53 protein-coding genes, 2 tRNA genes and 1 riboswitch (2 of these 56 only partly in view) are annotated in these 57,671 nt (G+C 33.6%); of the genes, 28 read left to right on the top strand and 27 right to left on the bottom strand.

What is annotated here, in order from left to right; genetic code table 11:
* The 3 genes in view from nrfD to RT99_RS18835 are tightly spaced (at most 33 nt apart) and all read right to left on the bottom strand, a layout consistent with a single transcriptional unit that may run on beyond the window.
* A protein-coding gene (gene nrfD / locus RT99_RS18845; protein WP_042566279.1) for an NrfD/PsrC family molybdoenzyme membrane anchor subunit crosses the window boundary here: on the bottom strand, positions 1 to 1,225 show its 5' portion. Its footprint begins 176 nt before the window's first position; the window shows 1,225 of its 1,401 coding nt (coding positions 1–1,225); the start codon lies at positions 1,223 to 1,225; the stop codon falls past the left edge of the window.
* A gap of 33 nt (positions 1,226 to 1,258) precedes the next feature.
* Positions 1,259 to 4,318, bottom strand: coding sequence for a TAT-variant-translocated molybdopterin oxidoreductase (locus tag RT99_RS18840; RefSeq protein WP_042566278.1), 3,060 nt, complete (start codon positions 4,316 to 4,318; stop codon positions 1,259 to 1,261).
* A gap of 32 nt (positions 4,319 to 4,350) precedes the next feature.
* Positions 4,351 to 5,685: a c-type cytochrome gene (locus tag RT99_RS18835; RefSeq protein WP_042566277.1), complete on the bottom strand. Its 1,335-nt coding sequence runs from the start codon at positions 5,683 to 5,685 to the stop codon at positions 4,351 to 4,353.
* 218 nt (positions 5,686 to 5,903) lie between these two features.
* Between RT99_RS18835 and RT99_RS18830 the strand changes: the two genes are divergently transcribed.
* Positions 5,904 to 6,293: an SPOR domain-containing protein gene (locus tag RT99_RS18830; protein WP_042566276.1), complete on the top strand. Its 390-nt coding sequence runs from the start codon at positions 5,904 to 5,906 to the stop codon at positions 6,291 to 6,293.
* Between the two features lie 551 nt (positions 6,294 to 6,844).
* On the opposite strand, the gene RT99_RS25740 is transcribed toward RT99_RS18830, so the two are convergent.
* From RT99_RS25740 to rimP, 4 genes are all read right to left on the bottom strand, one after another.
* Complete coding sequence (locus RT99_RS25740) at positions 6,845 to 7,192, bottom strand: hypothetical protein (RefSeq protein WP_242607229.1); 348 nt, start codon at positions 7,190 to 7,192, stop codon at positions 6,845 to 6,847.
* A gap of 315 nt (positions 7,193 to 7,507) precedes the next feature.
* Complete coding sequence (gene infB, locus RT99_RS18820; RefSeq protein ID WP_042566275.1) at positions 7,508 to 10,393, bottom strand: translation initiation factor IF-2; 2,886 nt, start codon at positions 10,391 to 10,393, stop codon at positions 7,508 to 7,510.
* Between the two features lie 48 nt (positions 10,394 to 10,441).
* Complete coding sequence (nusA, locus tag RT99_RS18815; protein WP_042566274.1) at positions 10,442 to 11,695, bottom strand: transcription termination factor NusA; 1,254 nt, start codon at positions 11,693 to 11,695, stop codon at positions 10,442 to 10,444.
* 13 nt (positions 11,696 to 11,708) lie between these two features.
* Positions 11,709 to 12,173 (bottom strand): ribosome assembly cofactor RimP, encoded by a 465-nt coding sequence (gene rimP / locus RT99_RS18810; protein WP_042566273.1) that lies wholly within the window; start codon positions 12,171 to 12,173, stop codon positions 11,709 to 11,711.
* A 175-nt stretch (positions 12,174 to 12,348) separates the two neighbouring features.
* Between rimP and RT99_RS18805 the strand changes: the two genes are divergently transcribed.
* Positions 12,349 to 13,173 carry a universal stress protein gene (locus tag RT99_RS18805; protein ID WP_042566272.1) on the top strand — a complete coding sequence of 275 codons (825 nt, stop codon included), beginning with the start codon at positions 12,349 to 12,351 and terminating at the stop codon, positions 13,171 to 13,173.
* 73 nt (positions 13,174 to 13,246) lie between these two features.
* Here RT99_RS18805 and RT99_RS25405 read toward each other — a convergent pair whose 3' ends face one another.
* Positions 13,247 to 13,393 carry a hypothetical protein gene (locus RT99_RS25405; protein ID WP_159438471.1) on the bottom strand — a complete coding sequence of 49 codons (147 nt, stop codon included), beginning with the start codon at positions 13,391 to 13,393 and terminating at the stop codon, positions 13,247 to 13,249.
* 270 nt (positions 13,394 to 13,663) lie between these two features.
* Here RT99_RS25405 and RT99_RS18800 point away from each other — a divergent pair, with 270 nt between their 5' ends.
* Together RT99_RS18800 and RT99_RS18795 are read left to right on the top strand one after the other, a co-directional pair.
* Positions 13,664 to 15,079: an aldehyde dehydrogenase family protein gene (locus tag RT99_RS18800; protein WP_042566271.1), complete on the top strand. Its 1,416-nt coding sequence runs from the start codon at positions 13,664 to 13,666 to the stop codon at positions 15,077 to 15,079.
* Positions 15,080 to 15,146: 67 nt separating this feature from the next.
* On the top strand, positions 15,147 to 15,953 hold the full coding sequence (locus RT99_RS18795) for an AraC family transcriptional regulator (RefSeq protein ID WP_042566270.1): 807 nt from the start codon (positions 15,147 to 15,149) through the stop codon (positions 15,951 to 15,953).
* A gap of 340 nt (positions 15,954 to 16,293) precedes the next feature.
* On the opposite strand, the gene RT99_RS18790 is transcribed toward RT99_RS18795, so the two are convergent.
* Together RT99_RS18790 and RT99_RS18785 are read right to left on the bottom strand one after the other, a co-directional pair.
* A tRNA-Gln gene (locus RT99_RS18790) sits at positions 16,294 to 16,364 on the bottom strand.
* Positions 16,365 to 16,607: 243 nt separating this feature from the next.
* Positions 16,608 to 16,678 (bottom strand) — tRNA-Gln (locus RT99_RS18785).
* A 245-nt stretch (positions 16,679 to 16,923) separates the two neighbouring features.
* Between RT99_RS18785 and RT99_RS18780 the strand changes: the two genes are divergently transcribed.
* Both RT99_RS18780 and RT99_RS18775 read left to right on the top strand, forming a co-directional pair.
* Entirely contained in the window at positions 16,924 to 20,205 is a 3,282-nt protein-coding gene (locus tag RT99_RS18780; protein WP_042566269.1) for a DUF2723 domain-containing protein, read from the top strand.
* A gap of 95 nt (positions 20,206 to 20,300) precedes the next feature.
* A complete protein-coding gene (locus RT99_RS18775; RefSeq protein WP_042566268.1) occupies positions 20,301 to 20,939 on the top strand; it encodes a polysaccharide deacetylase family protein in 639 nt (212 codons plus the stop codon).
* Positions 20,940 to 20,962: 23 nt separating this feature from the next.
* Here the strand turns inward: RT99_RS18775 and RT99_RS18770 are convergent, their stop codons facing one another.
* The 6 genes from RT99_RS18770 to RT99_RS18745 form a co-directional block, all read right to left on the bottom strand.
* Positions 20,963 to 21,265 carry a co-chaperone YbbN gene (locus tag RT99_RS18770; protein WP_042566267.1) on the bottom strand — a complete coding sequence of 101 codons (303 nt, stop codon included), beginning with the start codon at positions 21,263 to 21,265 and terminating at the stop codon, positions 20,963 to 20,965.
* A gap of 71 nt (positions 21,266 to 21,336) precedes the next feature.
* Entirely contained in the window at positions 21,337 to 22,572 is a 1,236-nt protein-coding gene (locus tag RT99_RS18765; protein WP_042566266.1) for a metallophosphoesterase, read from the bottom strand.
* A 194-nt stretch (positions 22,573 to 22,766) separates the two neighbouring features.
* A complete protein-coding gene (locus tag RT99_RS18760; protein ID WP_042566265.1) occupies positions 22,767 to 22,970 on the bottom strand; it encodes a hypothetical protein in 204 nt (67 codons plus the stop codon).
* 105 nt (positions 22,971 to 23,075) lie between these two features.
* The gene (locus RT99_RS18755) at positions 23,076 to 24,413 is read right to left on the bottom strand and encodes a HAMP domain-containing sensor histidine kinase (RefSeq protein WP_242607228.1); all 1,338 of its coding nucleotides are present in this window, start codon (positions 24,411 to 24,413) and stop codon (positions 23,076 to 23,078) included.
* 7 nt (positions 24,414 to 24,420) lie between these two features.
* The gene (locus RT99_RS18750; protein ID WP_042566264.1) at positions 24,421 to 25,095 is read right to left on the bottom strand and encodes a response regulator transcription factor; all 675 of its coding nucleotides are present in this window, start codon (positions 25,093 to 25,095) and stop codon (positions 24,421 to 24,423) included.
* Between the two features lie 430 nt (positions 25,096 to 25,525).
* On the bottom strand, positions 25,526 to 25,735 hold the full coding sequence (locus tag RT99_RS18745; protein WP_042566263.1) for a hypothetical protein: 210 nt from the start codon (positions 25,733 to 25,735) through the stop codon (positions 25,526 to 25,528).
* 317 nt (positions 25,736 to 26,052) lie between these two features.
* On the opposite strand from RT99_RS18745, the gene polA reads away from it, so the two are divergent.
* Positions 26,053 to 28,893 (top strand): DNA polymerase I, encoded by a 2,841-nt coding sequence (polA, locus tag RT99_RS18740; RefSeq protein WP_042566262.1) that lies wholly within the window; start codon positions 26,053 to 26,055, stop codon positions 28,891 to 28,893.
* A gap of 89 nt (positions 28,894 to 28,982) precedes the next feature.
* Here polA and RT99_RS18735 read toward each other — a convergent pair whose 3' ends face one another.
* A complete protein-coding gene (locus RT99_RS18735) occupies positions 28,983 to 30,011 on the bottom strand; it encodes a LacI family DNA-binding transcriptional regulator (RefSeq protein ID WP_042566261.1) in 1,029 nt (342 codons plus the stop codon).
* A gap of 194 nt (positions 30,012 to 30,205) precedes the next feature.
* Here RT99_RS18735 and RT99_RS18730 point away from each other — a divergent pair, with 194 nt between their 5' ends.
* From RT99_RS18730 to tsf, 6 genes are all read left to right on the top strand, one after another.
* Positions 30,206 to 30,952 (top strand): ferritin-like domain-containing protein, encoded by a 747-nt coding sequence (locus RT99_RS18730; RefSeq protein ID WP_042566260.1) that lies wholly within the window; start codon positions 30,206 to 30,208, stop codon positions 30,950 to 30,952.
* A gap of 26 nt (positions 30,953 to 30,978) precedes the next feature.
* A complete protein-coding gene (locus tag RT99_RS18725) occupies positions 30,979 to 31,791 on the top strand; it encodes a ferritin-like domain-containing protein (protein ID WP_042566259.1) in 813 nt (270 codons plus the stop codon).
* Between the two features lie 193 nt (positions 31,792 to 31,984).
* A complete protein-coding gene (gene rplM / locus RT99_RS18720) occupies positions 31,985 to 32,440 on the top strand; it encodes a 50S ribosomal protein L13 (RefSeq protein WP_026983738.1) in 456 nt (151 codons plus the stop codon).
* Positions 32,440 to 32,826 carry a 30S ribosomal protein S9 gene (rpsI, locus tag RT99_RS18715; RefSeq protein ID WP_007808909.1) on the top strand — a complete coding sequence of 129 codons (387 nt, stop codon included), beginning with the start codon at positions 32,440 to 32,442 and terminating at the stop codon, positions 32,824 to 32,826. The genes rplM and rpsI overlap by 1 nt, the downstream gene beginning before the upstream one ends.
* Before the next feature lie 173 nt (positions 32,827 to 32,999).
* A complete protein-coding gene (gene rpsB, locus RT99_RS18710) occupies positions 33,000 to 33,797 on the top strand; it encodes a 30S ribosomal protein S2 (RefSeq protein ID WP_042566258.1) in 798 nt (265 codons plus the stop codon).
* A gap of 138 nt (positions 33,798 to 33,935) precedes the next feature.
* Complete coding sequence (tsf, locus tag RT99_RS18705) at positions 33,936 to 34,898, top strand: translation elongation factor Ts (protein ID WP_042566257.1); 963 nt, start codon at positions 33,936 to 33,938, stop codon at positions 34,896 to 34,898.
* Between the two features lie 69 nt (positions 34,899 to 34,967).
* Here the strand turns inward: tsf and RT99_RS18700 are convergent, their stop codons facing one another.
* Positions 34,968 to 37,055, bottom strand: coding sequence for a M3 family metallopeptidase (locus RT99_RS18700; protein WP_117614827.1), 2,088 nt, complete (start codon positions 37,053 to 37,055; stop codon positions 34,968 to 34,970).
* A 197-nt stretch (positions 37,056 to 37,252) separates the two neighbouring features.
* On the opposite strand from RT99_RS18700, the gene RT99_RS18695 reads away from it, so the two are divergent.
* The 13 genes from RT99_RS18695 to RT99_RS18635 all read left to right on the top strand — a co-directional run bounded on the left by RT99_RS18695 (position 37,253) and on the right by RT99_RS18635 (position 47,585).
* Positions 37,253 to 37,924 carry a queuosine precursor transporter gene (locus RT99_RS18695; protein ID WP_042566255.1) on the top strand — a complete coding sequence of 224 codons (672 nt, stop codon included), beginning with the start codon at positions 37,253 to 37,255 and terminating at the stop codon, positions 37,922 to 37,924.
* Positions 37,925 to 37,938: 14 nt separating this feature from the next.
* The gene (locus RT99_RS18690; protein ID WP_042566254.1) at positions 37,939 to 38,592 is read left to right on the top strand and encodes a hypothetical protein; all 654 of its coding nucleotides are present in this window, start codon (positions 37,939 to 37,941) and stop codon (positions 38,590 to 38,592) included.
* A gap of 255 nt (positions 38,593 to 38,847) precedes the next feature.
* Positions 38,848 to 39,279: a lipocalin family protein gene (locus tag RT99_RS18685; RefSeq protein ID WP_042566253.1), complete on the top strand. Its 432-nt coding sequence runs from the start codon at positions 38,848 to 38,850 to the stop codon at positions 39,277 to 39,279.
* A 77-nt stretch (positions 39,280 to 39,356) separates the two neighbouring features.
* On the top strand, positions 39,357 to 39,917 hold the full coding sequence (locus RT99_RS18680; protein WP_042566252.1) for a DNA-3-methyladenine glycosylase I: 561 nt from the start codon (positions 39,357 to 39,359) through the stop codon (positions 39,915 to 39,917).
* 89 nt (positions 39,918 to 40,006) lie between these two features.
* Positions 40,007 to 40,105: riboswitch (TPP riboswitch) on the top strand.
* An 84-nt stretch (positions 40,106 to 40,189) separates the two neighbouring features.
* Positions 40,190 to 40,396, top strand: coding sequence for a sulfur carrier protein ThiS (gene thiS, locus RT99_RS18675; RefSeq protein ID WP_042566251.1), 207 nt, complete (start codon positions 40,190 to 40,192; stop codon positions 40,394 to 40,396).
* Positions 40,397 to 40,553: 157 nt separating this feature from the next.
* Positions 40,554 to 42,377 (top strand): phosphomethylpyrimidine synthase ThiC, encoded by a 1,824-nt coding sequence (gene thiC, locus RT99_RS18670; protein ID WP_042566250.1) that lies wholly within the window; start codon positions 40,554 to 40,556, stop codon positions 42,375 to 42,377.
* Positions 42,378 to 42,398: 21 nt separating this feature from the next.
* Complete coding sequence (locus RT99_RS18665; RefSeq protein WP_042566249.1) at positions 42,399 to 42,998, top strand: thiamine phosphate synthase; 600 nt, start codon at positions 42,399 to 42,401, stop codon at positions 42,996 to 42,998.
* Positions 42,965 to 43,720 (top strand): hydroxymethylpyrimidine/phosphomethylpyrimidine kinase, encoded by a 756-nt coding sequence (locus tag RT99_RS18660; RefSeq protein ID WP_042566248.1) that lies wholly within the window; start codon positions 42,965 to 42,967, stop codon positions 43,718 to 43,720. The genes RT99_RS18665 and RT99_RS18660 overlap by 34 nt, the downstream gene beginning before the upstream one ends.
* Entirely contained in the window at positions 43,710 to 44,348 is a 639-nt protein-coding gene (locus tag RT99_RS18655) for a thiamine phosphate synthase (protein ID WP_042566247.1), read from the top strand. The genes RT99_RS18660 and RT99_RS18655 overlap by 11 nt, the downstream gene beginning before the upstream one ends.
* On the top strand, positions 44,329 to 45,105 hold the full coding sequence (locus tag RT99_RS18650; RefSeq protein WP_042566302.1) for a thiazole synthase: 777 nt from the start codon (positions 44,329 to 44,331) through the stop codon (positions 45,103 to 45,105). Before RT99_RS18655 ends, RT99_RS18650 begins: the two co-directional genes overlap by 20 nt.
* 123 nt (positions 45,106 to 45,228) lie before the next feature.
* Complete coding sequence (locus RT99_RS18645; RefSeq protein ID WP_042566246.1) at positions 45,229 to 45,609, top strand: GxxExxY protein; 381 nt, start codon at positions 45,229 to 45,231, stop codon at positions 45,607 to 45,609.
* Between the two features lie 87 nt (positions 45,610 to 45,696).
* A complete protein-coding gene (thiH, locus tag RT99_RS18640; RefSeq protein WP_042566245.1) occupies positions 45,697 to 46,809 on the top strand; it encodes a 2-iminoacetate synthase ThiH in 1,113 nt (370 codons plus the stop codon).
* A 65-nt stretch (positions 46,810 to 46,874) separates the two neighbouring features.
* Positions 46,875 to 47,585, top strand: a complete 711-nt coding sequence (locus RT99_RS18635; protein WP_042566244.1) for a HesA/MoeB/ThiF family protein — start codon at positions 46,875 to 46,877, stop codon at positions 47,583 to 47,585.
* Here the strand turns inward: RT99_RS18635 and RT99_RS18630 are convergent.
* The 4 genes from RT99_RS18630 to RT99_RS18615 form a co-directional block, all read right to left on the bottom strand.
* Positions 47,582 to 48,376 carry an MOSC domain-containing protein gene (locus RT99_RS18630; RefSeq protein WP_042566243.1) on the bottom strand — a complete coding sequence of 265 codons (795 nt, stop codon included), beginning with the start codon at positions 48,374 to 48,376 and terminating at the stop codon, positions 47,582 to 47,584. The genes RT99_RS18635 and RT99_RS18630 overlap by 4 nt on opposite strands.
* Positions 48,373 to 49,017, bottom strand: a complete 645-nt coding sequence (aat, locus tag RT99_RS18625; protein ID WP_042566242.1) for a leucyl/phenylalanyl-tRNA--protein transferase — start codon at positions 49,015 to 49,017, stop codon at positions 48,373 to 48,375. Before aat ends, RT99_RS18630 begins: the two co-directional genes overlap by 4 nt.
* A 158-nt stretch (positions 49,018 to 49,175) precedes the next feature.
* A complete protein-coding gene (locus tag RT99_RS18620) occupies positions 49,176 to 49,547 on the bottom strand; it encodes a DUF3127 domain-containing protein (RefSeq protein WP_042566241.1) in 372 nt (123 codons plus the stop codon).
* Between the two features lie 30 nt (positions 49,548 to 49,577).
* Entirely contained in the window at positions 49,578 to 50,453 is an 876-nt protein-coding gene (locus RT99_RS18615; protein ID WP_042566240.1) for a flavin reductase family protein, read from the bottom strand.
* A gap of 158 nt (positions 50,454 to 50,611) precedes the next feature.
* On the opposite strand from RT99_RS18615, the gene RT99_RS18605 reads away from it, so the two are divergent.
* Positions 50,612 to 51,760 carry a HAMP domain-containing sensor histidine kinase gene (locus tag RT99_RS18605; RefSeq protein WP_042566238.1) on the top strand — a complete coding sequence of 383 codons (1,149 nt, stop codon included), beginning with the start codon at positions 50,612 to 50,614 and terminating at the stop codon, positions 51,758 to 51,760.
* 153 nt (positions 51,761 to 51,913) lie between these two features.
* Here the strand turns inward: RT99_RS18605 and RT99_RS18600 are convergent, their stop codons facing one another.
* Both RT99_RS18600 and greA read right to left on the bottom strand, forming a co-directional pair.
* On the bottom strand, positions 51,914 to 52,300 hold the full coding sequence (locus RT99_RS18600) for an HIT family protein (protein WP_042566237.1): 387 nt from the start codon (positions 52,298 to 52,300) through the stop codon (positions 51,914 to 51,916).
* 74 nt (positions 52,301 to 52,374) lie between these two features.
* Positions 52,375 to 52,851, bottom strand: coding sequence for a transcription elongation factor GreA (gene greA, locus RT99_RS18595; protein WP_035623677.1), 477 nt, complete (start codon positions 52,849 to 52,851; stop codon positions 52,375 to 52,377).
* Positions 52,852 to 53,006: 155 nt separating this feature from the next.
* Between greA and RT99_RS18590 the strand changes: the two genes are divergently transcribed.
* Complete coding sequence (locus RT99_RS18590) at positions 53,007 to 53,423, top strand: hypothetical protein (RefSeq protein ID WP_042566236.1); 417 nt, start codon at positions 53,007 to 53,009, stop codon at positions 53,421 to 53,423.
* 54 nt (positions 53,424 to 53,477) lie between these two features.
* Here RT99_RS18590 and RT99_RS18585 read toward each other — a convergent pair whose 3' ends face one another.
* The 3 genes from RT99_RS18585 to RT99_RS18575 all read right to left on the bottom strand — a co-directional run.
* Entirely contained in the window at positions 53,478 to 55,640 is a 2,163-nt protein-coding gene (locus RT99_RS18585; protein WP_042566235.1) for a TonB-dependent receptor, read from the bottom strand.
* Between the two features lie 340 nt (positions 55,641 to 55,980).
* The gene (gene arfB / locus RT99_RS18580) at positions 55,981 to 56,385 is read right to left on the bottom strand and encodes an alternative ribosome rescue aminoacyl-tRNA hydrolase ArfB (RefSeq protein ID WP_042566234.1); all 405 of its coding nucleotides are present in this window, start codon (positions 56,383 to 56,385) and stop codon (positions 55,981 to 55,983) included.
* Positions 56,386 to 56,387: 2 nt separating this feature from the next.
* Positions 56,388 to 57,671, bottom strand: the 3' portion of a protein-coding gene (locus RT99_RS18575; RefSeq protein ID WP_042566233.1) for a DUF4301 family protein. Its footprint extends 831 nt past the window's final position; only the last 1,284 of its 2,115 coding nucleotides appear in the window; its start codon lies beyond the right edge, outside the window; the stop codon is at positions 56,388 to 56,390.

Here is a 57,671-nt window from a genome sequence, read left to right as displayed (position 1 = left end):
GTGAGAACATTGTCCAAGAAGATGGAAGGTAATCTCTATGTAAAGAAGTAACAATAATTACGAATCTTTCAAACCACATTCCGATGTTTACTACAATCGAAATAATAAATGAGAACATGATACTTGTTCTTAGTTTTTTGAACCACATAAATTGTGGAGAGAAAACGTTACAAGTCATCATCGACCAATATGCCCACCAGTAAGGTCCGGTAGCTCTGTTTAAGAAAGCATATTGCTCATACTCTACACCTGAGTACCAAGCTACGAATAACTCAGTGATATATGCAACACCAACAATAGAACCTGTAATCATGATAATGATATTCATCAATTCGATATGTTGTAATGTAATATATGCTTCAAGATTAGAAACTTTTCTCATAACGATCAACAAGGTATTTACCATTGCAAATCCTGAGAATACCGCTCCAGCAACGAAGTACGGAGGGAAAATTGTTGTATGCCATCCTGGAATTACAGAAGTAGCAAAGTCCATCGATACAATCGTGTGTACAGAAAGTACAAGAGGAGTAGCCAAACCTGCTAATACTAAAGATACTTCTTCAAAACGCTGCCAGTCTTTCGCTCTACCACTCCACCCAAAACTTAGGATAGAATATACTCTTTTATTGAAAGGTGTTATTGCTCTGTCACGCAGCATTGCAAAGTCAGGTAATAAACCAGTCCACCAAAAAACTAATGATACCGAAAGATACGTAGAAATTGCAAATACGTCCCAAAGTAATGGCGAGTTAAAGTTTACCCATAAAGATCCAAATTGATTTGGAATAGGTAAAACCCAGTATGCCAACCATGGACGCCCCATGTGAATAATTGGAAATAAACCTGCCTGAACTACAGAGAAGATAGTCATTGCTTCTGCAGAACGGTTAATAGCCATTCTCCAACGTTGACGGAAAAGTAATAATACCGCAGAAATTAATGTTCCAGCGTGACCAATACCTACCCACCAAACGAAGTTCGTGATATCCCAAGCCCAACCAACTGTTTTATTTAATCCCCATGTTCCGATACCGGTAGATACGGTGTAAATTATACAACCTAACCCCCAAAGGAAGGCTATTAATGCGATTGAAAATACAATCCACCATTGTTTGTTTGCAGGCCCTTCAACAGGTGCAGCTACATCTACAGTTACATCGTGATAAGATTTATCACCTATAACTAAAGGTTTTCTAATGGGTGCTTCGTAGTGAGACGACATAATCCTTTATATTGTTTCTTATTAATAATTTTACTAAGTATTTCTAACTTTTACGTGATAGAAAACATTTGGTTTTGTACCAACATGCTCTAATAAATGATACATTCTTTCGCTTTCTGCTAATTTAGCCACAGCGCTATCTTTATCATTTACATCTCCAAACACCATTGCTCCAGATGAACAAGCTGCAGAACATGCACAAGCATTGTTGAATTCATCTTTTGCCACAACTCTACCTTGACGTTTTGCCTCAAGAATAACAGCTTGTGTACTTTGGATACAGAATGAACATTTTTCCATAACTCCACGAGAACGAACGTTTACGTCTGGGTTTAATACCATACGACCTAAATCATCATTCATGTGGTAATCGAATTCACTGTTTTTGTTGTACAAGAACCAGTTGAAACGACGTACTTTATAAGGACAGTTGTTTGCACAATAACGAGTACCAACACATCTGTTGTATGCCATATGGTTTTGACCTTGACGACCGTGAGATGTAGCAGCAACCGGACAAACTGTTTCACACGGTGCGTGGTTACAGTGTTGACACATTACTGGTTGGAAAGCAACTTGTGGATTATCTCCAGGTTTTTCCATTTCATTAAATGTAGATAATGAACTAGATAAACCAGCGATATTTTCTTTTCTTTCGTTATCACCTTCAAAAGTACTTTCAGAAGAATAATATCTGTCAATACGCAACCAGTGCATATCACGGCTTCTTCTAACTTCTGCTTTACCAACAACAGGAACGTTGTTTTCAGCATGACAAGCAATAACACATGCTCCACATCCTGTACAAGCATTTAAGTCAATTGAAAGATTAAAGTGATGTCCTGTAGAACGATCAAATGATTCCCATAAATCGACTGTTGTAGCTTCAACCTCCTGGTGATCTAATGATACCATTGGTTGCTCATTCCAGTGTTTAGCATCTTTAGTATTGAAGATCTCTAAAGTAGTTTCTTTAATGATATCTCCTCTACCCATTAATGTTTTTTGTCCCTGAACACAAGCAAACTCATGCTCTCCATTTGCTTTCGCAATAGAAACAGACTGAACACTATTAAAGTTTTTATATAAAGCGTAAGCATTTAAACCTACTTGCATTTCTTCTTTCAAAGCCGCTTTACGACCATAACCAACAGCTAAACCAACTGTTCCAATAGCTTGTCCTGGCTGAACAATTACCGGTACATTTTCTAATTTAGAACCATCAGCAGTAGTAATTGTAGCATAACTTCCGTTTAAACCTCCGTTAGCAACAATTTCATTCGTTAAGCCTAATTTTTTAGCATCTGCATTTGAAACAGTAACATAGTTATCCCAAGAAACTCTTGTGATTGGATCTGGAAACTCTTGCAACCATGGGTTGTTAGCATGTTGTCCGTCTCCCATACCTGTTTTGGTATACAATACTAATTCAAAGTCACCAGTTGATTTTGATTTTGAAACTGCATTTGCAGCAGTAGAATAATCAAAAGAACCAGCAGCTAATACACCAGAGCCAATTACAAAAATACCATCATGCAATACTTTATTCCAAGAAGAACCTACAATAATACCAGCTGAATTAACTTTAAGGTAATCATAGAAATTTCCAGAAACTCCGTTTAATGACAATAAAACATCTTGAAATTGTTTTGTATTAAATATAGGACGAATAGTTGGTTGAGTTAAACTATAAGTACCTTTTGTAATTTCAACATCTCCCCAAGATTCTAAGTAATGAGGTGCAGGAGCAGCAATTGTAGTAATCGAAGCAGTTTCATCCTCTTTTAAAGAGAAAGCAACTGAAGTTTTTACTTTTTTCAATCCAGATACAAAAGAAGCTGAATCAGCTAATGTGTAAACAGGATTAATTCCACTCATGATTAAAGTATGAACACTTCCAGCATTCATATCTTTTATTAATTGAGATACAACTGCATTAGAACCTTTTCTAATTTGTCTTGTACCAGCTGTATTATAAGCTTCACTAGCCAATACCTGATTGATAGCCAAAACTAATAATTGAGCATTTTTATCTTCAATTCCAGATACTAAAACTCCTTTAGAACCAGCGGCTCTTAACTGTTGGGCAGCTTTAACTACTTCTGTTTTGTACTTAGCTTCTAAAGTAACCGGAACAGAAGCACCTGCAACGATATTGTATATTTGAACTAAAGCTTGTTTTTGATCAGCAGTTGTCATTGGGACACGCTTATCAGCAGCAGCTCCAGATAATGTCATATTTGATTCAAACTGAAAATGACGAGACATTTTTCCATTTTGAGGAATACGTCCCTGAGCATATCCAGCATCGTATCCTCCACCTTGCCAGTCTCCTAAGAAATCAGCACCAACAGAAACGATTAATGAAGCTTTTGAAAAATCATAATCAACTAAAGCTCTTTCACCATATACAGTCTCAAATGCATCTAATGCGTCTGATGAAGAAACCGCATCATAAACAACGTGTTTTGCATTAGGATTCTTAGCGATGAACTCAGCTATTAATTTTTCAGTAGATGGACTCGCCAAAGTATTAGTCAACAACACTACTTGTCCTCCTTTTGCTTTTGCATCAGCAAGACTTGATTTAATTTTCAAGTCAACAGCAGACCAGCTACTATTTTTACCTTCCAATTTAGGTTCTTTCAAACGCATACTATCATATAAAGCTAAGATAGATGCATGAATTCTCGCATTGGCTGAAAATTTAGCTCCAGAAATAGTATTGTTTTCAATTTTAATTGGACGACCCTCACGAGTTTTTACTAATAAGTTAGCAAAATCAAAACCATCAAAAACAGTAGTTGCATAATAATCTGCAACACCAGGAATGATTTGTTCCGGTTGTAACACATAAGGGATAGACTTGTGAACAGGACCTTCGCAGGCAGCAAGTGTAACAGCTGCTGTACTAAACCCTACGTACTTTAAAAAGTCACGACGTGAAGTTCCAGATGAAGCTAAAGCATCTGCATTTCCTAAGAATTCATCCGTAGGAATTTCTTCAACAAATTCGTTATTTCTAAGCGCCTCAACAATAGAACTATTTTCTAGTTCTTCAACACTTTTCCAGTATTTTTTGTTTGATGACATTGTATATAAATATTAAAATCTTAATAATTCGATTAATAGTGGCATTTACCGCATTCTAAACCTCCCATTTGCGCTGCAGTCAATTTTTCTACACCGTATTTTTTAGAAAGTTCAGCATGAATTTTATCATAGTATGCGTTTCCTTCCATCTTAACATCAGTTTTTCTATGGCAATCAACGCACCATCCCATTGTTAATTTAGAATATTGTTTCATGATTTCAAATTCTTGTACCGGACCGTGACAAGTCTGACATTCAACTCCTGCAACAGAAACGTGTTGTGAGTGATTGAAATATACAAAATCAGGTAAATTATGAATACGAACCCATTTTACAGGCTTAGTTTTTCCAGTATATACTTGTTTAGTTTTATCCCAACCAACAGCATCATACAGCTTTTGAATTTCACCATCGTAAAATGCCTTACTGTGATCTGCAGTAGCTGTAGTTTCAGCAACTTCAGAAATGTTTTTATGACAGTTCATACAAACATTTAAGGAAGGAATACCTGCATTTTTACTTACACGTGCAGCAGAGTGACAATATTTACAATTGATCTCGTTATCTCCAGCATGAATTTTATGCGAATAGTGAATTGGCTGAATTGGCTCATAGTTTTGATCTACACCAACCTGCATCAAAAATCCATACACAAAATAACCACTTGCCAAAAGTAAAAATATAGAAGTAACCAATACTAAAAATTGATTTTTAGCAAATGCTTTCCAGATTGGAGTTCTAGCCTCTCTAGGAGCCACTACAATACCATTGTTACTAGCAACTTTAGTTAACACTTTGTTTACCATGAACAACATGACAACCAAAATAGCCATTACTAAAGCAAGAGCACCTAAAATAATATTATTAGAAATTCCACTTCCTTCCTGCACACCACCTGTTGGCAATGCAGCAGTTCCAGGAGCACCAGCAGCTGGCGCAGCTTTTTCTTCAGAAGTATAAGCGATAATATTATCAATATCACCTTCAGATAATTGAGGAAAAGAAGTCATTACAGACTTGTTGTTTTCTTCAAAAAGTTTTACTGCAACAGGATCACCTGACTTAATCATGTCAGAACTGTTATGAACCCACTTGTAGATCCAAGCCATTTCATGCTTAGCAGCAACTCCTCGTAGAGCAGGACCTGTCGATTTAGCATCTAGTTTGTGACATGCAGCGCAATTTGCATTAAAAAGTTCTTTCCCTTTTACTGGATCACCACCTGCAGTTGCAGCCGGAGCAGCAGCTTCAGGCGCCGCCGGAGCAGCAGCATCTTGAGCAAATGAAGTTAGGGAGAAAATAAGTGTTAGCGATAAGCTAAGCAGCAATTTTCTTGAGATCGAATTATGGTTACCCACCTTTTTCATATAGTATAATAATTATCTACTAATTTTTGGTATGATTTTTTCTGTATTAATTAAGCAAAAATCTATACCCTCTTTTAAAACTTGCACAAAAATACGACTTATGAACTATTCTCAAAACCTTAAAATACTCTTAAATATCAATTTATATCAATTCTAAATAATATCAAAATTTTTAATACAAACTTTAAATCCTATTTTTGCATAAAAACCATCACATTATGAGAATTTTAACTCCTTCAAAAAAAGTTTTCTTAACATTAATAATGACAACTTTAGCATATAACATTAATGCACAAGACCAAAATTTAACACTAAATCAAGACCCTAAATTTGAGCAATTATTAAATGACAAGCGTAAAATTAACACGTCGTTAACCACAAACGAAACTTATAAAATTCAAATATTCAGCGGAAAAAGCGAAGAGGCAAAAAAGACCTTGAGTGATTTCAAAAGAGAATATAGTGATATTGATGGTACTATAATTTTTAATACTCCCAACTACAAAGTTTTAGTTGGAAATTTTAAAACAAGAATAGAAGCTGAACGAAATTTAGTCGAGATTAAGAAAAAATACAAAAGTGTTTTTCTAATAAAACCAACCAAGTAATGATAAAAAAAGCAACTTAATTAAGTTGCTTTTTTTATGACCAAATTGCAAAAAAAATACATTTTTAAGATTGCAAAAAATAAAATTATTTTTAATTTCAGAACTTAATCACCTAATCTATTATATTAAATCTGATTAATCATTTTTGCTTTTTTTACTTTGCTCCATTATTTCTAATACTGCTTCTAAATCTCTTTGGAAAGCCTGATTATTACGTAGACGTTTTACGGTTTCATCCCCATAACTCTAACCATTCCACATCACTATACCAATGTGCATTACAAATGACACGACTTTCACCAAACTCGTACCCACGTTTTAAAATCATTTTTCTCTATAGGGAAAAATTTCACTAAAAACCAATGTCCAAGTCCAGCCAACAGCTGCATCCAAAGGGAAAAGAACCTATTTTACGCAATACTTCCTCTTGCTCCGGAGTACAGGTTTTAGAATTATTAACAACAAAAGGATGTTCTCGATTGTAATGATTTTTAGCTGCATATGTAGATAAACCTGCGTCTGTCATTACTCTGCGCATAAGCAAATAAAGCTTAGGTGTTTGCCTCACTAATTTCAATACCTAAAGATTCAAAGGATTTAACTGCAGCCGGAAATGACAAATTTGCATCATTAGCTGCCTGCATAAACCGAATTATATCTTTAGATTCTACTGCTTTTTTAGCATGCTCCAGGTCAAGTATGAAGGCTTCAGAATTGACTTCCGGAGGCGGTGACAACAATACTAAACTGTTTGGTATTTCGTCTTCTGATAAACATCCGTGCAACAAATCAGGCATAATTTCCTTTAACTGCTCAACGTTTTTAAACGCATGCATAGCATTAGATTTGAAACCTTTATTTATAAGCCTATTTATTATATGAATTATTCTAATCTTCATTTAAGACTTTCATTAATAAAACAAAATTTCTTCAATCAGAAAACAAAAAATGCTATCACAAAGAAATCAATAATTCATTAAAAAATATACGTAATATCTTATATTTTTGTTTCATATTATAATTTGAAACAATTAATTACTGCTGTTTAATTGAAAGCTTATTTAGATTTCCATCTTTATTTAAAAATTGCATCACCATTATAAAAGAGTGAATAAAAGATAACTCTGAAACATAGAAATTAAATTTCAAAAAGTACAAAACAAAAAAAATCCCGATAATTCGGGATTTTTATATTTGAAAAATTTATTTCAATTTTATTTCAATTTTTTCTTGATAGCAACTTCATGGTACGCTTCAATAACATCTCTTTCTTCAATATCATTGTAACCTTTAATCTGGATACCACAATCGTAACCTTTAGAAACTTCTTTAACATCATCTTTGAAACGTTTCAAGGCCACAAGCTCTCCTGTATGCACTACTACTCCATCTCTGATAACTCTGATTTTAGAAGTTCTCATAATTTTACCATCCATCACCATACAACCTGCAATCGATCCAACTTTAGAAATTTTGAAAATCTCACGAATTTCAGCGGTTCCTAAAATTTCTTCTTTCATTTCAGGAGCCAACATTCCTTCCATCGCATCTTTCAAGTCATCGATAGCTGCATAGATAATAGAATAGTAACGGATGTCGATTTCTTCTTTATCTGCAAGTTGTCGTGCATTTCCAGCAGGACGAACATTAAATCCAATAATAATCGCATCAGATGCAGAAGCCAACATAACATCAGTTTCAGTAATTGCTCCCACTCCTTTATGGATAATATTAATTTGAATTTCTTCTGTAGAAAGTTTAGAGAACGAATCTGACAATGCTTCAACAGATCCATCAACGTCTCCTTTAAGGATTACGTTTAATTCTTTAAACTGACCAAGAGCGATACGACGACCAATTTCATCAAGTGTTATATGTCGTTGTGTACGTACAGATTGTTCACGCATTAATTGAGAACGTTTTGATGCAATTTGTTTTGCTTCTTTTTCGTCTTCAAAAACGTTAAACTTATCACCTGCAGTTGCTGCACCATCAAGACCTAAAACAGATACCGGAGTCGAAGGACCTGCTTCTATAACGATATGCCCTCTTTCATCATGCATGGCTTTAATTTTACCATGATGTTTACCCGCCAACATATAATCTCCAACTTTTAATGTTCCGTGTTGAACCAAAATTGTTGATACATATCCTTTTCCTTTATCCAAGAAAGCTTCAACAACTGTTCCTTGTGCCGCTTTGTTTGGATTAGATTTTAAATCTAGTATTTCAGCTTCTAATAAAACCTTCTCTAACAATTCTTTTACCCCTGTTCCGACTTTTGCAGAAATATCATGTGACTGAATTTTTCCACCCCAATCTTCAACAAGTAAATTCATACCAGCCAAACGCTCTTTGATTTTCTCAACATTAGCATTTGGTTTATCAATTTTATTGATTGCAAATATAATTGGAACTCCCGCTGCTTGTGCATGAGAGATTGCTTCTTTTGTTTGTGGCATAATATCATCATCCGCAGCTACAACGATAATAGCAATATCGGTAACCTGAGCTCCACGTGCACGCATAGCGGTAAACGCCTCGTGACCTGGTGTATCTAAGAATGCGATTTTTTGACCGTTATCAAGAGTTACTCCGTAAGCTCCAATATGCTGTGTAATTCCTCCAGACTCACCTGCAATAACATTTTCTTTACGAATATAATCCAGTAAAGATGTTTTACCGTGATCGACGTGACCCATTACAGTAACGATTGGCGCTCTAACAACTAAATCTTCTTCTTTATCTGCAACTACCTCAATAGCTTCTTCGATATCAACAGTAATGAATTCAACTTCATAACCAAATTCATCAGCTACGATTGTTAATGTTTCAGCATCTAAACGTTGGTTCATGGTTACCATGATACCAAGAGACATACAAGTTCCAATTACTTTGGTAATCGGCACATCCATCATGATTGCAATTTCACCTACAGTAACAAATTCAGTAACTTTAATAGTTTTACTTCCTTCATCAAGTGCTCTTTGCTCATCATCAGATTTCTGACGGTGCGTTTCTCTTTTATCTCTTCTATATTTAGCTGCTTTTGATTTTCCACCTTTACCCTGAAGTTTTTCAAGAGTTTCTCTAATTTGGTTTTTTACTTCCTCTTCAGTTGGCTCAACTTTAGCAACAATAGCCGGACGGTTTCCTTTTACAAAACCAGGTCTTGCACTTCTGTTTGCATTAAAGCCTCCACCACCAGTGTTTGGTGTAATTTTGTTAGGATTTGGTGTTCCCGGCGCATTACCAGTTGCTGGTTTTGGCGCACCCGGAGTTCCAGGCTTAGGAGCAATTCTTTTACGCTTATTTTTGTTAGCGTTATTTCCTGCTCCCGGAGCACCCGGTTTATTTGGTGTTATCTTAGGATCTTCTTTCTTTTTCTTAGGCTTGTTAAATTGAGATAAATCAATTGTTTGCCCAGTAAGGGTAGTTCCTGATAATTTTTGATATTGAGTAGTGATTGTCTCCTCAGCTGTTGCAGGATCTGTTGAAACAACAGGTTCTGATGCTACTTTAGGAGTTTCAGCTTTTACTTCTTTTTTCTCTGTAATAATAGGTTTTTCAACCTTTTTCTCTTCAGAAACTACAGGAGCTACAACAGGTGGCTCAGGCTGCACAATTTCTTTTTGAACAGGTTTTTCTGGTTGAGTTGGAGTAACAACTGCCTTTGGTTCTTCGACTTTAGCCGGTTCCTCAACAGGTGGTGTAGAAACAACTGCAGGTTTCTTTGGATTTAAATCTATTTTACCAACTTGAACAGGCCCTGTTACAACAGCTCTCGCTTTGATAATCTCTTGTTGTTTTTGGCGCTCTTCGTCCTGTCTGCGTTTGTCTTCAATTTCTTTCTCACGTTCAACACGTAATGCTTCTTTTTCTTTTCTTTTTTCTTCTCCTACCTCTTTAGAAGCTTCCTTATTCCCCTTATCGCCCGCAAATTGGCTTTGTAGGATATTAAATTCGCTATCAGAAATTTTCGCATTTGGATTTGCATCAATAGCAATTCCCTTATCTTTTAGATAATCAACAGCTCTTTCTAACGAAATATTTAATTCCCTTAAAACCTTGTTTATTCTTATTACTCTCTCTTCAGACATATAACCTTTTTATTATTACCTTTTTCGTTGTGTTGTTAGAGCAGATAACTAACTATCAAACTCTTCTTTTAGTATTTTCATAACGTCAAGAATAGTTTCCTCTTCTAAATCCGTTCTTCTTACTAAATCTTCTACTTCTTGCTTTAAGATACTTTTTGCAGTATCTAAACCTATTTTAGCAAATTCTTCAATTACCCAGCCTTCGATTTCGTCTGAAAACTCTGTTAATTCAACATCGTCTTCATCGGCCGTTGCACCTGCAACATCTCCTTCACGAATAACATCTAACTCGTAACCTGTTAGCTGACCTGCTAATTTAATATTGTGACCTCCTCTACCAATTGCTTTAGAAACTTCTTCTAATTTTAAGAAAACTTCAGCTCTTTTGTTTTCTTCATCAATTTTGATTGAAGAAACTTTTGCAGGGCTTAATGCTCTCGTAATAAACAATTGAATATTGCTTGTATAGTTGATTACGTCGATATTTTCGTTTCCTAATTCACGAACAATTCCGTGAATACGAGATCCTTTCATACCTACGCAAGCTCCAACAGGGTCAATTCTATCGTCATAAGAATCTACCGCTACTTTTGCTTTTTCACCAGGAATACGCACTACATTTTTAACTGTAATCAAACCGTCGAATACTTCCGGAATCTCTTGTTCAAATAATTTTTCCAAGAACTTTTCAGAAGTTCTTGACATGATAATTTGAGGTTTATTTCCTTTTAATTCAACGCTTTCAATGATTCCACGAACGTTATCTCCTTTACGGAAAAAGTCAGATGGAATTTGTTTTTCTTTCGGAAGCACAATTTCGTTTCCTTCATCATCTACTAAGATAACTACTCTAGGGCGCACGTGGTGTACTTCAGCAGTATAAATATCACCGATAATATCTTTAAATTGCTTGTAAAGATTGGTATTATCGTGTTCGTGAATTTTAGATATTAAGTTTTGACGCAATGCCAAAATAGCTCTTCTTCCTAAATCTATCAATTTAACTTCTTCAGAAACTTCTTCACCAATTTCAAAATCCGCTTCAATCATTCTTGCTTCAGTCAAGGTAATTTCTTCGTTCTCAAAATCAAGATCTTCGTCAGCAACGATTACTCTTCTTCTCCATATCTCCATATCTCCTTTATCAGGATTTATAATAATGTCGAAGTTGTCATCAGAACCGTATTTTTTCTTCAATGCATTTCTAAACACGTCCTCTAAAATTGCCATAAGCGTTACACGATCAATAAGTTTATTATCTTTAAACTCTGAGAATGAATCGATTAATGCTAAATTTTCCATGCGAATTCTTTAATTAAAATGTTACTGTAACAATTGCCTCTTTAATTTCTGTATAAGGTATTTGTTGCTCTTTTTGAACTGTTTCTTTTCCTTTTCCTACTTTTTTCGGTTCTCTTGCTTTCCAAGACAAAATTATAAAAACATCGTTAGCTTCTACTAATTCTGCTTCAATTTTTTCAGTTTTTGTAGTAACAATCAACGTTCTACCTACATTTTTCTTGTATTGTCTTGTCATTTTCAAAGGCGATCCTACTCCAACAGATGCTACTTCAAGCGAAAAATCCTGCTCTTCACGATCCAGATTATTCTCGATTGCGCGACTAATATCGATACAATCCTGCAACGCCACTCCATTATCCCCATCTAAACCTACACTAATTTTGAAAGAATCCGAAATAGCAAGATCAATCAAAAAGATTGACGGCTTTTCCAGAAGAACCTCTGTGATTAGTTCGTTTACTTTTTCTTTAAATGTCATAATTTTATAAAAAGAGGGGACACTTAGTCCCCTCATTATTTAGATTTTAATAAATAACGGTGCAAATATAGTGTTTTTTTTATAAATCAAAATAAATACATTGCTCTAAAATATTTCTTATCTTTATGGAAGCATTAAAAATTAAAGAATTTCACCTTATTTAACCTTAAAAGTTATGAAACGAATTCTAGTACCTACAGATTTTTCAGAACATGCTGAAGACGCTTTAAAAGTCGCCGCACAGATTGCCAAAAAAAACGATTCTGAAATTATCATTTTACACATGCTTGAGTTACCCCATCAAATGAATGATGCAATTTTGGGCGGTGTGAGTATTCCGGAAACCATGCTTTTTATGAAAAAAGCAAACGAAACACTTGACGAAATTTCATCAAGGCCATATCTGGACGGAATTCCTATTACCGAAATTGTAAAAATGGACAAACCAATTCACGGCATCACTCAAATAAGCAAAGATTACGATGTTGACTTAATCATTATGGGATCACACGGCTCTTCTGGAATTGAGGAATTACTAATTGGCTCTAATACTGAAAAAGTGGTTCGTAATTCTGAAATCCCGGTTTTGGTTATCAAAAAAGACATAAAAAACTTTAATGCTTCAAATATTGTTTTCGCATCAGATTTTACAGAAGAAACTAAAAAGCCATTTGAAAAACTGTTGAGCATTACTAAATTTTTCGATTCAAAAATACACCTGGTAACTATTTGCACACCAAACAGTTTTAAACCAACTCATGTTGTAGAACAAGCAATAAAGGAATTCACTTCAGAATTCAACCTTACGAATTACTCAACACACATTTACAACGACACGAATATAGAAAAAGGAATTATTAATTTCTCTAATAGCATAAATGCAGACATTATTGGGATGTGCACACATGGAAGAACCGGTTTTGCACATTTTTTCAATGGAAGCATTAGCGAAGGTTTAGTAAATCACGCTGTTAAACCCGTAATAACATTTAAAATTTAAATAACAAAACACAACAAACACAAAAGCTTCTCAATTGAGAAGCTTTTTTTTATAATAACTACGTTTAACACTCTTATGTTACTATTCCAACTATTGGATTAATAATTGGCTCTAAAGATTTTATCACCTTTACAAGCTCATCAAACAAATTTCCTCCTTGCACTTCTTTCATTTCAGAAGAATCTAACTTCTCAAACTCAAATTTTTTTAAATTATCCATAATTTTAAATTTTTAGTTAAAACAAAAACGCACTGCAGTATTTTTTCGTCATATCAAATATACTTAAAATACTAATAAACAGACATATAAGTCAAATAAAAAACTTACTTATTTGAAATTTTAACATCTAAATTTATATTCCGCTATAATTATTCTTCATAAAAACTTTTTTTTATGAGCTTTATAACAAAGTCTATTTGAGCCTTACAACAAAGCAAGCAGTATTCTTAATCCAGATCTTTGTCTAATAAAATTCATAAAAAATATACCATGAAAACAATAGACAAAATTTACATTAACGGAGAATTTATTACACCAAAAGGAACAGAATATTTCGATCTTATTAGCCCCACAACTAATGAAAAATTAGGAAAAGTTCTTTTAGGAAACCAAGAAGACACAAAAAAAGCGATAGACGCCGCTAAAACAGCTTTTAAAACTTTTTCTAAAACAACAATTACCGAAAGAATTCACTATTTACAGAATATCCAAACTTCTATTAAAAAAAGAAAAGAAGAATTCATTAGCACAATGATTGAAGAATATGGGGGAACATCTCAATTTGCAACAATCAGCTTTGATTATATGCTAAAAAGTTTTGAGTCGGCAATTCAACTATTAAACACTTATAGTTTCAACAAAATTATGGGTGAATCTGAAGTTCAGATGACACCAATTGGTGTGGTTGGAATTATTATTCCATGGAATTCAAGCAATGGTTTTATCTGTGGCAAACTCTCAACAGCAATTGCCGCAGGATGTACGGCAGTAATAAAACCAAGCGAAATGAGTGCTCAACAAACACAATTAATTACAGAATGCCTTCATGAAGCTGGCTTGCCAAAAGGCGTTTTTAATATCGTTAATGGTTTAGGCGAAATTGTCGGTGCCGAAATAAGCCGCAATCCTGATGTTGCTAAAATTTCGTTTACAGGCTCTACAGCTGTTGGAAAAATTATTGTAAAAGAAGCTGTTAACACCATGAAACGCGTTACACTAGAACTTGGAGGAAAATCACCTAATATTATTCTGGATGACGCTAATTTTTCAGAAGCAATTCCGCGCGCAATAGCTGCCGCGTATATGAATAGCGGACAAGCATGTATTGCAGGCACAAGATTATTGGTACCCGAAGATAAACTGGAAGAAGTTAAATCGTTGATTAATAACAGCACTCAAAACATCGTTGTTGGCGATCCAAAAAACACAACTACTACAGTAGGCCCAATGGTTAGCATAAAACAATATGAAAGAGTTCAAAATTATATTCAAATAGGAATTAATGAAGGTGCCGAAATTTTAATTGGCGGTTTAGGAAAACCTAACGGATTAGAAAACGGTAATTTTGTTAAACCAACTGTATTTGTAAATGTGAAAAATAACATGCGTATTGCACAAGAAGAAATATTTGGTCCAGTTTTATCAATCATTACTTACCAAACAGAAGAAGAAGCCATTAAAATTGCAAACGACACCACTTACGGACTTCAAGCTTATGTAAGCTCTTCTGACGAAAAAAGAGCACATAACGTAGCTTCACAAATTAATGCAGGACGTGTGCAAATAAACGGAATTAAACATGATCCAATGGCTCCTTTTGGCGGATTTAAACAATCAGGAATAGGCAGGGAATTTGGCACAATTGGGCTTGAAGCTTATCTTGAACCAAAAGCCTTAATTCGATAAATACCTAAATACAAGGATCTGAAAATCTTCATAAATAGATTTTCAGATCTTTTACTAACTTTACATTATGGCAGCAATTACTAATACAAAACCCAAAATACTATATTCCTGTTATTTTGCACGCAGTCGCGAAGGTGAACATTTTATTCCCGAACATGTTTTTAGTTATCAGGTTTCCGGAGAAATGATTGCTTCTGACAGCAAAAACACCTATCATTCTAAACCTGGTGATTTTCGCCTTAGCAAAAGAAATCATTTAGCTAAATTTATTAAAATTCCGCCCGAGGGAGGCGAATTCAAATCGATATCACTTTTTTTAGATCAGGAAATTTTACGAGAAGTAAGCAGCGAATACGACATCAAGATTCAAAAAAAAGTACATTCAGAATCTATCATTCCGCTAGATCCTGATCCGCTGTACAAATCATTCATAGAATCACTAATTTCTTATCTTGAAGTAGAACAGGAAAACAACGAAGCTTTATTTAAACTAAAAATAAAAGAAGCGATTCATCTTTTAATCAAAGTGAATCCTGAATTAAAAGATATTCTGTTTGATTTTACCGAACCCGGAAAAATAGATTTAGAAGCTTTTATGAATAAAAACTTTCATTTTAACGTACACTTAAATCGTTTTGCTTATTTAACCGGCAGAAGTCTTGCTACTTTTAAAAGAGATTTTGAAAAAGTATTCCAGCAAACGCCTGGAAAATGGTTGCTAAACAAAAGACTTCAGGAAGCTTATTATTTAATCAAGCAAGGAAATCCTCCATCAGAAGTTTATATCGGAGTAGGCTTTGAAGATTTATCCCATTTTTCTTTTTCGTTTAAAAAGAAATTTGGAGTAGTTCCTTCTTCCTTGTTTTCAAAATAAATATTCAACAACTATTTATATTTTTCAGCAAAGCTCGTATACAATACAAGAAAACGAGAAACCTGAGCTTCTCATTTTCAATTTTTATTTAAATATTCAGATATCAAGAGATTAAATAATACTCTCAAGTAGTACACTTGCTTCAGTACGAGACATTGTTTAGAAAACCCCGCTCATATTCTTCAACTACAAGCCGTTTGAAATTCTCACTGTAAACTCGCTTGGGGGCAATCTTTTTCTTCAATTCTCTTTTGTTATCCATAGCTTATAAATTTATGGTCAACTTTTTTCAGGACGAGACATTGCATAAAAAAAGCCTCTCGATTGAGAGGCTTTTATGTTGGTCTACAAGGACTCGAACCTTGAAAGACTGCACCAAAAACAGTTGTGTTACCATTACACCATAGACCAGCAGTGCGATTAAGCGAATGCAAATTTAATTTAATTTTTAGTTTACACAAACTTTTTATAAAATAACCGTAAACATTTTTTTTTTATAAAAATCCAAACACTAACGAAAGATTAAATAAAAAGAGAAAATTATTTTTTTTCTATAAAAAATTTCTCTCTCCAGTAAAAATTGAAAATTACTTATCTCAACAAAATCCTTAAGTTTATAACATAAAAAAAGCCTCTCGATTGAGAGGCTTTATGTTGGTCTACAAGGACTCGAACCTTGAAAGACTGCACCAAAAACAGTTGTGTTACCATTACACCATAGACCAGCAGTGCTGTTAAGCGAGTGCAAATTTAAAGCTTTTTTTAGTTTGCGCAAACTTTTTGACGAAAAAAATCAATTTTTTTTCCTTTTTATTCCTCCAAAATCTTTAATACCACCACAAGTATTTCACAAACAATACGTTACTTCGAGCAAATAGTTTTGTAGAATTTTTTGTTAATGGTCGTTTCTTTACACAAAAAAACATTTTCTTTGTAGGATAGAAAACATACAAAATTTTAACACCTAAATATGGCACAATTCAATTTCAATAAATGGAATACAATTATTGGTTGGTTTGCATTTGCAATCGCTTTAATTACCTATACACTAACTGTTGAACCTACCATGAGTTTTTGGGATTGTGGCGAATATATTGCTACAGCCGCTAAACTGGAAGTTGGCCACCCTCCGGGAGCACCTTTATTTCAAATGATGGGCGCCTTTTTCGCCATGTTTGCTATAGATAAAGAACATGTGGCGGTGATGGTAAATATGATGTCTGTATTTTCTAGCGCATTCACAATTTTGTTTATGTTTTGGTCTTCATCAATGATTTTGAAAAAAATCATTGCAAGATTTGCAGAAATTGATAAAAACAATTCAGTTGTTATCTTGGGAAGTTCTTTTGTTGGAGCCCTTGCCTATACATTCTCTGACAGTTTTTGGTTCAACGCTGTTGAAGCCGAAGTTTATGCCATGGCTTCCTTATTAATCGCATTGCTTTTTTGGCTTGGATTACGTTGGGAACAAGATATGGACGAACCTAAAGGAAACAAATGGTTATTAATCATTTCACTTGTTATCGGACTTTCGTTTGGAGTTCACTTTATGGCACTATTAACCATTCCTGCAATTGGTTTTCTTTACTATTTTAAACACTACGAAAAAGTTACCATCAAAAATTTCATTATTGCAAACGCTGTTGTAATTGCTATTTTGCTGTTTATATTCAAATTGCTTCTTCCGTTAACAATGGCTTTTTTCGGTAAAACCGAAATATTCATGGTAAACAGTATGGGATTGCCATTTAACTCAGGAACTATTTTTGTTGGTTTACTTTTTATTGCTTTCTTTTATTTTGGATTAAAATTCACCAAAGAAAAAGGACTGGTTTTCTACAACACTATCATTCTTTGCATTCTTTTTATCTTAATAGGTTTCTCTACCTGGATGATGCTGCCGGTTCGTGCTAATGCCAATACTGTAATTAACGAAAACAAACCATCGGATGCTACAGAGGTTTTAGCATATTATAATCGTGAACAATATGGTGTAAACCCATTGTTTTATGGACCACAATACACAGAAGTTTTTGCCGGTTTAGATGCAAAAACGCCTTATTTAGATAAAAAACCAAACTACGAAAGAGATTATAAAACAGGTAAATATATTATTACCAATAATTATAAAAATGCAGAACAGAATACTGATGATAATCAAAAAACGATTCTGCCAAGAATGTGGAGTACCGAAACCGGACACATTCAAAACTATATCAATTTTACAAATCCTCCTCAATTCAAAATAAATCCTAATTATCCTTATGAAGATGATTTGGCGAAATACGGAATTGACGCCAGCCAATTAAGCGAAGAAGAGTACAATAAAGCTACTGCACAGTTACGTAATGAAGTTGAGAAAACAGTTTCTGAATTTAGAAGAGCTTATGCACAAAAACAAATTGACAACGAAGGTTATGTAAAATTCCTTAAAAGTTACGGTGATTATTTAATCATCGAAAAACCAACTACTGCTGATAATTTCAGTTTCATGATTGAATATCAATTTGGATATATGTACTGGAGATATTTAATGTGGAATTTTGTTGGACGCCAAAGTGACGTTCAGGGAAAATACGACAATCTTGACGGAAACTGGATTAGCGGAATTAAACCTCTGGACTCAGTACATCTTGGGTCTCAGGATAATTTGCCTTCGGATGTTTTAAATAACAAAGGAAGAAATGTTTACTTCTTCCTGCCATTTATTCTTGGACTTATTGGTTTAATGTATCATGCAAATAAAGATCTTAAAAGTTTTTATGTGCTTTTAGCATTATTCTTATTTACCGGAATTGCTTTAAAAATATACTTAAACGAGAGACCTTTTGAGCCTCGTGAAAGAGATTATGCCCTTGTAGGATCTTTTTATGTATTTGCTATCTGGATAGGTTTTGGGGTTTATTCTTTATACGAAAGCATTCAAAAATATGTTGCTCCACGAATTGCAGGCCCAATTATTATTGCCGGAAGTTTATTGGCAGCACCAATTTTAATGGCATCTCAAAACTGGGATGATCACGACAGATCTAACAAACGTACGGCAGTTGCAATGGCAAAAGCTTACCTGGATTCTTGCGACAAAGATGCTATTTTATTTACCATTGGTGATAATGATACTTTCCCGTTATGGTATGCGCAGGAAATTGAACATTTTAGAACCGACGTAAAAATCGTAAATACGAGTTTATTTATGACAGATTGGTATATTGATCAAATGAAGGCCAAATCGTATGAATCTGATCCGTTACCTATTTCATTTACGCATGCAGAATATGTGGGTGATAAACTGGATTATGTGGCTCATATACCGAAAATAGAAACTCGTTGGAATATTAATGATTTTATTAGTTTTATTAAGAATCCTAAATCGACTGTTGGTTTACAAAACGGACAAACGATTCACTTTTATCCAACAAATAAAATCAGAGTAAATGTTGACAAAGCTTTAATCATCAAAAATAAAGTTGTCAACCCTAAATACAACGATTCTATTGTTCCTTATATGGATATTGATATCAAAGGAAGCGCGATCTACAAAAACCGCTTAATGATGTTGGATATCTTAGCAAATAACAACTGGAAACGTCCTATTTATTTTAGTGGAGGTGCTTTTGATGATGAAGATTATTTATGGCTGAAAGATTATTTACAGCTAGACGGAATGGTCTACAAATTAGTTCCAGTTAAAAATACACCTTCTAAAGATGGTGGGCCTATGGATATGGGACAAATTGATGCTGATAAAATGTACGACATTGTAATGAAATGGGATTGGGGCAATAGCGAAAGCGAAAAAATCTATCACGATCCTGAAACAAGAAGAAATAGTATTACATACCGCACAAACCTGTCGCGTTTAATGTATCAACTTATTGAAGAAGGAAAAATTGACAAGGCTAAAAACATTATCAATTTAGCCATGACAAAAATGCCTTTAGACAAATTTGGTTATTATTCATTAGTAGAGCCTTTTGCCGGAGGATATTATAAAGTAGGAGAAACAGCAAAAGCACACGATTTACTTGATAAACTAGTTCAAAAATACAGAGAGAATCTAGACTATTATAAAACTTTAACTGCCGGAGACCAATCTGATTTAGCAATTGATATCATTACAGATATTGAGCGCTACAGAAGCTTGTTACAGGTTATGAAAGAAAATAAGGACTCAGCTTTTTATGAAAAACACAAAGCAACTTTTAATACTTATGTAAATATTTTCGAACGCTTTGGCAGAGAAAAAGAATAATAAGATACGAAAAACATATTAATTAAAAAAATGTAGCATTATTGAAAAATAGCGCTACATTTTTTATTTTTACATATATCTAAAATATTTTCAAAATGAGCTTTTATTGGGTAAAAACTAATTCATTTATAAAAAGGGTATTTTCTAAATATTGTTGGGATATTCCGAACAACGAAAAGAAAATCTACCTCACTTTTGATGATGGGCCTACTCCAGAAGTTACGGATTGGGTTTTATCTGAATTGAAAAAATTTGATGCAAAAGCAACTTTTTTCTGCATTGGGAAAAACATAAAAGCCAATTTATCCTTATTTGAAAAACTAATTAAAGAAGGGCATTCAATAGGCAACCACACAATGAATCACGTTAATGGATGGAAAAGCCAAACGAATGATTATATAGAGAATGTAAAAAATTGTGCTGCCGTTTTAGAAGAAGAGAAAAAAGAAAAAACACTTATATTTCGTCCTCCTTACGGGAAAATCAAAAAAGAGCAATCTAAGATTTTGCGAAATCTGGGCTATAAAATAATAATGTGGGATGTTTTGAGTGCCGACTTTGATCAAAGCATTACACCTGAGAAATGTCTTGAAAACGTTACTAAAAATGTAAAATCAGGAAGTGTAATTGTATTTCATGACAGTATTAAAGCTTCACAAAATTTAAAATTTGCGTTACCTAAAACACTGCATTTTTTAAAAGAAAACGGATTTGCTTTTGATATTATTCACTAATATCCTTCAAGGAGTAGTTTCCTTTATACGCTAAATTGATCCTGAACTATTCCTATAATAGTATTCGCATCAAGTTCTCCGGATTGTCTCCAGATCATTTGTCCTTCTTTATAAATCATTAAAGTAGGAAGTCCTTTAATACGTAATGCTTCAGCCAGCTCCTGATTCTTATCTACATCAATTTTAATCACTTTGGCTTTATCGCCAAGCGCAGCCGCAACATCTTTAATAACAGGATGCATAGATACAGATGATTCGTTCCAATCGGTGTAAAAATCGATTAACACCGGAACTTGAGCATTTATAAGTTCTCCAAATTTTGACATAAAACCAAAAATTTAATTCTTTTAATCTTTTAAAAAGAGATAATTAATACAAATGTAGCATTTTTAACGAATTAAGCCACATTGTTGCCTTTTTTTAGTTCAATAACCGTTATTTCCGGCATGATACCAACACGTCCCGGATAGGCATGAAATCCAAAACCGCGGTTTACATAAACATATCTTCCTACATTTTCATAAAGGCCCGCCCATTGTTTATAGATGTATTGAGCCAGACTCCATTTAAAATATCCCGGAATTTCAATTCCAAATTGCATTCCATGCGTATGTCCTGATAATGTTAAGTGGAAATTTTTAGGATGTTCTTTAATCTCTGCCTCCCAATGACTTGGATCATGACTCATTAAAACTTTAAAATCGTCCTGATGAACATTTTGCGAAGCTTTATTTAAATCACCTGCTTTCTTAAAATTCACACCCCAGTTTTCAACACCAATAATTGCAATTTTATCATCGCCTTTTTGAATGTAAGTATGTTCGTTTAATAAAAGTTTAAAACCTATTTGCCCGTAAAGACTTTTGATAGCCTGAAAATTTTCATCTTTTTCTTTTTCAGAAGGCCATGTCACATATTCTCCGTAATCATGATTTCCTAAAACTGAAAACTTACCATATTTATACTCTTTTATTCTGTTAAAAGCTGTTAGCCAAGGATTCATTTCTACAGCGTGTGTATTTACAATATCTCCGGTAAACAAAATTATATCCGATTCTTGTTGATTAATCAAATCAATAGCATAATTTATTTTTTCAGGATTATCAAAACTTCCGCTATGAACATCTGAAATCTGAGTGATTTTAAAACCATCAAAAGCATCTGGCAAATCAGGAAAAAAGATCGTTTGTTTGAATACCTTAAAATTATATTTTCCTTCAAAAATTCCGTAAATTAAAGATAAAAATGGTACGGCAGCAAGTCCTAAAGCAATCTGACTGATAAACTTTCGTCTGTCCGGCATCATTTCTTTTCTTGGAGCATTATAAATAAAATAATTCAGGATACTTGCCCCTACTCTAAAAATATCTTCTCCAAACATTACCAATGTCAGAACAATTTTTGGGACATAAACCAACAACATTAAACCTGTAGTAAACATGAACTGTCTGGTTTGACCAACAGAACGATCTACTTGCGAAAAAGAATAAATTATAAAGAGTAAAATAAGTAAGCTTATAACTTGATAACTGATCAAAACCCATCTTAATTTGATTAGGGTACGAAAGGCTTGATAAGAATAGAACTCAATAAATAAAAAAAGAGCACAAAGAATAACAAAACGAATTATCATGTAGGTATAGTTTTAAGCAAAGTAACAAAGAATGAAAATTTTATTGCTTTTTATTATCAAAAATTTAACTCAAAAAAGAAACAAAAAAGCTGATAGATTTCTCTAACAGCTCTTTCTCTGACTAAAAATTATCATTGTCAACTAATTTCATAAACCAAACCAACAATTTATGAACCCAAAATGAAAATCAATCGTTATTTTTTAGCTTTTGCAGTTTCTGGCTTTGCAGCTTCTGTTTTTGCAGCTTCAGCTTTTTTATCTGCTTTTTCTGCTTTCTTTTTTGAATGTTTTGTAGCTTTAACTTCTTTTGTTGGAGTAGTTTGAGCTGGAGTAGTTTGAGCGTTTACCATTGCTGTTGTTCCTAAGATTGCTACAGCTAACATTACTAATTTTTTCATGACTTAAAGTTTTATGATTATTATTGTTTCATTATTTATAAGCCAAAGATATAATCGCTAAATGAAGACAAAATGAAGAAATTATCTTACTAAAACAATTAACATTTAATTGGCTTTTACAACATTTGGAAACAATAATAAAAACGTCGTTCCATGATTTAAAGTCGAAGTAACTTTAATTTCGATGTGATGAAAAACGGCAATACTTTCTGCAATAGCAAGACCTAAACCCTGCCCATCCTGATCTGAACTAATACGGGTAAAACGAGTGAATATACGTTCTAATTGAGATTCATCCATACCAATTCCGGAATCAGAAATAGATAAGAAGTAATTTTGATTTGAAAATCCGTCGCTAACTTTGACATTTCCATTTTCGCGATTGTATTTTATCGCATTGGTTACCAAATTATACAACAAAATATGAATTAGTGTTTTATTTCCAGTAAAATGAAAATCGTGTCGAATTGCATTTTCAAACTGCAAACCTTTATCCTCAATTCGATCCTGCAAATCTTCGTATAATCCATTTATGATTTCATTAAAGTCAATACTTTCATTGGCTTCATATTGATTGTTTTCGATTCTGGAAATCAACAATAAATTATTAATGATTTTTTTGAGCATATCCAATGTTTTGAGTGAACTGGCAATTTTATCAATTGCATTATCATCCAAAGAATCATTTTGAAGTAAGTTCTCCAATTTGTTTTTTAGCAAAGCAATTGGCGTAAGCAGTTCATGAGAAACATTCGAAATAAATTGTTTTTCTTTTTTGAAAACAATTCCAATGCGGTCCATCATTTGATTTAAAACCAAATCCAGTTCTCTAAAATCTCTCGACTTCGCATTTATGGGTGTATAATCAAACGCTTCGGGTTCGTTTACACGCCTTATTTTAGTATCGATAATTTTATAGAAAGGTTTAAGCAAGTATTCAATATAAAAAGTATCTGCCAAAAAAGTAACCAGAAGAATAACCACCAAAACAATAATAATAAACAGCTTGATAATAAACGTAAGATCATTTACTTCGCTAAGACTACTGCCAATTTCGAGCTGATAATCCTGATTTTCATAAGTAAAATGATGGCGAAGAATTCTATATTCACTTTCTTCACCTTCAATAATTCGGAAATCGTTGCTAAAAGTGGTTTTCTTTTGTTTTGGTTTAACCGAAGTTCTCGACAAAACCAAAAACTCACTGTGTAAGGTCGAAAATTGAGAATACGTTTCGGTAGAATCACCTTCGTTTTCGATAAAATCATTAATTTCATTTTGGTTTAAATGATCAATGAATTTTTTCTTCTTTTCCAGCAATCCATTATTAATGTGTTTGTAAACTACATTCTGAACTAAAATTGGCAACATCAGCCATAAAACCAAAATCACCAACAAACGCGTTAGTGCATTAAAAATAGCCAGTTGATGTTTTATTTTCATCGTTTATTTATTCGTTTATACGATAACCCACATTTCGTACGGTTTCGAACCAATCTATAGCAGTATGTTTGTCGAGTTTTTTTCGAAGATTTCGAACATGAACATCAATAAAATTAGAATCAGAATTGACTTCGAGAATATCTCCCCAAATATGCTCTGTAAGCTGTAATCTTGTAATTACCCGGTTTTTATTCAGAACCAAATACTGAAAAATATCAAACTCTTTTTTCGTCAAATTAATTGGAATTGAATCGTAGCTTACTTTATAATCCTGCAATTGCATTGAAAATCCGTGAATCAGTAAATCATTCAAAGTAAAACCATGTATTCTACGAATTACAGCGAATATTCTGGCGCTAAGTTCTGTCAAAGCAAATGGTTTTGTCAAATAATCATCGGCACCAAGATGCAGTCCATTAATTCTGTCATCGAGTTCGCCGCGTGCCGTAATAACAATTACCGCTATTTTAGATTTTGATTTTCTAACAGTTTTTAAAACCTCAAAACCATCTCCGTCAGGCAAACCAAGATCGAGCAGCATCGCATCATAATCGTTGCTGTTGATTTCTTCTAAAGCATCAGCGCATGTATTTGCAATTTTGCATATATAACCCGTGTTGCACAAAAAGTCGTAAACTTCTGCAGCAAGTTCTTTATTATCTTCAACAATTAAAATATTCATAAGCCGATGTTCTAAGGGATTAACGCTAAATGTTATGAGAAACATTAATAATTTTATACTCCCTAATTATTTTTTACCGCAGAGGACTCAATCCCGATAGCTATCGGGATTCACAGAGATTCACTAAGATTTAAGTTGTGTTTACACAATCTAAGTTCCTAAAGCTTTGTGAACTTTGTGATTTTACTAAACTTAGTATATTTAAAAACCTTGCGTTCTCCGTGGCAATTTTTTTCTCTCTACAGGTTTTAGAATTAATCTGTTCTAAGCGCAACTAAAATTAAGCAAATATAAAAAGTGCGGTTGCCAATTATTAAAAAATTAACGAATCAAAAAAAAAAGCTGATAAATTTCTCTATCAGCTCTCTCCATAATTATCCTTTCTGTTTTGCTGCCCTTACAATTCTTCGATAGCAAAACAAAAAAAATACTATTTACTTGCTTTGGCAGGTTCTGATTTAGCAGTTTCAGATTTTGCTGTTGCTTTTTTCTCAGATTTTGCTTTTTTCTCAGCTTTGGTTTTTGGGTGTTTTGTTGCTTTAATTTCTTTCACCGGAGTTTCTTTTCCTTTTGCAGGAAATGCACTTACCATCACACTTGTTCCTAAAACTGCTACTAATAACATCAATAAATTTCTCATGATTTCTACTATTTAAAAATTATTACTTTTTATTTTACAGATCAAATTTACCTCTGTAAAATGAAGAGAAAATGAAGAAAATAGCTACCGTGAATATTTTAACGAGACATTAACGGTTTGTGTGGTTTTCCACCATATAAGTTATATAAGTCAATATTAGTAGAGACGCTTATTATTGTAGAGACGCACTGCAGTGCGTCTAACATTACGTTATTAAAATTAAATGAACTTATATAACTTATATGGTGAAAAAAAATTCTTATTAGTCTAATTTTTGAGAACCCAATTGTTTATTTTTACAGACTAATATTTTTTTTATGTCAACTCAAAAACGTCTTTTTCTTCTCGATGCCTATGCATTAATTTTTCGTGGATATTATGCCTTTATAAAAAACCCGCGAATTAACTCAAAAGGAATGGATACATCAGCGATCATGGGATTTATGAATTCGCTTTTAGATGTTATAAAACGTGAAAAACCGGATCATTTAGCTGTAGCTTTTGATAAAGAAGGAAGTCAGGTTAGAACCGAAATGTATTCTGATTACAAAGCAAATCGTGATGCAACACCTGAGGCGATTAAAATTGCTATTCCGTATATTCAGGATTTATTAAGAGCCATGCATATTCCGATTATCGAAATGGCCGGTTGCGAAGCCGATGATTTAATTGGAACTATTGCCAAACAAGCCGAAAAAGAAAACTACAAAGTTTTTATGGTTACTCCCGATAAAGATTTTGCACAATTAGTTTCTGAAAATATATTTATGTACAAACCAGCCCGTATGGGAAATGGTATCGAAATTTGGGGAGTTCCCGAAGTTTTAGCAAAATTTGAAATCGAAAGACCAGATCAGGTAATTGACTTTCTTGGAATGATGGGAGATGCTGTCGATAACATTCCGGGACTGCCGGGAGTTGGAGAAGTTACCGCTAAAAAATTCCTGAAAGAATTTGGTACGATGGAAAATCTTTTGGAAAACACACATTTACTGAAAGGTAAAATGAAAGAAAACATCGAAGCCAATAAAGAAAAAGGAATTTTATCTAAAAAACTGGCTACTATTATATGCGACTGCGATGTTGTTTTTAATGAGAATGACTACGAACTTTCTCGCCCTGATATTGAAAAAACAGACGCTATTTTTCAGGAATTGGAATTTAGAAGAATGGCCGAACAATTTGACAATTTATTTAAAATTGGCGGTGGAAATGAATTAGCTAACAAAGGTGACGAAGCCAAATTATATAAAAAACCACAACCTAAAAACGAAGATCAGTTTGATCTGTTTGGAGGCGGTGCAACTATAGACGCAGAAACTGAGGAAAGAACTTCCTTTTACAATACTCTAGAAAACACAACGCATTCCTATCAGGCTATTGAAGGTGATTTGGGAATAAAATTGCTTTTACAAAATTTACAAAAGCAGACTTCGGTTTGTTTTGATACCGAAACAACTGGTTTAGATGCTTTGCATGCAGAATTGGTCGGAATGTCATTTTCTTATGAAAAAGGAAAAGCTTTTTATGTTCCGTTTCCAGAAAGTCAGGAAGAAGCTCAGGTTTTAGTAGATAAATTCAAACCGTTTTTCGAGAATGAAAACATCGAAAAAATTGGTCAGAATTTAAAATACGACTTAAAAATACTTTCTAATTATGGCGTTACTGTAAAAGGAAAACTTTTTGACACCATGATTGCGCATTATTTGATTAATCCGGATATGCGTCATAATATGGATATTTTGGCAGAAACATATTTGAAATATTCGCCAAAATCAATTGAAACCTTAATTGGTAAAAAAGGAAAAAATCAAATTTCGATGCGCCAGGTTCCGCTTGAAGATATTAAGGAATATGCTGCAGAAGATGCTGATGTTACTTTACAACTTAAAGAAATTTTTACAACAGAATTAGATAAAACCGAAACCAAAAAATTATTTAATGAAATCGAAATTCCGTTAGTAAGTGTTTTAGCTGCAATGGAAACCGAAGGAATTCGTTTAGATACAGAGTTTTTAAGTATCATGTCTAAAGAAATGGAGATTGAAATCAAATCTTTAGAAGAGAAAATATACGAAACTGCGGGCGAGAAATTCAATTTGGCCTCACCGAAACAATTGGGTGATATTTTATTTGACAAATTAAAAATTGGCGGCGCAAAACAAAAGAAAACCAAAACAGGACAATATGCAACCGGTGAAGAAGTTTTGACATATTTGGCCAACGACAACCCGATTGTAAAAGAAATTCTGGATTGGCGTCAAATGGTGAAATTACAAAGTACTTATATTTTGGCTTTGCCAGAACAAGTAGATAAAAAGACATTGCGCGTTCATACCGATTATATGCAAACTGTTGCCGCAACGGGACGTTTGAGTTCTAATAATCCGAACTTACAAAACATTCCGATTCGTACCGAAAGAGGACGTCAGATTCGTAAAGCGTTTGTAGCTCGTGATGAAAACCACACCTTAATTTCAGCCGATTACTCGCAAATAGAATTAAGAATTATCGCTGCTTTAAGTGGAGAAGAAAATATGATTAAAGCTTTTCAGGATGGAGAAGATATTCATAAAGCCACCGCTGCAAAAGTTTTTGATGTTCCGTTAGAAGAAGTTTCACGCGAACAAAGAAGCAATGCCAAAACAGTAAACTTCGGGATTATATACGGTGTTTCTGCTTTCGGATTAAGTAATCAAACTTCGTTATCAAGAAGCGAAAGTGCTGCTTTGATCGAAGCGTATTATAAAACATATCCAAGATTAAGATCTTATATTAATGAGCAGATAGAATTTGCCCGCGAAAAAGGATATGTACAAACGATTTTAGGTCGTCGCAGATATTTAAAAGACATTAACTCGGCAAATGCTGTGGTAAGAAGTGCCGCTGAACGAAATGCCGTTAACGCACCAATTCAGGGAAGTGCTGCCGATGTAATTAAAATTGCGATGATCAACATTCATAAAAAACTAACAGAAGAAAACTGGAAATCTAAAATGCTGCTTCAGGTGCATGATGAGCTTGTGTTCGATGTTCACAACGATGAGCTCGAAAAAATTCAGCCTATGATTAAACATGAAATGGAGAATGCTTTTATAATGGCTGTTCCTTTAGAAGTTGAACTTGGTTTGGGTAAAGACTGGCTGGCTGCGCATTAATAATTTTAGATTTAACTACAATCTTGTCAGAAATGACAAAAACGAAAAAAGACTGCCCTTTCGGACAGTCTTTTTTTATGTTTTTTTGTTTATTTAACTTTTCTAGTAGACTCTCGTTCTTTCAACTTTGTTTTAATAACGATAGTTTCATAATCAGAAGTTTCATCTTCTTTTTCTTCTAAACGTTTGATTAATTGTTTCGCAGCAACTTCTCCAATTTCAATTCCGTGTTGGCTAATTGTAGTTAAACTTGGTGACAAACGGCGAGATGCTAAAATTCCATCGGCAAAACCTATTATCGAAATATCTTCCGGAACCCTAAAACCTTTTTTCAAACTTACTCTTAAAGCAGCAACCGAATCATTTTCATCTAAAGCAAAAATGGCATCGATTTTATGATCAAACAATCCATCAATTTTAGCTTTCATATCATCTTCAGAATCGGTACGAAGGATAATTTTTTCGTTTACCGGAATATTGTTGTCTTTTAAAGCTTTTAAATATCCATCGGCTCTTAGCTTTCCAACACTTAAATTATCAACAGAAGAAATCAGGGCGATATTTTTACATCCTAAATTAATTAAATGCTGTGTTGAATTTAAAGCCGAATCAAAATCATCAACCACTACTTTATCACATTCTACTTCATCTGCAATTCTGTCAAACATTACAATTGGCGTTCCGTCATTAATAATAGCAGAAAAATGACTGTAATCTTGTAATTTCTGAGCTTCTTCAGAGACAGAAAGAATAAATCCGTCAATTGTTCCGTTGCTCAGCATTTCAAGTGTATGAATTTCTTTTTCTAAAGATTCATTCGAAATACATGTAATTACATTATATCCTTTTTTATCCGCTACTTTTTCGATACCACTAAAAACCTTTGCAAAAAAGGAGTTTAATATATTAGGTATAATTACCCCAATAGTTTTGGTTTTACGATTCTTTAAATTCAGACCAATAACATTCGGCTTATAATTTTTGAGTTTGGCATACTCCTTAATCTTCACCTTCGTTTGCTCACTGATTTCCGGACTGTCATTCAATGCTTTAGACACAGTCGACACAGAAACACCTAGTTCTTTCGCAATTTGTTTTAGAGTTGCTTTAGCTTTCATCTAATAAATGTTTATGTAATTGATACAAATATAGTAGAATTACCGAAAATAAAACAAAAAACACCTATTACTATTTCAAATTATAAGCCCTTTTCAAAATAAAACTAAAAAAGATTGATTTTATAAAACCGCACTTCCTAAAATTTCGTTAATAACTTAATACATGTTATTAACTTATTAAAAAACCTTTAATTATGAAAAACGAAGTTAAAATTCATGAAGTAGATCCTTCATTGAATAACAGAAGGAGCTTTCTTAAGCTCAGTGGCTTAACATTAGTTACCGCAGGTTTGGTTTTGGCTGGATGCAGCGATAATGATAACGATGAAGAAATGGATGACACTTCATTGCCTGGAATTCGAAATGGTGTTTTCGATTTAGGATCAGGAGATTTTGGCGTACTAACTTATGCTTATGCCTTAGAACAGCTTGAAGCAGATTTTTATACTAAAGTTGTAAATGCTACAAGTTTCAATGCAACTTTTAACGATACAGAGCGTCAGGTTCTTACTGACTTGTATCATCATGAAGTAATTCACAGAGATTTTTTCAAAGCGGCTTTAAGCGGAGCGCTACCTGATCCAAGTTCACAATTACTTCCTTCTCTGGCTTTTAATTATGGTGCTCTAAATTTTAACAGCCGTACCGAAGTTCTTGCTACTGCAAAAGCACTAGAAGATACCGGAGTCGCTGCTTATAACGGAGCGGGAAAATTAATTAAAAGCCCTGACTATTTAGTATTGGCTGGGAAAATTGTTTCTGTTGAAGCAAGACACGCTTCAGCAATCAGAAGTTTGATTAATCCAAATTCTAAAGATTTTGCCGGTGATGATGTTATTAACACATCAACAGGATTAGATGTTGCTCAGGATCCTTCAAAAATTCTGCCAATTGCGGGAGGATTTATTACTACAAAATTTACTGCCAAATATTTACCTTAATCTTAACTAGCTAAAACTTAGAAATTATGAATATTTTAAAATTTATAGAGACCTTCACTGACGATAGCTTAATGAGAAGTACTGGTTCTCGAAGAGACAGTTTTTCGCAGTTTGGAAACATAGGAAAAACATTGGCATATGCATCAATTCCTTTCGGATTATCTGCAATGGCAAATAAAGCATTAGCAAAAGATATTACTGCAACGCCCGCAACTCCTATTGGAGCATTGCAGTTTGCATTGACTTTAGAATATCTTGAAAACGAATTTTATGCTATGGCCTTAGATTCAGGAGTAATTCCTGCATCAGAAAATGGCGGACGCGATTTAAAGGTTTTCCAACAAATAGCAGCACACGAAGCAGATCACGTATCTTTTTTAATCGCTGGTTTGGGCGGTACCATGAGTGCAAATTTTGTTCCGAAACCTACTTTTGATTTCACTGTTGGCGGAGCATTTGATCCTTTTGGTGATTATCCAACCTTTTTAGCATTGGCACAAGCCTTTGAAGACACCGGAGTAAGAGCCTATAAAGGTCAGGCCGGAAATTTAATTACAACACCAGATTTGTTAACTGCAGCATTACAAATACACTCTGTAGAAGCTCGTCACGCATCAGAAGTGCGACGCCTACGCGGATTAAAAGGATGGATTTCTAATGATGAAAGAGGTGCCGGAATGCCAGAAGCAACTCAGGCAGTTTACGCTGGCGAAGGCGTTACAGTACAGGCAGGTTATAATACCGCTACTTTATTTGGAGCAGCCGCCGGATCAGAAGCTTATGATGAACCGCTTGCGACACAACAAGTAGTTGATATTGCCAATTTATTTATTGTTTAAGAAAAATAATTCTAAATATTGAACCACCTTCGCGTTATTGTGAAGGTGGTTTTTTTTTATTGTTTTAAATAAAAAACTGATACGCTGATTTTCAGTAGATAAAATAATCTTTTCAGGTATTTGGTTTTAAAATAATTAATTGTACTTTTGCATCCCCTTTATTGGGGATGGAATGTTTAATTAAAATAATATTATGGACGCATTAAGCTACAAGACAATTTCAGCTAGCAAAGCCACTGTAACAAAAGAGTGGATTGTTGTTGACGCTGAAGGTCATAACTTAGGTCGTCTTGCTTCAAAGGTTGCGATGATCTTAAGAGGTAAGTACAAGCCAAGTTACACACCACACGTTGACTGTGGAGATAACGTAATTGTTATCAACTCAGAAAAAATTAACCTTACAGGTACAAAAATGAATGACAAAATTTACATGCGTCATACAGGTTACCCAGGAGGACAAAGAACTTTAACTGCTAAAGTATTGCAATCTAAAAATCCTGCATTATTAGTAGAAAAAGCTGTAAAAGGAATGTTACCTAAAAACAAATTAGGAGCTGAACTTTTTAGAAATCTAAATGTTGTTGTAGGTGCTGAGCATACTCATGGAGCTCAAAAACCTAGAACTGTTAACCTAAACGATCTTAAGTAATGGGAGTTATTCACAAAATCGGTAGAAGAAAAACCGCTGTTGCACGTGTATATGTTTCTGAAGGAACAGGAAAAATCACTGTAAACAAAAAAGAATTCGCAACTTACTTTCCAACTGCAACTTTACAATACAAAGTTTTACAACCAATGTCTATGACAGAAAATGTAAACAACTTTGACGTAAAAGTAAACGTTTACGGAGGTGGTTCAACTGGTCAGGCAGAAGCTGTAAGAATGGCATTGGCACGCGTTATGTGTGAAGTAAATGCTGAAAACAGAGCTATCCTTAAACCAGAAGGTTTATTAACAAGAGATCCAAGAATGGTTGAACGTAAGAAATTCGGTCAGAAGAAAGCTCGTAAGAGATTCCAATTCTCTAAACGTTAATATTACCTGTCTTGTGCATATGGTACAAGACATCATCAATTTATTGAAATTAAAAAACACAGTTGTTGTTGCTCTCCTATCGAGGTAGGAAATAGTTTAGCATCTAAATGTATAAAGCCTGGGAAACCGCCATTTATACATTGCTAATCAACAGAACGTAAACTAGTACAAAAATGGCAAACAAAATAGAAGTAAAAGACTTACTAGAAGCAGGTGTTCACTTCGGACACATGACTAGAAAATGGGATCCAAACATGGCCCCTTACATTTATATGGAGCGTAATGGTATTCACATTATCAATCTATATAAAACTGCAGCAAAAATTGAAGAAGCTAACGAAGCTTTGAAAAAAATCGCTGCATCAGGTAGAAAAATCTTATTCGTAGCTACCAAAAAACAAGCTAAAGACATCGTTGCTGAAAAAGCAAAGGCTGCAAACATGCCTTACATCACTGAAAGATGGCCTGGTGGAATGCTAACTAACTTTGTAACTATCAGAAAGGCAGTTAAAAAAATGTCTTCTATTGATAAAATGAAGAAAGATGGTACTTTCATGACGTTATCTAAAAAAGAGCGTTTGCAAGTTGATCGTCTACGTGCTAAATTAGAGAAAAACTTAGGTTCAATCGCTGATATGTCTAGACTACCTGCAGCATTGTTCGTAGTAGATATCAAAGCTGAACACATCGCAATAAAAGAAGCACAAAAATTAAACATTCCAGTTTTCGCAATGGTTGATACGAATTCTGACCCAAGAGAGGTTGATTACGTTATTCCTGCAAATGATGATGCTTCTAAATCAATTGACAAAATTTTATCTTTAGTAACTGCTGCTGTAATCGATGGTCTTTCTGACAGAGGTTCTGATAAAGAAACTGAAGTATTTACAGAAGAAGCTGCTGCTGAAGCTGCTCCTGCTGCAGAGGCTGCACCAGCTGTTGAAGCTGCTGCTCCTGCAACTGAAGAATAAATCAAATTTTAAATTCCAAATTTTAAATTCTAAAATCCAAATACAAAATTAAAAACGTTATGTTGATAATTTAATAAAATTGGAGTTTAGAATTTAAAAGATGGAATTTTTACTTTTAACATTAAAATTCAAAATATTATGGCAACAATTACTGCTGCAGACGTAAATAAATTAAGACAAACTACAGGTGCCGGAATGATGGACTGTAAAAAAGCTTTAGTTGAAGCTGATGGAGATTTCGATAAAGCTATACAAAACCTTAGAGAAAAAGGACAAAAAGTTGCTGCTAACCGTTCTGACCGTGAGTCTTCTGAAGGAGCTGCTGTTTCTTTTATCAATGCTGACAAAACTAAAGGAGCTATCATCACTTTAAACTGCGAAACTGATTTCGTAGGTAAAAATGAGGCTTTCGTAACTTTGGCTAAAGAATTAGTAGAAAGAGCTATTAACTTTTCTTCTAAAGAAGAATTTTTAGCTTCAGATTTTAACGGAATTACTGTTGCTGAAAAATTAATTGAGCAAACAGGTGTTATCGGTGAAAAAATCGAAATCGGTGGTTTTGAAATTTTAGAAGGTGCTTTCGTTGGATCTTATGTTCACGTTAACAAAATTGCTGCATTAACTGCAATTTCTGCTGCAATTCCTAATGCTGACGTTTTAACTAAAGATGTTTCTATGCAAGTTGCTTCTATGGGAGCTGATACATTATCTTACAAAGATTTTGATCCTGCTTTCGTTGAATCTGAACTTGCTGCTCGTATTGCTGTAATCGAAAAGGATAATGAAGAAGCAAAACGTTTAGGAAAAACTTTAAAAAATGTTCCTAAATATATTTCTTTCTCTCAATTGACTGAAGAAGTTTTAAAACAAGCTGAAGAAGATGCTAAAGCTGAATTAAAAGCTGAAGGTAAACCAGAGCAAATTTGGGATAAAATTATTCCAGGAAAAGTTCAACGTTTCATCTCTGACAACACTACTTTAGATCAGGAAAAAGCTTTACTAGATCAAAACTTCATCAAAGATGATAGTAAAAAAGTTGGTGATTATGTTAAAGGATTCAATGTTGAAATTACAGGTTTCAAAAGAGTTACTTTAGGTTAATATATTATTATTTCAATATAAAAAGCCCGAATATTAATTTATTCGGGCTTTTTTATTTAGCAATGTTTATTAAATTTTTTCTGTAATTGGAAAATTTCTCGCTCGCATCAGCGCATCAGATTTTGGCGCTCTTCCTCTAAAATTCTCGTATCCTGTTTCATTGTCCAGAGTATTTCCAACACTAAAAACTGTATCATAAAGTCTTTTTGCAACTTCTTTATCATAAGGCCCTTTGCCTTCCATAAAAGCTTCATAAGCGTCTGCATTTATAACATCTGCCCATAAATAACTATAATAGCCGGCCGCATATCCATCTCCAGAAAAAATATGCGCGAATTGTGGAATTCTGTGACGCATCACAATCTCCGATGGCATATTGAGCTTTTCTAATGTTTCTTTTTCAAATTTATCAGGATCAATAGTTTTAGTTGTCAAATGCAGCTCCATATCAACAAAAGAACTTGAAATTGTCTCAACCGTTGCAAAGCCTTCGTTAAAATTCGCCGCCTGCTCTATTCTGTCAACCATTGATTGTGGTAATGGTTCATTGGTTTTATAATGCAGAGCAAATTTATTCAACACCTCAGGTGTCGCAAGCCAATGTTCTAATAACTGCGAAGGGAATTCAACATAATCCCTTGCAACTGCCGTTCCTGCCAAACTTGGATAAGTTACATTAGAACATAATCCGTGTAGCGCATGACCAAATTCATGAAATAAAGTTGTGGCATCATCCCAGGAAATTAAAACAGCTTCATTTTCGTTTCCTTTAATAAAATTACAATTGTTAGATACGATTGGCAGAACATCTGCATCCAACTTCTCCTGATCGCGACAAGAATCCATCCAGGCACCGGAACGTTTTCCAACTCGCGCGTAAGGATCAAAATACCACAAACCAATTATCTTATCAGTCACTTTATTACTTACTTCCCAAACACGCACATCCTGATGAAAAACAGACACATCACTAATTTGTTTGAAACTTAAATTAAACAATTCACCGGCAACCCAAAACATAGCTTCACGCAAGTTTTCAAGTTGCAAATATTGTTTAACTTCATTCTGATCCAAATCATATTTTGCTTTTCTAACTCTTTCGGCATAATAGCGATAATCCCAAGGCTGAATTTTAAAATCACCGCCTTCTGCATTTACCATCTTTTGCATTTCAGCAACATCCTGCTGTACTTTTTCGACTGCAGGTTTCCAAACTGAATTCATTAAGTCAAGTGTTTTTGCAGGATCCTTTGCCATTTTATTAGACAAACTCCATTCTGCAAATGAACTAAATCCTAACAATTTTGCCTTTTGAGCACGCAATTTTAAAATGGAAATCAGCGTTTCATTATTGTCATTTTCATTTCCATTATCACCTCTTTTAACAAAAATATCAAAAGCTTTCTTTCTTAAATCTCTTCTGGTAGAAAATGTCAAAAACGGTTCGATTGAAGAACGCGTATTTGCAACACATCCCAAAGCATCAATATTTCTTTCTTTTGCTTCGGCAATAGCAGCATTTTTTATTTCGACAGGCAAACCTTCAAAATCAGCGTGAGTTTCTAAAACTACATATTGACTATTTTCTTCTGCCAATAAATTTTGACTGAATCTTGTAAAAAGCGTTGCCAATTCCTGATTGATCCCAGCCACTTTTATTTTATCGTCATGGTTTAATTTTGCACCTTCACGAACAAAATTTGTATAATACAGCCAAACCAAACGCTGTTGCTCGCTATTTAGTTTTTCTTTGTCTTTTGCATTGTACAAAGTTTCAATACGAGAGAAAAGTCTATTATTTTGGTACATTTTATCACTCAAAGCCGATAATTTCGGTGACATTTCTGTTTCTACAATTCCAAATTCTTTCGTAAAAATATTAGAGCTGTATATTCCATACACAGCATTAATTCTGGCAATGGTTTTTCCTGAATTTTCGAGTGCTGCAATTGTATTTTCAAAAGTTGGCGCTTCCAAATTATTCGCAATTGCATCTAGTTCATTTAAATTTTCCTGAATAGCAAACTCTATTGCCGGTTGGAAATCTGAAACTCTATATTTATCAAAAGAAGGTACTCCTCCATAAGGACCTGACCATTTTTGAAGTAATGGATTCTGAAAAGATCCTTCTGTAGCATTAAAAGTTGTTGTAGTCATAAGAAATAACATGATTTTTATTCATAAAAAAATAATCTATTAGAGCACAATATTGTCCATTTTAAATGCATTTATAATAAATTATTAACCCAAATTTACAATTTTATTACGCTCAATTTGATCTTTTAATTTATTAGTTCAAACAATAATTTAAATAGAAATACCTTAAATTTGAAAAATAATTTACCAGAAATAGTATGTTTAAAACCAAAAAAGAAATTGTATTTGTAATTCTTGCCGGAATATTTATTACCAACGCCGTTGTTGCAGAGCTTATTGGAGGAAAATTAATTCAGATTGGACCATTTGTAATGAGTATTGGTATTTTACCCTGGCCAATTGTTTTTCTTACTACAGATTTAATAAATGAATATTTTGGAGAAAAAGGAGTTAAAAAACTTTCTTTTATAACAGCCTGTTTAATTGCATATGCCTTTTTGATATTGTTTATGGCAATCGTAATTCCGGCTGCAAAAGGAATAAGTCCGGTAAATGATGAACAATTTCAGGCCGTTTTCGGGCAAAGTATGTGGATTATCGTAGGTAGTTTAATAGCATTTATTGCATCTCAATTAATTGACGTTTGGATTTTTTGGTTCTTTAAAAAACGAACCGGCGAAAAAAAAATCTGGCTTAGAACAACAGGATCAACTGTAATTTCTCAATTATTCGATTCATTTATTGTTCTTGGAATTGCTTTCTGGTTACCTGGAAAAATTGATTTTGATACTTTTATTTCATCAGGATTGACGGGATATATCTTCAAATTATCAGTAGCCGTTTTACTTACTCCGTTAATTTATGCAGGTCATCATTTAATAAAAAAATATTTAGGTGAAGATGATGAAAATCATTCTCAAGAACTATAAGACGAATTACCACAATGAAAAAATACATCATAATTATACTTTTCTCTATAGTATATTGCTTTTCCAGCTGTGGTAACGACGAAAAAAAACAGCCGAAGAAAAAGCTGTATCCTGTCAATTCTTTAAAACCTATTTCTGAAACTATTTCTTCAAATACCATAACTATTACTACACCTATTAAAAACAAACATAATATTACTAATACTAAAAAAATATTATTCCCTAATAAACCAATTGATAGTTCAGCAATTGAAATGAAAAGCATTGCAGATGAAACAAACAACGAATCAAATAATCAATTAATAAGTTTTGTTAATATTCGTAAAATTCTTTCTGGAGCTGAAATTGGGGAAACACTGACACAAAAAGACTTAATTCACAATTTTGCAATTCCGAAAGATGCAGTAAAACTAGTAAAAAGTGTTACTAAAACTGCCGAAGATGAAATTGATCTAAAATGGCATTCGACCTGGTTTATTGAAAAAATTTCAGATGCAAAACTGAGCGATGGTCGTATGAAAATTAAGTTTGTTGCTAATAAAATGTACACTTCCGGCAAAGCCATCGGCATAAAATATAATAGAAAAATCTATAATGATTTGGTAATTATTGGCCAATCCGCTTATATTCCAAAGGTAAAAGGATATCACTGGGAAATTGGTAAATAATAACCTGAAAATCATTCTAAATTTATCCGCAAAATAATCTTCTCCTTATTCACTTTTCTTTTAGCTTGGTATTGCATTTTGATTTTAACAAGATCATTTTTACAGCATAAAAAATGGTGTTTTTAACAAGTAAGCTCTTTATCAACACATTACATAAAAATGTAAAATAAAGACGAAAAAACCTGTTATATTATGTTAATTTTTTGAAAAAAAAATTATTTTTGCCAAAAAATTAACAATTAAAAACCCACCAAAATGAAAAAATTAAGCATTTTATTTTTGTCTGTATTGACATTAGGATTAGCAGCAACGTCTTGTAGTAGTGATGATGACAACGAAGGATCAATCGAAGGAAAATGGCAACTTACTGAAGTAGGAGTTGTTTATAATGGTCAGGAAGCATTAGAACCAGCTACAAATGAAGGATGTGATAACGATATCATGGAATTTAAAGCGGATGGAAAATTTATTGATAGTTATTCAGAATTTACTAATAATAAATGTAATGCTTATACTCAAGAAGGAACGTGGACTAAAGACGGAAGCACATTGACTAAAAAATACGCAAGTGAAGATGAAGAAAAACTTGAAGTTGCTGAATTAACAGGAAGCAAATTAAAATTAAAATTCACTTATTCTGAAGGAGGAATCACAATTTCAGCCGTACAAGTATACAAAAAAATCTAATTTTTAAAAAGATACTAATTTTGAACAACCTCAAATCTTAATTGATTTGAGGTTTTTTTATACATTTGAAATAAAAAATGGAACCGATAAGATGTGGTTGGTGCACCGCCAGCGATTTATATAAAAAATACCATGACGAGGAATGGGGTGTTCCGGTTTACGACGATCCTACTTTATTCGAATTTTTAATTTTGGAGACTTTTCAGGCAGGACTAAGCTGGATTACTATTTTAAACAAAAGAGAAAATTTCAGAAATGCTTTTGATCATTTTGATTACAAAAAAATAGCCCTTTATTCTGAAAACAAAATCGAAGAATTACTGCAAAATACCGGAATCATCAGAAATAAACTTAAAATAAATGCCGCAGTTTCAAATGCACAGGCCTTTATGAAAATACAAGAAGAATTTGGCACCTTCTCTGATTACATCTGGAAATTTACTAACGGAAAACCGATTATAAATCATCCAAAAATATCAAAAGACGTTCCAGCCACTACTCCACTTTCTGATGAAATTAGCAAAGATTTAAAAAAAAGAGGTTTTAAATTTGTGGGCTCAACTGTTGTTTATGCTCATATGCAAGCAACCGGAATGGTCAATGATCACGCCGAAAACTGCTGGAAAAGAAGCCAGTAAACGGCCGCAGTTTTTAGTTTTCAAAAACAACGTGAAACCTGAAACCTGAAACTTTTTTAAACAACCAAACAAAAATTTATTACATTTGCTTCACACTTTAGGGGTGTCTGCTAAAAAAGCAGGCTGAGATTTTACCCTCTGAACCTGATCTAGTTCATACTAGCGTAGGGAAAAGTAAGATGACTTCTGCGCGCATTTTCATGCGTAATTGTAGCCATTCCTAAGGTAGAGATTCACTGCAGTGAATCTTATAAAACCTAAAAACTTAAGGAATGGAACTAAAAATCAACCAACAAATCAAAAAGTTCAATGCTGAATCGCTAAGCGTTCAATCATTGCTCGATCTCGAAATTCCAAACAAACAAAACGGAATTGCCGTTGCCATCAACAATACTGTTGTTCCAAAAATGAATTGGAACCAACATTTTGTATCCGAAACTGACGAAATTTTGATTATTTCTGCTACTCAGGGAGGTTAAGTATTAAATTCCAAAAATTAAATTCCAAATTCCAATTATATACATAACGTAGACGCACTACAGTGCGCCTATACGAGCGCAAACAAAAAACACAGTCAAGATCAACCTGAAACTTGAAACCTGAAACAAAAAACAACAAACCATAAAACTTCTCTCTATGACAACCGAAGAACAAATCTCCAGAACTCCTTTTCCCAATTCTAAAAAAGTATACGTTAGTGGCGAAATTCATCCTATAAAAGTTGCTATGCGCGAAGTTATTCTTAGCGATACCAAACTTTCAAATGGTGGGATTGAGAAAAATCCGCCTGTAACTGTTTACGACACTTCAGGTGCTTATACAGATCCAAACATTGAAATTGACATTCGAAAAGGATTGCCACGCTTACGTGAAAATTGGATTTTAGAAAGAAATGATGTCGAAATTCTTGAAGAAATCTCTTCAAATTACGGTCAAAGCCGATTGAAAGACGAAAGTTTAAACCACCTTCGTTTTGAGTATTTACACCAGCCAAAACGAGCCAAAAAAGGCGCCAACGTCACGCAGTTATATTATGCTAAACAGGGAATAATTACCCCTGAAATGGAATATATCGCGATTCGTGAAAACCAAAGAATTGAACTTTTAAATGAACAAACTAAAGCTATGCAATGTCAACACGACGGGCACAGTTTTGGAGCAAACACCCCAAAAAGCAAAATTACAGCCGAATTTGTTCGTAGTGAAGTAGCTTGCGGAAGAGCAATTATTCCCAACAACATCAATCATCCTGAAAGCGAACCCATGATTGTTGGTCGTAACTTTTTGGTCAAAATAAACGCCAACATTGGTAACAGCGCTGTGACTTCGAGCATTGAAGAAGAAGTCGAAAAAGCAGTTTGGGCTTGTCGCTGGGGTGCAGATACAATTATGGATTTGTCTACCGGAAAAAACATTCATGAAACCAGAGAATGGATTATTCGCAATTCGCCGGTTCCAATTGGAACAGTTCCGATTTATCAGGCTTTAGAAAAAGTAAAAGGAATCGCAGAAGATTTGACTTGGGAAGTTTTTCGTGACACTTTAATTGAACAGGCAGAACAAGGTGTTTCGTATTTCACAATTCATGCAGGAGTTTTGTTACGCTACATTCATTTAACTGCAGATCGCGTTACCGGAATTGTTTCCAGAGGAGGATCCATCATGGCAAAATGGTGTTTATTTCATCATAAAGAAAACTTCTTATACACACATTTTGAAGAAATCTGTGAAATTATGAAACAGTATGACGTGGCTTTCTCTCTTGGCGATGGTTTACGTCCGGGTTCTATTGCAGATGCCAACGATGCTGCACAATTTGCTGAATTAGAAACCTTGGGTGAACTCACAAAAATTGCCTGGAAACATGATGTTCAGGTTTTTATAGAAGGTCCTGGTCACGTACCAATGCATATGATTAAAGAAAACATGGATAAACAATTGGAACATTGTAACGAAGCGCCATTTTACACTCTTGGACCATTAACGACTGATATTGCTCCGGGTTACGATCATATTACATCTGCAATTGGAGCCGCCATGATTGGCTGGTACGGCTGTGCGATGTTATGTTATGTAACACCAAAAGAACATCTTGGTTTACCCAACAAAAAAGACGTAAAAGATGGTGTGATAACTTATAAAATATCAGCACATGCTGCAGATTTGGCCAAAGGTCATCCGGGTGCACAATATCGTGATAATGCATTAAGCAAAGCTCGTTTTGAATTCCGTTGGGAAGATCAGTTTAATCTATCTCTTGATCCAGATACGGCCAGGGAATTTCATGATGAAACACTTCCTGCTGACGGTGCAAAAGTTGCTCATTTTTGTTCGATGTGTGGACCGAAGTTCTGCTCTATGAAAATATCTCAGGAAATTAGAGATGTCGCTGCCGCCGAAAAAGGCATGCAGGAAAAATCGGAAGAGTTTATTGAGCAAGGAAAAGAGATTTATATTTAAAATAGAATCAAGAAGAAAGATATGATTGTGATTACTAATCCTTCTGCAATTTCTGGCGAAATCAGCATTATTGATTCTTTATTTGAGGAAGGATTGTCTTTGCTTCATATTCGGAAGCCTGATTTTTCTGAAATAGAAATGGCACAATTTATTCATCAGATAAAAATCGAATTTCGATCTAAATTGGTATTGCATAATCATCATGAATTAGCAGAAGATTTTGGAATTACCCGAATTCATTTCTCTGAAAAAGATAGAAAGAACGGTTGTGAGTATCCTGCAAGATTTTTAAAACCTTGCAGGTATACAACCTCAATTCATTCAATTGAAGATTTCAATGCATTGGATAATGATTTTGAATATGCCTTTTTAAGTCCGGTTTTTAAAAGTATTTCTAAAGAAGATTATTACCCAAAAGAGAATTTATTCGCAGCATTAAAATCAAGAACAAATCACAGTACAAAATGTATCGCTTTAGGCGGAATTTATTCTGAAAACATCAAAAAAACACTCATAAACGGGTTTGATGATGTTGCCCTTTTAGGAACTATATGGGACAATGAAAATCCTGTAAAACAATTTAAATTATGTCAGCAAATCGCCCATTCATACTTAGTATAGCCGGTTTCGATCCATCTGGTGGCGCAGGAGTTTTGGCGGATATCAAAACATTCGAACAACATTCCCTGACTGGATTAGCAATTATAACGGCAAATACAATTCAAACCGAAAATGAGTTTTTTGACATTCAATGGATAGATCTTAGTTACGTCATTCGTTCTGTTGAAACTTTATTTGAAAGGTATAAAATCAATGCTGTAAAAATCGGAATTGTTCCCAGTCTGCATTATTTAAATCGAATTCTTTCGACCATTAAGTTGTTATCTCCTTCAACACAAATTGTTTGGGATCCTGTTTTAAAATCAACAACAAAGTTTGAGTTTATGAGTATTAAAGATCGTTTGGATCTGAATAAAATAGTATCCAAAATTGATTTGATAACGCCTAATTATAATGAAATAGAATTGCTTTTCCCGGATTTTATTCAGCACCAACTTAGAATGCAAAATGAAGTCTCGAGTGCTATTTTACTAAAAGGCGGTCATAATCCTTTGGCTATTGGAACAGATCGTTTGTTTCTAAAAGATGAAATCATTGATTTATTGCCCTCGGAAAAAAAGTGTTCTGAAAAACATGGTTCCGGTTGTGTTTTATCAGCAGCAATTGCCTCAAATCTTGCATTAGATCAAACTTTACAAGAAGCTTGTAAAAATGCTAAAACCTACATAGAAAAATACCTGAGCTCAACTTCAACTTTAACCGGATATCATTATGTACCATAAACTGCAATACATTTCACAAGGAAATACCATCGAAGAACAATTGTATAATATTCATCAGGCTCTGGACGCCGGATGCGATTGGATACAAATGCGTTTCAAAAATCAAACTGCCAAAGACACTTTTGCATTAGCGGAGGCTGTAAAATTTTTATGCGAAGAATATCTCGCCAATTTTATAGTAAACGATAATCTTTATCTGGCACAACAAATTGCAGCCGATGGTGTGCATTTGGGTTTAACCGATATGAATATTGCCGAAGCAAGAGCAATTTTGGGAAACACAAAAATTATTGGCGGAACAGCAAATACTTTTGAAGATATACAAAATCACGTAAAAAATGGTTGTGATTATATTGGTTTAGGCCCTTTTCAGTTTACTGAAACAAAAGAAAAATTAAGTCCAATTCTGGGTTTATCAGGATACATAGAGATTATTCAGAAACTAAAAAGCAACAACCTCAAAATTCCAATTTACGCAATTGGCGGAATCGCATTAGAAGATGTAGAACAATTGATTGAAACTGGAATTCATGGCATTGCTGTGTCTGGAATGATCACAAAAAGCGAAAAAAAGAAAAAATTAATCCAAAAACTTAATGAAAAACTATATGCAAACATCATTGTTTAAAATTGGAGATAAAACATTAACCTCACGCCTATTTTTAGGAACTGGGAAATTTGGCTCAAACAGAGAAATGGAAGAAGCGATTTTGGCCTCAGAAAGCGAGTTAGTGACTGTTGCTTTAAAACGCATCGATCTCGAAACCGAAACTGATGCTATTTTATCGCATTTGCAACACCCAAATATTAATTTATTACCTAATACGTCGGGTGCAAGAAATGCTAAAGAAGCTGTTTTTGCAGCTCAATTGGCGCGTGAAGCATTAGAAACCAATTGGATAAAACTCGAAATCCATCCTGATCCAAAATACCTGATGCCTGATCCGATTGAAACATTGAAAGCGACGGAAGAACTGGCTAAACTTGGATTTTTTGTTTTGCCCTACATTCATGCTGATCCGGTTTTGTGCAAACATTTGGAAAATGCAGGAACAACTGCCGTAATGCCGTTAGGTTCTCCTATTGGAAGCAATAAAGGTTTAAAGACAATTGATTTTCTTGAGATTATTATCGAACAAAGCAATGTTCCTGTAATTGTTGATGCTGGAATTGGCGCGCCGTCTGATGCTGCAAAAGCAATGGAAATTGGTGCCGATGCGGTTTTAGTGAATACTGCCATTGCCGTTGCCGGAAATCCAAAATTAATGGCTGAAGCTTTTAGAGAAGCTGTAATTGCAGGAAGAAAAGCATTTGAAGCCAAAATCGCTAATCAACAGAATTTTGCTGTTGGTTCTAGTCCTTTGACTTCATTTTTGTATGACTAGATTATTTCACGCAGATTTTTGCAGATCTAAGCAGATTAAAAATGATTTTAATTTTAATAAAGATGAAAATAAATAAAGTAAGATTATTCTTTAATTTTGTATTAATAACTAAAATAAAGAATAATGACAGAAAACGAAATATCATATCTAGTAAGAGGAGCTATTTTTAAGGTATATAATAATTTGGGGCCTGGGTTGTTTGAATCCGTTTATGAAAGTGCTTTGTTCTATGAATTAACAAAAACTGATTTACAAGTTCAAAAACAAGTTGAAGTTATAATTCCTTATGAAGAAATAATATTGGATCCTGCTTTCAGAATTGATCTTTTAGTAGAAAACAAAGTGATAATTGAATTAAAATCTGTTGAAGATTTAGCTCCAATACATTACAAACAACTTTCTACTTATTTAAGGCTCACAAATAAAAAATTAGGTTTACTTGTAAATTTCAATACTCTAAATATACTAGATGATATAAAAAGAGTTGCAAATAAAATTCAATAAACAGATACTGTATTTATAAAAAATTAAAATCATTTTTAATCTGCTCAATCTGCAAAATCTGCGTGAAATAAAACCCGACAATCCAAAATGAAAACATTTAAAGCAATATTTGAGCAATACAATTGGGATAACATTCAATCAAAAATATACCAAACATCAGCAAAAGATGTTGAACGTTCTTTATCAAAAACCAAACGAAATCTCGATGACTTTTTAGTTTTAATTTCTCCGGCTGCCCAAAATTATTTAGAACGAATGGCACAGGAATGCCATGAAATCACGAAGAAGCGCTTCGGAAAAACCATTCAAATGTATGCTCCACTTTATTTAAGCAATGAATGCCAGAACATTTGTACTTATTGTGGCTTTAGTTTAGACAATAAAATCAAACGAAAAACACTTTCTGATACCGAGATTAAAATTGAAGTTGAAGCCTTAAAAAATCTTGGTTTTGATCATGTTTTATTAGTAACCGGTGAAGCAAATTATAGTGTAAATATTAATTATTTCCTGAATGCGATTGCTTTGATAAGGAAACAATTCTCCATTATTTCTGTTGAAGTTCAGCCTCTTTCTACAGAAGATTACGAACGTTTGCACGAAGCCGGAGTTTATTCGGTTTTAGTTTATCAGGAAACATATCATCAGGAAGTTTACAAAAAATACCATACAAAAGGGAAAAAATCAAATTTTGATTATCGTCTGGAAACCCCTGACCGAATTGGAACCGCGGGAATTCACAAAATTGGATTAGGCGTTTTATTAGGCCTGGAAGATTGGCGAACGGACAGTTTTTTTAATGCACTGCATTTAGATTATCTCCAAAGGAAATACTGGCAAACCAAATATTCAGTTTCTTTTCCGAGATTGCGTCCCGCAGAAGGTATTATTGAACCCAATTTCATTATGGACGACAAAGATTTAACTCAACTTATTTGTGCTTATCGTTTATGGAATGAAGACTTGGAAATCTCAATTTCGACTCGTGAAAACGAAAAATTCAGAAATAACATTATCCCAATTGGGGTAACGAGTATGAGTGCAGGTTCTAAAACCAATCCGGGTGGTTATGTTGTTGATCCGCAATCTTTGGAACAATTTGAAATTAGTGATGAACGTCCAGTTAGTGAAATTGCCCAAATTATAACCAATTCAGGCTACGAACCCGTTTGGAAAGATTGGGATAAAAGTTATAGTTAGGAAAAATTCCAAAAAATAAATTCCAAATTCCAACAAGCTAAAATCAGCAATCTAAAATTCCCAAAATGAGCATTATACAAGAATTTCTACGCTATAACAGACAAACTATATTGCCGGAAATTGGCGATGAAGGTCAGGAAAAACTAAAAAAAGCAAAAGTATTAGTTATTGGAGCCGGCGGTTTGGGCTGTCCAATTTTACAATATATTTCGACTGCCGGAGTTGGTTTTATTGGAATAATGGATTTTGATACTGTTGAAATTCACAACTTGCATAGACAGATTTTATATACCGAAAATGAGATTGGACAAGAGAAGGCAATCGTTGCTACAGAAGTAGTTTCAAAACTAAATCCGCTGATTGAAGTTGAAGTTATTAATCTGAAATTGACAACTGAAAATGCCTCTACGATTATTCAACAATATGATATTGTCGTAGATGGTTCTGATAATTTTGAAACACGTTATCTGGTTAATGATACTTGTGTTCAATTTCAAAAACCTTTAGTTTATGGAAGTATTTTAAAATTTGAAGGTCAAATTGCTGTTTTTAACCACAATGGAAGCAAAAATCTTCGAGATTTATTTCCTGAAATGCCAGATCCAAAAGATGTTCCAAATTGCAATTTAAATGGTGTTTTAGGAACTTTACCGGGAATTATTGGCACAATGATGGCGCACGAAACACTTAAATTAATTTTAGAATTACCAACTTTAAAAAACGAATTGATGCTTTTTAATACGCTGAATTGGAGTTTTACAAAATTGAGTTTTTAGAAAACAATTTCGTCTCCAACTTTAATTAATCCGCTATTTAAACTTACTATATTAGTTCCGAAAAAAACTGAATTGTCTACTTTTCGATACTTACTTAAAGTTTTCAAAGGTTCTTTTTTTATGATGCCTTTTTGCGGATCATTATTTACCATGATACATCTTCCACAAGGTTTCACGTTTTTAAAATCAACTTCTCCAATTTTGAAAGTATCGAAGTTGTCTTCTTCATGAGGAACTTCACTGCTTATAACAATATTTGGGCGAAATCGTAAAATTGTGATTTTATCTTCTAATTTTTCATTCAAAAAATCAAGACTTTTTGTTCCAACTAACAAATAAGGATAACCATCAGCAAGGCTTACATTGAAGGTTTCTTTTAATCTTGAGCTTTCATGTTTTCGATCTCCGCTTTTGATGATTTTTACCAATTTGCACTCAAAACCTAATTGTTCGCTAAACCATTTTGATGTTGATTTATTTACTTCTACAACTTCACTTTTATCTTCCCAGACTTTGGTGTCTATTGGCTGATCTAAATGTTCATGAACCGAAAATTCATGTTTAAGATCTTTAAAAGTAATACTGATTTTTCCATCTGAAATTTGAGGATAAAACTGGCTCAAAATTGGGTGTTCTCTTTGCGTTATATGTAGATTTTCAGCATTAATCAACATCCATCTTCGGTCATTTTCAAATCCCATTTCTTCAGCAAAAGCTTGTTTACAGTTAATTCCGGCAAGGCTTTTTATCGGATAAATATAAATTTCTTTCACAGTGTAAATTGCACTCATAATTTCTTATTTTCTAAAATGTACATAAATTCTTCACGATCAATTTCACGACAACCTAAACTCTCTAAATGTGGATTATAAACCTGACAATCTAATAGCTTGTAATTTTCTTCTTTTAAAGATTGTACCAATGCTATAAATGCTACTTTAGAGGCATTTGATACTTTTGAAAACATACTTTCGCCACAAAAAACATGGCCTAAATCTATTCCGTATAAACCACCAACCAAAACCTCATCTTGCCAAACCTCAACTGATTTTGCCATGCCTTCTTTATGTAATTGACAATAAGCATCGATCATTTCATTTGAAATCCAGGTTCCGTCCTGACCTTCTCTTTTTATTTTTTGACAGTTCGAAATGACCTCCAAAAAATTTTGATTGAAAGTTACTTTAAACTGATTCCTGTTCAAAACATTACGCATGCTTTTTGACACAATCAATTCATCAAGAAACAAAACCATTCTGGGGTCCGGTGACCACCAGAGAACAGGCTCTCCTTCATTAAACCAGGGAAAAACTCCACTTGTATAAGCCAGCTTTAAACGTTCGGGATTTAAATCGCCACCTATTGCCAGAATTCCTTCTTCATCGGCCTCTGAAACTGGAGGAAAAAATAAATCTTTGAATACGTAATACATGTTTTAAATAAAATTACAAAATAAGTAAATTCCAAATTCTAAGCCTTAAGCTTCAAATAGACACAATATTGTCAAATTACAAATAAAAACAAAAAACCAAACCCCAATTACATATTTATGAATTGGAATTTGGAATTTATATTTTAGAATTTAAACTTTTAGAAAGGCAAATCGTCTGGTTCGTCTTCGTTTAAATTAGTAGCCGGAGCAAATGCTTCTGCAGCAGGCATTGGTGGAGTTTGTCCAGGACCTTCAGGCGCTACTCTTTCAATTCTCCAACCTTGAATACTATTGAAATATCTGGTTTCTCCTTGTGGATTAACCCATTCTCTTCCTCTTAAATTGATAGAAACTTTTACTGCCTCTCCTTGCTTATAGCTACTTAACAAATCGCATTTATCTTGTGTAAATTCGATTAAAATATGTTGTGGATATTGCTCATCAGTAGTAACAACTAATTCTCTTTTTTTGAATGAGGCACTAACTTGTTGCTCTGGGTTTACCACTTTTACTTTTCCTGTAACTTCCATCTTCGTCTATATTAATTATTGTTTCTTTTCTTATTTTTTAGCTAAAAGCACTTTCCAAGCAGATGTAACATCTTCTTTATCAAGGTATTTTTTAGCCTCCAGATGTATCTTTTCCTGATCATCGGAACTTAAAACTCCTTTTACAGAAAAATTTTCTTTCACAAATATACTAACTTCTTCTGTTGTAGGCAAGGCTTCTATGTTTCCTAATTTACCAAGATCATTTCCGTTAAAAACAGGGCTCTCTTTTATAAAATTAGGAATAACATCTACTCCAACACCTAAAGTTGTAAGTGGTTTTTGAACTTCAAAAAGTCCCTGGTTAGACCTTGAATACCAATTATTTCCTAACCTTGAAACCAGATCAATTTTATATTGATCAATTGCTCCGTTTTCATCTAAAACAGATTCATGAATATGTATTTTTACCACTTCACAAAGAATCAGATTTCCTGCACCGCCTTCTGTTCCCAGCGGAATTATCTGCGTGACTTTGCATTCAAACTGAACCGGAGATTCTTTTACGCGATATGGTTTTACAAAATCTGACGGAATTTGTGTTAATCCTGACTTTATAAATTCGTTTACTCCATCGCCGTATTCTGTACTGGCCAATGATGTTTGCTGTACCAAATCATAATTTACAACATTAATCACAACCTCGCGAGTTGCCTCTACATTAATAAGAGTATGTTTAATAGTGTTGTCACGCACTCGTCTTGCCGGTGAAAAAACTAAAATTGGCGGATTGGCACTAAATACATTAAAGAAACTAAAAGGTGACAAATTCGGGATTCCTTTTGCACTTATTGTACTAGCAAAAGCAATAGGTCTTGGGCCAATGGCACTTTGTAAATAACCTTGTAATTTTACCGTTGAAATCTCTTTTGGATCAATGCTAATCATAATTTTTCTTTTTAACCAAATCTCGTTTTGGCAACTACAAAAGTATAGAAATGGTTTAAGTCAGAGAAATAGTTTTAGCCTTAAAAACAAAAATCTTTACTGCAATCAAAATATTAAATGGGTATATTTCGTTATATTTATACCTCAAAAATTACTTTATGCGTTTTTCTGAAAGTAGAAATACAACTCGTTGGATTATTATTTTTATTTCCTTTTCGATCATTACTTTGATTCTTTGGAATACTTATACTTTTTTTCAAATATTCAAAAATGAAGAACGAATCAAAATGAAACTCCTGGCTAATGCGCAAATAGCATTAATCAACGCAGACGAAAATACTGATCTCGAACTTCCGCTTCAAATTTCCAGCAACAATACGTCTATTCCTGTAATATTAACAATGTACGACAAAATTCTGACTACCAGAAATGTACCTGACGAAATATTAAACGACCAAAAAAAATCGATGCGCTTTTTAAAAAATCTCCAAAGTGAAAATGAGCCCATTGTATTTGAATATTCTCCCGGAAAGTATCAAAAATTATATTATGGAAATTCGGCTTTACTTAATAAACTCAAATATTATCCCATCGCATTATTGCTGATTATCTTTTTGTGTGGTGCTTTGGTCTACAATTTTTATAAAAGCACAAAAATGGCGACTCAAAATAAACTTTGGGCGGGAATGGCAAAAGAAACAGCACATCAAATTGGCACACCATTATCATCATTAATTGGCTGGGTTGAGATTTTAAAGACCGAAGAAATTGATCAGTCCATAACTTTTGAAATTCAAAAAGATATTGAACGTTTACAAACTATTACAGATCGTTTTTCAAAAATTGGTTCTGTTCCTGTTTTAGAAGTTCATGATATTGTAGAAGAGACTTTAAATTCATTCAAATATTTACAATCCCGTTTTTCAAAACAAGTTGAGTTCTCTTATGATACTCCAACTGAGCCTATTTTGGTTATGATAAATCCAACTTTACATAGCTGGACAATAGAAAATTTGGTAAAAAATGCCATTGATGCCATGAAAGGAAAAGGAACCTTAGACCTTCAAATTGAGCAGGATGCACATCATGTAAAAATAAATGTAAAGGATTCCGGAACCGGAATTTCTAAAAAACAATTCAAAACTATATTTGAGCCTGGTTTTACTACCAAAAAAAGAGGTTGGGGTTTAGGGCTTTCTTTAACAAAGAGAATTGTTGTAGAATATCATAGCGGCAAAATAAAAGTTTTGCATTCTGAAATAGGAAAAGGGACTACATTTCAAATTCAGTTAAATAAAAAAGTGTAGTAAAATAATTCTACTACACTTTTCTTATTCTTTTTATCAAACTGAACGATTTTATCTGTCAGGCTGAGCGGAGTCGAAGCCCAGTTCTGATTGGGAACAAAAGGCTTCGACTCCGCTCAGCCTGACATACGAAAACTATTCTCAGTAAATCTATTACAAATTCGCCTGAATATTTTTGGCTAAAGCTTCAAATTCTTCTTTAGAAAGTGATACTTTATTGTGAAAACGCATTTCATCCATTTCATTTAAGGGAATCAGATGAACGTGTGCATGAGGAACTTCTAAACCAACAACTGCCATACCAACTCTTTTACAAGGAACAGTTTTTTCTAAAGCAATTGCAATTTTTTTAGAAAACTTCATTAATCCCAAATACAATTCATCTTCCATATCAAAAATCTTATTGATTTCTTGTTTTGGAATACAAAGTGTGTGTCCTTTTGCATTTGGATTTACATCTAAAAAAGCCAGATAATTTTCGTCTTCGGCAATTTTATAAGCTGGAATTTCTCCGTTAACTATTTTGGTAAATATCGACATCGTTTATTCGTTTATTTGTTGAATCGTTAAATCGGTTAAACAAATAAACGATTAACCAATTAAACATTTATAATTTAGTCTCTTGAAATTTCAAGGATTTCAAATTTCAAAACTCCATTTGGCACGGTGATTTCTGCCACTTCTCCAACTGATTTTCCTAGTAAACCTTTTCCAATAGGAGATGTTACCGAAATTTTTCCGGTTTTCAAATCAGCTTCACTTTCAGCAACAAGTGTATATTTCATTTCCATCCCGTTACTTTGGTTTTTAATTTTTACGTTAGAAAGTACCAAAGCTTTCGAAACATCAAGTTGTGATTCGTCTATTAATCTTGCATTTGAATACACTTCTTCTAATTTAGAAATTCTCATTTCTAATAAACCTTGTGCTTCTTTAGCGGCATCGTATTCTGCATTTTCAGATAAATCACCCTTGTCTCTTGCCTCTGCTATGTCTTGAGATGCCTTTGGTCGCATTACACTTTTCAAATGCTCCAACTCATCTTTTAGCTTTTTTAATCCTTCTGCTGTATAATAAGATACTTTACTCATAACTTCATCGTTTATATAAATACAAAAAATCCCATCGGGACGGGATTTCTTATTACAAATATACTATTATTTTTAATAGTACATAATTATATGTTAATCATATAGAATTCAAAACTAAATAATTTAATTTTGTTTCACTAATACTTTTTAAAATAATGAAAAAATTCTGGCTCTTTATCGTATTAACTTGTGTCTTTTTCTCTTGTAGTGATAGTAATAAAAGCAACAACAATCCTAATATTCCTAATTATGCAGTAAATGCTTATCTTAATACAAGTTTGCCATCGTACAATAACCTTTTATATGTGAGCAGCCCGGTTTATGTTCCAAATTATGGAGCAAAAGGTATTATTGTAATGAAAACAGGCGAAGGAACTTATACCGCTTTTGATGCTGCATGCCCAAATCAGGCCTTAACTTCTTGTGTTGCCATGACAATTGACGGTATTTATGCCGTTTGTTCTTGCGACAAAACATCTTACAATTTATTTACAGGACTTGGCGGACAGGAATACCCGATGAAACAATATCGGGCAGAATTATCCGGAAGTTCTGTTCACGTATATAACTAAATAAAAAAAGCCTGAAAGTAAATTTTTCAGGCTTTTTTGTTTCTGCTTCTTTTTTTAAAATTTTAAAGTTAATCCTGCCAGGAAATTAATCCCCGCCTGAGGATAATAGTATGGGTAAACGTCGTACATATATCCGTTTGAAACATATTTTTTGTCCAGAATATTATTTACCAAACCTGTAATCATTATTGATTTAAAAATAGATTTTGGTTTGATTTCAAAAGATACATTTAGATCATTTACAAAATAATCGGCCAACTTAGCTTCCGGCAATTCTATATTATTCATATATTGTTCGCCAACATATTTTTGTAATAATGAAATGTGCAAATTCTCAATCGGACTGTAAACAATAATATTTCCTGCAATTACTTCTGGTGAATATGCAATAGACGTGGTTCCGTAATTTTGTCCTTCTACAGCCAAATCAACATTTTTATTACTGCTTAAAGTAAAGTTTGGACGCAGCATAAATTTTTCTGAAAGCTTAATTGTTGCATCAACTTCAAATCCTAAACGGTAACTTTTTTCACTATTTGAACGAATTGGAGATCCAACATCATCCAGTGTTCCTGTTAAAATTAATTGGTCTTTGTAAGCCATATAATAGAAGTTCGAATTCAATTGAAATTTCTCTGAATTAAATCTCCAGCCTAATTCAAAATCATTTAATTTTTCAGGCTTTACATTTCCACCTTCATAATCGGTTCTGTTTGGTTCGCGATTAGCTCTGGCGTATGAAAAGTAAAGTGTGTTTTTTTGATTGATTTCGTAATTCAATCCCGCTTTTGGATTGAAGAAATTAAAGTTATCATCTACCAAACCTGTTTCAATACTATTGGCTTTATACTGTACATTTCTATATTGTAGATCTCCGTAAAAACTCAATTTTTCTGTGAATTGATAATTTGCTTTCGCGAAAATATTTCCATCCGTTTTTGTTGAAAAATCATCATAATAATGATCTCCTAACTCTGATTGAGAAGCATATCTTGCCCAGATTACTTTGCCATAATGATCGCCTTCATATTTATTCCAGCCCCCGCCAAAGATCACGTCAAATTTTTCGTCTTTATATTTTACAGAAAATGTAGTTCCGTAAAAATCATTGTCTAACCATTTTTGACGTACCAAATCGGTTGTAGCTATTGCCCCAACAGGCAGCAAACCATACTCCCCCATATCGGCATCTTCTTTATAATTCTCATAATAGCCTTTTCCTTTTGTATAATGAACCGCTAAATTCGTGCTCCATTTATCCGAAAAAGATTCATTCCAATGCAATTGGTAATGATCTTGTTGGTAATTATCGGTTTCATTATCATAAAAACGAGCATTTCCTGCTTCATCTGTATACATTCCTGCAGAATTGAAAGTACGGTTAGTATTTAAAGTTTCAGCATCGATCCCATTCCAAGATTGGTATGTTTTTTCGGTTCCGCCAAAAACTAATGCTTTGATTAAAGTTGTCTTACCAACGTAAGTTCCTTGTAAAAAATATGATTTTAAATCAGAACTTGCGCGGTCAATATAACCATCAGATTTTAGTGTAGACAAACGTCCGGCTAATTCAAAATGATCGTTTAATAAACCTGTACTAAATTTTACAGTATTTTTTCTAGAATTGAAACTTCCGTAAGAACTGGAGACTTCGCCATTTGCTTTAGAAGCATAATTATCAGTAAGCATGTTTAAACTTGCACCAAAAGCTGAAGAACCGTTTGTAGATGTTCCTACACCGCGCTGTAATTGCAGGCTTTCTACAGAAGAAGCAAAATCGGGCATGTTTACCCAGAATGTTCCCTGACTTTCGGCATCGTTGTACGGAATTCCGTTTATGGTAACATTTACTCTTGTGGCATCGCTTCCGCGGACTCTGATCCCGGTATATCCAAAACCATTTCCTGCATCAGAAGTCGTAACAACAGATGGTAAATAATTCATTAAAATTGGAATATCCTGACCTAAATTTCGGTATTTAATGTCTTTTTTATCCAAATTACTAAACGTAACCGGCGTTTTTGCAGTAACACGAACGGCAGAAACCAAAACCTCATCGAGAGAATTTACCCTCGTAGAGTCCTGCGTTTGTGCGAAAGAAATTAGAGTACAGAAGAAAGAGAATAGAAGAAAGAAAATAGATTTGGTTTTGCTCAATTTATGAGACTTAGAACCTTTGTAACTTAGCACCTCAGTACCTTCAAAAAATGTTTTCATCCGTAAAAAATTACGAATAAAAGGGGGAATTATTCTTTTTGTTAAATTAATAAATGTGTTTCTTACAACAAAATATAGTGTGCACACTAACAATTGTCGTTTTTTCCCTTAGCAACATTACTCGCTCAGGTTCTTTGGGTATGATCTCAGCTCGTTATTTAGAGCACCCCTTTGAGACAGTGCAAATGTAAAGTTAAAAATTCCAAAAATCAAATTCCAAATTCCAAAAACTTACTTTTAATTTAAATTCCAAAAAAAGAAATTCCAAATTCCAAAAGACTTACTTATATAGTTTTCAATTGGAATTTGGAATTTCTTTTTTTGGAATTTATTTTGATATTTAATCTAAGTTCGGTTTTTTACGAGATTGTTTTATTTCAGAGATGTTTTTTTTATCCTTGATTCGTTTTTTAATTACTGATTTTGGAATCTTGGTTGCTTTACGAACTTTCGGAACAAACAATCCTTTTTTAATGATTTCTAAAAAACGTTTTATAACAATCTCTTTATTTTTAAACTGACTTCGATCTTCGTCACAGTTTAAAATCAGAATATTTTCAGATGTTAAACGCTGAGCAATATTAGTTTGCAAAAGTAATTTTTCCTCTTCAGATAAAGCCTGAGAAGCGTTTAAATCAAAAGTCAACACGACTTTTGAAGAAACTTTATTTACATTTTGTCCGCCGGCACCACTGCTTCGAACGGCTTTAAAACTTAACTCTGATATGATTTTATCTGTATCCATTTTTATTGTGGCTGATGTGCAGGTTTTAATAAATCATTTACTGTTTTCACAGGATTAAATGTAATCAACGGAACAGCAACAAAAATAGTGAGCCAATTTGCCATTGCTCCGTTCCATAAGCCCGGTAGTTCATAACTTTTAACTATTTTTCCGTCAACACTTTTTTCTACAATAAATCCTGTTTTATGATCTACAAATTGAGTGAGGTCAAACTTTTCATTTTTATAATTTTTGATTCCGCAAACTAAATCAACGGGATTAAAATGGGTCGCTTCCGCTAAAATTTGACGCTGTTTCTTATTTTTTAAATCTACCTGAGATGTTTCTACAATCTGAAGTGAAACGGTTCCTTTTTCGTCCATAACCCAAAAAGGACCTCCTCCTGGTTCTCCTTCATTTTTCACCATTCCGCAAACCCTTATTGGTCTGTCTAATAGTTCTTTAATTTTAATAATTTTATTTTCAAACGTAAATTTATTAAAATCATTTGTCAAATTAATATTCAACTGTTCTTTTAAAAACTGAACAATTTCAACAATGCTGCTCTCTTTTATATGCTGGTCTTCAATAGCTTTTAAATAACTAAAAACTTGTTGCTGAATTTCAATTAAAATTCCCGCAAGACCTTTTTTGTACAACGTGATTTCATGAATATGATTTTGAATTACGTTATCTATATTTTTAATAAAAATAATATCTGAATCAAGTCTATTCAAATTTTCGATTAGTGCTCCATGCCCGCCAGGTCTAAAAACCAGTTCTCCATTTTTATTTCTAACTAATTCATTATCAACATCGACTGTAATAGAGTCTGTAGTTTTATTTTGATAAGAATATCCAATATTAATTTTAGTTTTGGCCTGTTTTTCTATGTTACCCTGAACCAAATCAACCGCTTTTTCAAATTGAGACTGATGAATTTCTGAAACCGTAAAGTGTAAGTTTGATATTTGATCGGATGTAGCATAATGCACACATTCATTCAAATGTTCTTCTATTGGGGTTGCAATATGGGTTTGATAATGATGAAACGGTAAAACTGCTTTGGGCTTATTTGCAAAATCAAAATAGTCAGGAGATAATAGTAATTTTATGAAATAATAATTTTTGTAATCTGTGTCTAAAGTTTCAAAATCAGGATAAACTTCTCTAAGCTTTTTATCTACAGCTTCAAAAAAAGGAAACTTTTCCATTGCGACAATAAAAATAGACAAATCACTATCTTTTTTTCTGTTGATGTAAGCATTTATAGTTTCTTTCTGAAGATCAAAATCATTCAAAAAGGT

This window comes from Flavobacterium sp. MEB061 (assembly GCF_000834715.1).
Classification (GTDB): domain Bacteria; phylum Bacteroidota; class Bacteroidia; order Flavobacteriales; family Flavobacteriaceae; genus Flavobacterium; species Flavobacterium pectinovorum.
This window is presented reverse-complemented; position numbering and strand designations above follow the sequence as displayed.

Coding starts and splice junctions, on each gene's coding strand:
- RT99_RS18840 (WP_042566278.1), bottom strand. CDS start 4,318: ATGTCATCAAACAAAAAATACTGGAAAAGTGTTGAAGAACTAGAAAAT.
- RT99_RS18835 (WP_042566277.1), bottom strand. CDS start 5,685: ATGAAAAAGGTGGGTAACCATAATTCGATCTCAAGAAAATTGCTGCTT.
- RT99_RS18830 (WP_042566276.1), top strand. CDS start 5,904: ATGAGAATTTTAACTCCTTCAAAAAAAGTTTTCTTAACATTAATAATG.
- RT99_RS25740 (WP_242607229.1), bottom strand. CDS start 7,192: ATGAAGATTAGAATAATTCATATAATAAATAGGCTTATAAATAAAGGT.
- infB (WP_042566275.1), bottom strand. CDS start 10,393: ATGTCTGAAGAGAGAGTAATAAGAATAAACAAGGTTTTAAGGGAATTA.
- nusA (WP_042566274.1), bottom strand. CDS start 11,695: ATGGAAAATTTAGCATTAATCGATTCATTCTCAGAGTTTAAAGATAAT.
- rimP (WP_042566273.1), bottom strand. CDS start 12,173: ATGACATTTAAAGAAAAAGTAAACGAACTAATCACAGAGGTTCTTCTG.
- RT99_RS18805 (WP_042566272.1), top strand. CDS start 12,349: ATGAAACGAATTCTAGTACCTACAGATTTTTCAGAACATGCTGAAGAC.
- RT99_RS25405 (WP_159438471.1), bottom strand. CDS start 13,393: ATGGATAATTTAAAAAAATTTGAGTTTGAGAAGTTAGATTCTTCTGAA.
- RT99_RS18800 (WP_042566271.1), top strand. CDS start 13,664: ATGAAAACAATAGACAAAATTTACATTAACGGAGAATTTATTACACCA.
- RT99_RS18795 (WP_042566270.1), top strand. CDS start 15,147: ATGGCAGCAATTACTAATACAAAACCCAAAATACTATATTCCTGTTAT.
- RT99_RS18780 (WP_042566269.1), top strand. CDS start 16,924: ATGGCACAATTCAATTTCAATAAATGGAATACAATTATTGGTTGGTTT.
- RT99_RS18775 (WP_042566268.1), top strand. CDS start 20,301: ATGAGCTTTTATTGGGTAAAAACTAATTCATTTATAAAAAGGGTATTT.
- RT99_RS18770 (WP_042566267.1), bottom strand. CDS start 21,265: ATGTCAAAATTTGGAGAACTTATAAATGCTCAAGTTCCGGTGTTAATC.
- RT99_RS18765 (WP_042566266.1), bottom strand. CDS start 22,572: ATGATAATTCGTTTTGTTATTCTTTGTGCTCTTTTTTTATTTATTGAG.
- RT99_RS18760 (WP_042566265.1), bottom strand. CDS start 22,970: ATGAAAAAATTAGTAATGTTAGCTGTAGCAATCTTAGGAACAACAGCA.
- RT99_RS18755 (WP_242607228.1), bottom strand. CDS start 24,413: ATGAAAATAAAACATCAACTGGCTATTTTTAATGCACTAACGCGTTTG.
- RT99_RS18750 (WP_042566264.1), bottom strand. CDS start 25,095: ATGAATATTTTAATTGTTGAAGATAATAAAGAACTTGCTGCAGAAGTT.
- RT99_RS18745 (WP_042566263.1), bottom strand. CDS start 25,735: ATGAGAAATTTATTGATGTTATTAGTAGCAGTTTTAGGAACAAGTGTG.
- polA (WP_042566262.1), top strand. CDS start 26,053: ATGTCAACTCAAAAACGTCTTTTTCTTCTCGATGCCTATGCATTAATT.
- RT99_RS18735 (WP_042566261.1), bottom strand. CDS start 30,011: ATGAAAGCTAAAGCAACTCTAAAACAAATTGCGAAAGAACTAGGTGTT.
- RT99_RS18730 (WP_042566260.1), top strand. CDS start 30,206: ATGAAAAACGAAGTTAAAATTCATGAAGTAGATCCTTCATTGAATAAC.
- RT99_RS18725 (WP_042566259.1), top strand. CDS start 30,979: ATGAATATTTTAAAATTTATAGAGACCTTCACTGACGATAGCTTAATG.
- rplM (WP_026983738.1), top strand. CDS start 31,985: ATGGACGCATTAAGCTACAAGACAATTTCAGCTAGCAAAGCCACTGTA.
- rpsI (WP_007808909.1), top strand. CDS start 32,440: ATGGGAGTTATTCACAAAATCGGTAGAAGAAAAACCGCTGTTGCACGT.
- rpsB (WP_042566258.1), top strand. CDS start 33,000: ATGGCAAACAAAATAGAAGTAAAAGACTTACTAGAAGCAGGTGTTCAC.
- tsf (WP_042566257.1), top strand. CDS start 33,936: ATGGCAACAATTACTGCTGCAGACGTAAATAAATTAAGACAAACTACA.
- RT99_RS18700 (WP_117614827.1), bottom strand. CDS start 37,055: ATGACTACAACAACTTTTAATGCTACAGAAGGATCTTTTCAGAATCCA.
- RT99_RS18695 (WP_042566255.1), top strand. CDS start 37,253: ATGTTTAAAACCAAAAAAGAAATTGTATTTGTAATTCTTGCCGGAATA.
- RT99_RS18690 (WP_042566254.1), top strand. CDS start 37,939: ATGAAAAAATACATCATAATTATACTTTTCTCTATAGTATATTGCTTT.
- RT99_RS18685 (WP_042566253.1), top strand. CDS start 38,848: ATGAAAAAATTAAGCATTTTATTTTTGTCTGTATTGACATTAGGATTA.
- RT99_RS18680 (WP_042566252.1), top strand. CDS start 39,357: ATGGAACCGATAAGATGTGGTTGGTGCACCGCCAGCGATTTATATAAA.
- thiS (WP_042566251.1), top strand. CDS start 40,190: ATGGAACTAAAAATCAACCAACAAATCAAAAAGTTCAATGCTGAATCG.
- thiC (WP_042566250.1), top strand. CDS start 40,554: ATGACAACCGAAGAACAAATCTCCAGAACTCCTTTTCCCAATTCTAAA.
- RT99_RS18665 (WP_042566249.1), top strand. CDS start 42,399: ATGATTGTGATTACTAATCCTTCTGCAATTTCTGGCGAAATCAGCATT.
- RT99_RS18660 (WP_042566248.1), top strand. CDS start 42,965: ATGTCAGCAAATCGCCCATTCATACTTAGTATAGCCGGTTTCGATCCA.
- RT99_RS18655 (WP_042566247.1), top strand. CDS start 43,710: ATGTACCATAAACTGCAATACATTTCACAAGGAAATACCATCGAAGAA.
- RT99_RS18650 (WP_042566302.1), top strand. CDS start 44,329: ATGCAAACATCATTGTTTAAAATTGGAGATAAAACATTAACCTCACGC.
- RT99_RS18645 (WP_042566246.1), top strand. CDS start 45,229: ATGACAGAAAACGAAATATCATATCTAGTAAGAGGAGCTATTTTTAAG.
- thiH (WP_042566245.1), top strand. CDS start 45,697: ATGAAAACATTTAAAGCAATATTTGAGCAATACAATTGGGATAACATT.
- RT99_RS18635 (WP_042566244.1), top strand. CDS start 46,875: ATGAGCATTATACAAGAATTTCTACGCTATAACAGACAAACTATATTG.
- RT99_RS18630 (WP_042566243.1), bottom strand. CDS start 48,376: ATGAGTGCAATTTACACTGTGAAAGAAATTTATATTTATCCGATAAAA.
- aat (WP_042566242.1), bottom strand. CDS start 49,017: ATGTATTACGTATTCAAAGATTTATTTTTTCCTCCAGTTTCAGAGGCC.
- RT99_RS18620 (WP_042566241.1), bottom strand. CDS start 49,547: ATGGAAGTTACAGGAAAAGTAAAAGTGGTAAACCCAGAGCAACAAGTT.
- RT99_RS18615 (WP_042566240.1), bottom strand. CDS start 50,453: ATGATTAGCATTGATCCAAAAGAGATTTCAACGGTAAAATTACAAGGT.
- RT99_RS18605 (WP_042566238.1), top strand. CDS start 50,612: ATGCGTTTTTCTGAAAGTAGAAATACAACTCGTTGGATTATTATTTTT.
- RT99_RS18600 (WP_042566237.1), bottom strand. CDS start 52,300: ATGTCGATATTTACCAAAATAGTTAACGGAGAAATTCCAGCTTATAAA.
- greA (WP_035623677.1), bottom strand. CDS start 52,851: ATGAGTAAAGTATCTTATTATACAGCAGAAGGATTAAAAAAGCTAAAA.
- RT99_RS18590 (WP_042566236.1), top strand. CDS start 53,007: ATGAAAAAATTCTGGCTCTTTATCGTATTAACTTGTGTCTTTTTCTCT.
- RT99_RS18585 (WP_042566235.1), bottom strand. CDS start 55,640: ATGAAAACATTTTTTGAAGGTACTGAGGTGCTAAGTTACAAAGGTTCT.
- arfB (WP_042566234.1), bottom strand. CDS start 56,385: ATGGATACAGATAAAATCATATCAGAGTTAAGTTTTAAAGCCGTTCGA.